This is a genomic window from Pseudovibrio japonicus (assembly GCF_014651595.1).
Taxonomy (GTDB): Bacteria; Pseudomonadota; Alphaproteobacteria; order Rhizobiales; family Stappiaceae; genus Pseudovibrio; species Pseudovibrio japonicus.
Map to the genome: position 1 here is coordinate 576716 of NZ_BMXE01000003.1, position 56687 is coordinate 633402.

The window sequence follows — 56687 nt, forward strand, 5'->3', positions numbered from 1 at the left end:
ACTTACCTGGATACAAAGTTACTGAGGAGATTGCTGCTGTAAGGCACCAGAAGCCTGGAACAGATAGTATTTCGCCTGCAACCTTCGATAAGCTCATTACGCCAGCCGATTTTGCCAAGTTTGCTGATATGGTGCGTGAGCTATCAGGCGGTGTTCCAATTGGGTTTAAGCTATCAGCAAATCACATTGAAGACGATATAGATTTTGCGCTGGAAGCCGGTGCGGATTACATTATTCTTGATGGCCGCGGCGGTGGTACTGGGGCAGCGCCTTTGCTCTTCAGAGATCATATTAGCGTGCCCACTATCCCAGCACTTGCCCGTGCGCGCCGACATCTTGATAATCGCTGCGGCAAAGACGTAACGCTGGTTATCACTGGCGGGCTGCGCGTGGCTGAGGACTTCGTAAAGGCAATGGCTCTTGGGGCTGATGCTATTGCCATATCGAACTCAGCAATACAAGCAGTCGGCTGTGTCGCTGCACGTATGTGTCATACAGATAACTGCCCGACTGGAATAACAACACAGAAGCCTGAGTTGCGCCAACGGTTGAATGTACAAAAGAGTGCTGACCAACTGGAACGCTTCTTTGGCTCCAGTGTGGATCTGATGAAAATATTGGCAAGGGCCTGTGGCCATGACAGCCTCTCACAAATGAGGCTTGAAGATCTAACCACGTGGAAGAGAGAGATCTCAGATTTGAGCGGTATTCGTTATGCCGGCGTAAATCCGTTGCCGGTAGGACAACGGTGAAGGCAGGCTTTGATTTTGTATTAGTTACGCTGTTTTGGCAGCGTAACTCCACTGCCTGAGATCGTTGATCCAATTTGCCGGATATTCAAAATGGGGGCGGCGTGCACGATCTTGCGGAGTCGAGACACGTCACCTACACCAAACTTTCTTCTCCAGAAACTCAGATCGAAAACAGGTACTGACCTTGTCTTGCCGAGACTGTTGGTGGTTTGCGGTGGTGTTCGAAGAGGTCGTAGCCTTGCTTGAGGTTGAGCCAGAAGTCCTGCCAGTTTGAGTCAGCGTGCTTGCTAAGATTTTCCTGTGTCATTTCGAAGGGGAAGATGTGAACCGGGACGTTGTCTTGTCCGTTCTGTAGGGCCGCTTCGACGAGCAGGTAGATTTCCTCGACATTGTGGTTCGTCATGGCGTAGCAGCCTACGGAGAGGCAATTGCCGTGGACCATCAGGTAAGAGCCGGTGCGTCCGAGTGATTGATCGAAGGCGTTCGGAAAGCCGAGGTTGAAGGATAAATGGTAGTTGCTGTTGGGGTTCAGCTGTTTTGCGGAGACATTGTAAAAGCCCTCAGGAGACTGGCCGTCCCCTTCTTTGAGCTTCGGTCCGAGATCGCCAGAGTACTTGCAGATCTCCCAGTACTTGTAGGGCTGATAGGTGTCGCCGGACTTGACCCATGCCTCTAGCCGGCTTTCTTCTTTAAAGATGCGCAGGTAGACCGGGCTTCCTAATTCCATTCCTTTGAAGGTCAGGTCTGCGCGCAGGGCTGGCAAGCGCTCTTCCTTCACCTTTGCCAGATCAGCAGTGCCGGGCAGGTCATAGGGCAGGAGAAGATAGGTGGCGGAGACTGCCAGCGTTACGAGAAAAGCCGGAGCGAGGGCCCAAAGGAGCGGGCGTGAAATGGTTTTTGCCATGGAGCGTCCGATTGAAAATCACAAAAGCAGTCAGTCACTTGTTTGTGTCAGTCACGCTGCTTTGGCCTCGTTTGTTTTGCGTTGGTGTTGCTCGCAAATATGAGAGGCATTGTGGCTAAGTGATGTTTTCCAGTTTAAACGCTGTGAAATGACAACTTTAAGGTTCGTTCGCGTTGCGAGCATGGTGCGGTTGTTTTGCTTTTATGTCGCATTGTCTGGAAATCGCCTTTCAACATCAGGTGATACAAGATAGTGTCCGTGCCCGTTCTGAATTGATTGCTTTCTTGTGTTATAGAGCATTGCTTTTAGGCATTGTGTGAAGGGAAGGCTCCTTGGATATACGGCAGTTACAATACCTTGTTACTTTGGCTCAGGAGCGACATTTCACGCGTGCGGCTGCGGCTTGTAATGTGACACAGCCAACGCTGTCAGGTCGGATTCGTCAGCTGGAGATTGAGCTGGGCGTTCCTATCATCGAACGGGGCAAGAAGTTTCATGGGCTGACGCCGGAAGGGGAGCGAATTCTCGTCTGGGCGAAGAAGGTGCTTGCGGACTGCAATAGCTTGCGTAACGAGGTTGTGGGCAAAAGCACTGAGATGTTTGGTAAGGTCAATATCGGCGTAATTCCTTCTGCCGATGTTGCGATTGCGTCCCTCATTCTGGACCTGAAGAAAAAACACCCACATGCGCATGCAACAATCCATCTGATGAGCCATGGTGAGATCCATAAGGCTCTGGAGGATTATCAGATTGATGCGGGCATCACCTACACCCAGTTCAGCGATGCAAAGAGGCACAGCAGCTTCACGCTTTATGAAGAGAACTACCGGTTGTTCGTGCCTGTCGGGCATCATCTTCAAGGCGCTGATGCTGTGGAGTGGGAGGCCGCTGTAAATGCGGGGCAAATGGTGGCGGTGTCTCCGAATATGCAGAACCGGATGATGGTGGACAGCACGCTACGGTTCCTGGGCGTTGAGCTGGATCCGGATATTGAGGCGGAGACCATTCCGGCGCTGGGTGGTTTTATCCGCGCTGGTTATTGCGCAATCCTGCCGGAGCTTTCGGCATTGTCCTTGGGGGCAGGGATCGTGTCGGTTCCGCTGGTCAAGCCAGCTGTTTCGCACAGTGTTGGTATGGTGATGACAAAGCGTGAGCTGGAGCCTGCGATTATTACTTCTCTTGTGGAATGTGCTGCCCAGTATAAGAGACCTTTGCTGCCAACGCAAAAAGATTAGAGCAACTTTGACGGTCAGGTTTACACATGAAAAAAGCCCGCGATAATCGCGGGCTTAGTTGTGTGGGTTTGCTTGCTTATTCGGCAGGCGCTGGCACAGGTGCTTGTTTGCCAGCCGCTACCGGTTTTGTTGTTGGTGCTTCTCCTTCACCCAGTGCATCCTCGGCCATGTGGTACTTCGGATTGACTGGTTTCATGAGAAGGTTGGAGACAAGTGCTGCGACGAGCAAACCAGCCATCACATACATTGTTGTGTTGTAGAGGCTCGGCGTTGGATCAACTGTTCCTTCCGGTGCCACTTCCATCAGTCTAGAAACAGAGATGGATTTTGCTGCGATGAGTTCTGCCAGTTTGTCTTTGCCTTCGCCAAAGGTCTGCAGGAACAAAGCCGGATCAACCTTTTCTGCCAGCTCATGGATCTTGGCGTTTACAGAGCGTTCGCGCAGGAAGGTGATGAGGAAGGGACCTGCCACACCAGCTGCTGACCACGCGGTAAGCAGACGGCCATGGATGCCTCCGACAAACTTGGTGCCGAAGATATCTGCCAGATACGCAGGGATTGTTGCAAAGCCACCGCCGTACATAGTGAAGATGGTCATGGTTGCTGCGTAGAACATTACCAGCCACATCACGGAGGGACTTGCGCCTGCTTCTGCTGCGATGAGCGGAATGGACAGGTACAGGAAGGACCCTAGTACGAAGAAGACTGTGTAGGTGTTCTTGCGGCCAATATAGTCAGATAGGGTAGACCAGCCGAGGCGGCCCATGGCGTTGAAGACAGAGATCATCAGGACGTAGGTTGCGGTGAATGCACCGTCAACGATGGTTGGCATGCCATTGCCGAAGATCTCGTAGATCATGGTTTTGGAGACAGAGATGACGCCGATGCCTGCGGTCACATTGAAACAGAGCACGATCCAGAGCTGGTAGAACTGTGGTGTGCGCAGTGCAGTATCAATGTGCACATGGTGGCGGGTGATCAGGCCCTGTTTGGCAGGATCTTCCTGTGGTGGTTCCCAGCCTTCCGGTTTCCAGCCCGGTGCCGGGATGCGGTAGGCGAAGGATGCCAGGATCATCACCACGAAATAGACAATGCCCAACGTGAGGAAGGTGGAGGCTGCGCCGGTGTTGCCTGTGCCTGCAACGTATACGCCTGCCTTTGCGCCTTCGAAGGTGGCCTCTGCCTGAGAGGCGCTCACAACGATGGCTTCCAGCTTCTCGCCTGCGACCTGCACGTAGCGGATGCCGTGCTCAACGGTTGTCTGGACGTCAGCGAGTGGGCCGAGATAGTCGGGAGCTTTGGCATAAAGGCCCAAAAGCCAGCTTTTGAGTGGCACTGCGATGATTGCGCCACCGCCAAAGCCCATGATGGCCATACCGGTTGCCAGACCGCGGCGGTCTGGATACCAGCGGATCAGGGTGGACACTGGTGAGACATATCCAAGACCCAGACCGCAGCCGCCGATGACACCGTAGCCAAGGTACAGCAGCCAGAGCTGGTGGGTCATGATGCCGATGGAGCCGATGATGTAACCGCCGCCCCAGCAGAAGGCTGCGGTTGTGCCGACACAGCGCGGGCCGACTTTTTCAAGCCATTTGCCTGCAAACGCAGCAGACAACCCAAGGAACAGAATGGCGACTGAGAAGATCCAGACAACTGAACTGAGAGACCAGTCTTCAGCCGCCGGTGCGATGCCGCCAATTTCTCTGATGAGAGCCGGGTTGTAGATACTCCATGCATAGGCAGAACCGATGCACAGGTGAATTGCAATGGAAGCCGGTGGTACGAGCCAACGATTGAAGCCCGGCTTGGCAACAATCGCGTCTTTCAGCATAAAGCTTGGTATTTTAAACATCAGCAAACCCCTAGAGCGATCAAAACAGTTGGCATTGCTTCGCCCGGCAAACTGTCCCGATCTTTTTATTGCGATCACATCCGTTTCTTCCGAAAACTAAGCCCCGTTTCGGGAATGTGTCTGGGAGGCAGGCGGGAGGAATAAGCCTGTATCCGTAAGGGGAGTTTGCGCTTGTTCCGCGTACGGTTGAAATCGTCAGACTCTATGACGTTATAGATATAATCTATAAGAGACAGGGCCGATTGGGAGAGGTAAGGGGCTGATGACGTTCTGTCAGGCGCGATAACGTACTGTGTGGTCTGATTTATTTCTAAAAAACAAGGTGCTAGCGTTATCCCATGCCTATTACTATGACGGGCCAGAACATTTTGCCATGCGTACTGGAGGTTACGGGTCTGGATTTTACTCAGGTGCGTATTGTCGCAGCAGAAACGAAAAAAGCGCACCGCTGGGCGATGCGCTTTCTTCAGATTTGGTCGGGTGTGGTTTCGGCTTACAGGAGTGCCGGAATACCCGGCAGCATGCCAACTGCTGCCATTGCCAGAGTACAGATGATGACTGCACCTGATGGAATGATGATGCGATCCGCAAAGCTCAGGCGTTTTGCGCGTTCCTTGTCGCCAATCAGGCCGTTGTTATCAAGGAACATGGTGACTGCCCATGCGAGCACAGGGTTGGTTACGAGTGCTGCGAAGATGCAGATACCGGCTGAATTGGTATCGTTGTTGGACTTTACCATCTGCAGGCCTGCTTCCAGAAGCGGGAGGAACACGCCTACGAGCAGGGCAATAGACATCACCGGCTGCCATACGGCCACGTCCATTGGGTAGCCCATGGTTGCGATGATGATGGTAAGTGCGCCGAGCAGGATGGCGCCTGCAGGGATTGGACGCTTGGCGATTGCAGCCGGGATCATGTAGGTGCCCCAGGAGGAGGTGATGTTACCGCCGCCGAAGAACGTACCGGTGAACTGGCGCAGGGAGCAGCAGGTCATGGTGTCGTCAACATCCATCAGAACTTTATCGGTGTTCTTTGGATAGTTGAGTTCCTGGAAGATCCTGTGTCCGAGGAAGTCCGGGGACCACATTGCGACGGCCAGGATTGCCCAAGGCAGGGATGCTACAAAGTGGCTGAAATTCGGGATGCCGAGCTGCCAGCCGGTCTCGGTGGAGCCCCACCAGTACCATGGGTTCATGTTTGGCAGACCGGGTGCTGTGGTGAACTGGAGGTCAACGCCAGCGCCAAGCGCAAGCGCCAGAACCACTGCAACGATGGAGCACGCTGGAATTGCGAGCCAACGTTTGCCGACCTTTGCGAGAAATGCGTAAAGCAGAATGTTGACGGCAAAGATCGCCAGAGCAACGTAGGAGAGGCTATAGGCAAGGTCATGCTTGCCCTGCAGGCCGCCTGCCCACGAGAAGAGGGAGGTGATTTGACCCTTTGCCCCCATGAAGCCGAGGAACACCAGCAGGCCACCAGCCACGCCCTGACTGGTCAGGTTCACCAGACGTGATCCGCCTTTGAAGTAGCTGAGCAGTAGGCCGAAGATGCAGACCAATGCTGCCAAAGCCAGTGGGTGAGCGCCTGCCAGGGCGATGGAGCCAATGAGAGGGATCATTGGGCCATGGTTGCCTGCAAGGTTGGCGCGTGGGTTCAGGAAGCCGGACCCGATGATGCAAAAGATCAGTGCGGGGATGAGCATTTCAACACGGACGACTTCGATGATCCATTCTGCGCCGAGATTAACGTGAGGCCACTTTGCGGTCAGGCCACTTGCCCAAGCGGTCATAACTGCTGAGTACATCACGGAGATGCCGATGGTGCCTGCGATTGCCGGGACGAAGTCTTCCATTTCGAAGCGGAAGTCGCGGCCTGGCAGATTCAGACCCCAGCGGCGGGGTTTCATGATCTGGAGTTCGTGGTCGAGATAATCGGAACGTGTTTCGAACTCGCTGGCAGGCTTGTGTGCCTCACTATAGGATTCTTCGTATCTGTCTGTTTGCTGCAGCATAACAGCCATTCTCCATCAAAACTGACGGGGGAAAGGAGAGTTTGGCTCCATGGTGCTTACTGCCCGAGCGAAGCTGATGAAGACATTCCGGTCCATGATCTTGAATTGTGGTTTGCGGAAAAGCCCTCAGGATTTTCAGGGTTTGAGCTACAGCTTTTTTGGGAGGTGTAAAAGTGCAACTGTGCCAGCAGAATTAAACTCGCTGGCCCTTTCCTTCCGGGCGTGCTGGTCTTTTTGAGACCTTGCAAACCACAAATCTAGATCATGAGTACCCTTCCCCTGTTCTTCAGTTCCGAAAGGCTCCCGGTGTGGATGACGCTGGGAGACTTTCGGTGTTCAGCGAGAACTTGCAGAAGGTTTTAGATTAAATAAAATCGTATGAGTCTATTGCGTTATAGATTTTGTCTATAACGAGAAAAACTGCGACATTATGGTCTATCTATTTGATTTTGCTAGATTGATGAGATTTTGGTGTTGTGAAATTTCAGTTTGCAATAACGTATTTAAAACAAAGATATAACAAAATTCGCTCATATTGGGCGTGTGCAACGCTTGATTTAGATCATGACCTATAGGTCACATCCTGTCGCGGTAGAATGACTTATCGGTAGTATTGTCGCAGCACTGTGGGAATGTGCTAGCCAAGTGGTTTTGCGGGCTAAAATTGGCTGTGCAGTCGCCAAGTAGGCCATGCTATTGCGTTGAGCGCTGCACTCTGCTTTTGCACTTTGCTGGACTGAACTGGGTTCAATTAAAGAAAAAACTTGGCTGTGTGATACTTTTGGCGTAGATATGCGCACCATTCGGCCAGACCTTTTTACGGGTTCGGCTCATAGTTTCAGATTTTCACTTCCCAGTAACCTCGAAAATCATCAGACCGATTTGTTAGGCCGGCTTGCTGAGATGCTTAACCGAGTTTCTGTAGGATTTGAGATTAAAACTTGTTGGTGCATTCGCCTTGGGGTGAAGCCCATCTTGAGATGAGAGATATTATGGCGCTGGTGGGTCCCGTATTACGGGTGCTTGGATACTTTATGGTTGGTCTGGCCATTTTGATGCTGGCGCCTGCATTTGTGGACATTTACTTTAGCAATCCTGACTGGATTGCGTTTGCGCTTTCCTCCTTGTTTGTTGGTCTGTTCGGCCTGCTGCTTGCTGTTTCAACGGCCAACTATGAAGTCACGCACTTAACCATCCGTCAGGCCTTTTTGCTGACTACGGCGTCATGGCTTGTGATGCCGATTTGTGGTGCTCTGCCGTTTCTCAGCCTTGGTATCGGTTTTGAGAATGCGTTTTTTGAGAGTGTGTCGGGCTTTACCACAACAGGCTCTACTGTTCTGATTGGTCTGGATGGTATGCCGCCGGGACTGTTGTTCTGGCGCTCATTGACCCAGTGGGTTGGCGGAGTGGGCATTATTGTTATGGCCATGCTGCTCATGCCGCTGCTGCGTATTGGCGGTATGCAGCTGTTCCGGACCGAGAGTTCGGACCGGGGTGAGAAGATTGTTGCGCGGGCAACTGATCTGACACGCCTGATCAGCGGCGTTTACATCATGCTGACGCTGACTTGTGCGGTGCTTTATGTCTTTTCCGGCATGACGCCTTTTGATGCGGTGAACCATGCGATGACTACTCTGTCATCAGGCGGTTTTTCCACCCACGATGCGTCCTTTGCCCATTTTGAGAACACGGCCGCCGAAGGGATTGCGATTGTCTTCATGATTGCCTCAGGGTTGCCGTTCGTGGTTCTGATCAAGTCTTTGACGAAGAATCCAATGGCGCTGTTTCAGGATCCGCAAGCACGCGCGTTTCTTTATTTGCTCGTCATCCTGTCGTCTCTGACGGCGCTCTATCTTGGTATCGAGAATAACTTCACGTTCACACGCGCTGTTGTTGAGGCGATGTTTGTGGTGGTGTCCATCATCACGACGACCGGTTACGGCTTGGGCGATTATACAGCGTGGGGTCCACCGATGATGGGCTTTTTCTTGATGCTGACCTTTATCGGTGGCTGTACTGGGTCAACCAGCGGCGGCATCAAGATCTTTCGGTTTATCGTCTTCTTTGGCACGGTCCGGGCGTATATGAACAAGATGATCCGGCCGGACCAGGTGGTTCCAGTACGATACGGTGAGACGAACATTACGCCTGATCTTGCGTTCTCGGTTCTTGCTTTCCTCGTGGTTTATATGGCGACAGTGGGTCTGATCACTGTTCTTTTGGGGGGGCTTGGGCTGGATCTGATCACCGCGATGAGTGCGGCGACCACAGCGGTTTCGAATGTGGGGCCGGGTCTTGGGGATGTGATTGGGCCTGTCGGAAACTTCTCCGACATCCCAAGCAGCGCGAAGATTGTGCTTGCTGGGGCAATGCTGCTCGGACGGTTGGAACTGTTCACCGTGCTGGTGTTGTTTAACCCAGGATTTTGGCGGTAACGCTTCTTTACCCACAAACATGGGAGATCGCGCTGCGTCAACATATTCAAATGTTTGCCCGCAATCTTACTGTGTGAGTAAGTTTTTACCCGATTAATTCAATTGCCAGATATCACTAAGTGCCCTAAAACCAGTCTCCAACAGATATTTAAGAGTACGCCGTTCCAATCTCGTCCGTGACGGGACACTATGTGGCTAGCGGGCGGGCTAATTTGGGTTTCATGTCGGCGGTATAGATGTTGGTTTCAATACGACCGGTTTTAAGTGTGCTTGGGTACCTTTATGTCGGCCTTGCTGCTGCTATGCTCATCCCGGCCCTTGTGGATGTTGTGTCGCGTAACGCTGACTGGCAAGCCTTTATCATTTCAGCGCTCATTACCGGTCTTGTTGGCATGCTGTTCATCGTCGCCATGGGTGGTGCGCTACGTGACGGGTTGGATACACGCCAGACTTTCATCCTGACAACACTGTGCTGGGTAACACTGCCTGCCTTCGGTGCGCTGCCGTTTTTGTGGCTTGGTATTGCGTATGTGGATGCGGCGTTCGAGGCTGTGTCCGGGTTTACCACCACTGGTTCGACTGTACTGACAGGGCTTGACTCGCTGCCGCCGGGCTTGCTGGTCTGGCGCTCCTTGATGCAGTGGATGGGCGGTGTTGGTATTGTCGTTATGGCGATTGTGCTTTTACCGTTCCTGCGCATTGGCGGAATGCAGTTGTTTCAGACAGAGAGCTCTGACCAAAGCGAAAAGATTGTCAGCCGTTCTGTAGAGTTGATCCGGTTGATTGGCCTGACTTATTTGCTGCTGACCAGTATTTGCATTGTGCTCTTCTGGTTCTCCGGGATGACTATGTTTGACGCGGTCAACCACGGAATGACCACGATCGCAACAGGTGGCTATTCCACTCATGATAACTCCTTTGGTTATTTTACAAACCCGGTGACCGGGTGGATTGCCGTGGTTTTCATGATTGTCGGGGCGCTGCCGTTTGTGTTGATCATTCAGTCCTTGCGCGGTCAACCGATGAGGCTGTGGCTGGATCCGCAGGTGCGGGCGTTTTTGTGGCTGGTTGGACTGATTTCTCTTGCTCTGACAATCTATCTTGGAACCTCCGGGAATGCTGATAGTTTTGGCAGTGCGCTTTTGCAGTCTGCGTTCAACGTGACTTCTGTGATCACCGGTACCGGCTATGCCATGGGGGATTACACAGCCTGGGGTGCGCCGGTGATTGGTCTGGCGTTCCTTTTGAAGTTTGTGGGCGGGTGTACCGGGTCGACAACGGGCGGCATCAAGATCTTCCGCTTTCTCGTCTTCTTTGGCACTGTGATCGCGCATATGCGCCGTATGGTACGCCCGAACCGGGTGATCACGGTGAGCTACGGTAATACGCGCCTTACGCCGGAACTGACATTTTCTGTTCTCGCGTTCCTTGTGGTCTATATTGGTACCGTTGGTATTCTCACGCTGATCCTGTCACTGTTCCATCTGGATCTGGTGACCGCTGTTTCTGCTGCTGCCACGTCCGTTGGCAATGTTGGACCGGGCCTTGGCTCCGTGATCGGGCCGTCCGGCACCTTTGCGGCGCTGCCTGATCCTGTGAAATGGATTTTGTGTGCAGCCATGTTGCTGGGACGTCTGGAGCTGTTTACAGTGCTGATCCTGCTGGACCCTGATTTCTGGTCCAAATAATCTAGCTAGTTTTGGAAGGTCGTCATGCGATTTGATGTGCCGCTGGTTACGGGCCAGTTGATTAAGCGTTACAAACGGTTTTTGGCAGATGTGACGCTGGATGACGGCGGGACCGAGGTGACCGCACATTGCGCGAATTCTGGTTCCATGATGGGTCTCAAAGAGCCAGGCATCAAAGTGTGGCTGACGCCGAATGATGATCCAAAGCGCAAGCTGAAATACTCATGGGAAATGCTCGAGATTGATGGTGCAATGGTGGGCATCAACACCAGTCGCCCGAATGGCCTTGTTGAAGAGGCGATTGAGGCTGGTCGCATTCCAGAACTGACCGGCTACGACAAGCTGCGCCGGGAAGTGAAGTACGGTAAGAATTCGCGCATTGATATCCTGCTGGAAGGCGAAGACGACAAGCGCACCTATGTTGAGGTGAAGAACGTTACGCTGGCTCGTGAAGATGGCGTTGCAGAATTTCCTGATGCGGTGACTGCTCGTGGTGCGAAGCATCTGGATGAGCTCTCTGATATGGTTCGTGAAGGTCACCGCGCTGCCATGGTGTTTCTAATCCAGCGTGATGACTGCGATGCGCTTGTTCTGGCCCGTGATATTGATCCTAAGTACGGCGAGGCATTTGATGCGGCTGTGAAAGCAGGCGTTGAAGTCTATGCAATTGGTTGCCGCCTGACGGCGGATGAGATCATCGCTGATCGCGCCATCAAGGTGCGGTGTTAAAGCGGATGAGAACCTAACTTTTGGTGGGTGTTCTCCTGCACTGAACGCACCACATGGCCTTCCATGCAGTGTTGAACCAGAGTTCCCGGAAATCGGGATGAGCAAGGCGGCAGGCGATGCCTGCGCTAATTGTTAGAAATGAGTCTTCGGCATCAGCTATCGCCTTGCCCGGATGTTTTTGTAGGAGGCTATGGCCAAGGTCCAAAAGACACTGTGTATGGCACATCTCGCAGAGAAGTGTCAGCAGTGCTGGTGCCCTTTGGTTCGGCCGCGCATCCTCCCGCCCCAACACTCATGGCGCTTGGGCAACCTCCACGGACCTGCTGCGAAATGCGTTACCTCTCACAGTAGCCCCATCCAGCCTGCGACCAACTGACGGACGGTCCGTCAGCAGCCCATTACGCAGGCATAGGATTAGTATGACTTTATATTTGGGGGAGGGGATAAATATTCTCAGGTATAGCTGAGTTGGCTCGAGCGCTGTCTAATCTGCTGTGGCCTTGATGGGCTGAGGCGCGAATGAAAAAGCCTCGGCGGTGAGGCCGAGGCTTTGAAACTCTTATGCAGAATTCCTATGGCTGATTAGCCTGCGGTATCCTTGGAGATTGGTGGCTGGAACTGCATGCCCAGATCCCATGGGAAGTAGACCCATGTGTCCTGTGAGACTTCAGTTACGATGGTATCAGCCAGATCGCGGCCCATTGGCTTGGCGTAGACGGTTGCAAAGTGTGCTTTTGGCAGCATTTCGCGAACTACTTTTGCAGTTTTTCCGGTATCGACCAGATCGTCGATAATGAGAATACCTTCGCCGTCGTTGCCACCGATCACTTTTGGATCGATTGGCTTGATGACCTTCAAGTCACCCTGATCGTCGTAGTCGTGGTAGGAGGCGATGCAAACTGTTTCGATGGTGCGAACACCCAACTCGCGTGCAATAATGCCAGCTGGAACAAGACCACCACGTGTGATGGCTACAATCGCTTTAAATTCGCCCTTGTCGGCGAGGCGCCAAGAGAGGGCACGGCAATCGCGGTGGAATTGGTCCCAAGAGACCGGGAATGCTTTGGATTGCTGCTGATTATCCATGTGTCTTCTTTCAAAGATATTTTGTCTTTGCAGCTTCTACGGCTGCTCGGACGGCTTCACTGGCCTGTTCCAGTACATCATTTGACCTAGATCGCACAACAACCTGTGTGGAAAATACTCCATCTTTTGACTGCGGATACGAGCCAATTGACGTTTGGGGGAAGTTTTTCTGGATTTCCCCTAGGTCGGGGGCAATGCGACTCTCAGGAAGAGGGGCCTCAATTGTTACTGAAAGCATTTTTTGACCGGTTTTTAGTGTCGGTACGATCGCATCAAACATTGCCTGCATGATGGTTGGAACGCCTGCCATGACGTGGACGTTTTCCATTCTGAAACCCGGTGCAATGGAGACCTTGTTTTCTATCAGGTCGGCACCCTCGGGAATGCGCGCCATACGCTGACGGGCAGGGGTGAACTCTCCCGGCCCATAAAAATCTTCCAGCAGCTTATAAGCGCGTGGGTCCAGATCAATAGGAACGTCAAAGGCTTTGGCGATTGCTTCTGCCGTGATGTCATCATGGGTGGGGCCGATGCCGCCGGAGGTGAAGACATAGGTGTATTCGGCACGCAGAGCGTTGACAGCCTCGACGATCTTTTCCTGAACATCGGGGACCACGCGGACCTCACAAAGGTCTATACCGATGTCTGTCAGGTAGGACGCCAGGAAGCCGATATTCTTGTCTTTGGTCCGGCCCGACAGGATTTCGTCGCCAATGACGACATACCCAGCTGTGATGATTTCATTGGTCATGGCGTTTTTGTATTCCTGACTAGATCGGGCCTGACTATGTCGGGCTCTGATAGTTTGTTTTAGTTGGTGGTGTCTTCCGGTGTCCATTCATAGACCCAGTTCAAACGATCAAGAAGCTGGGTTGGTGTGTTGGATCTCATAACAAGGTCGCGCGCAATGCGTAGCGGGAAGCCCATGTGGTAGACCCAGTCGTTTTTCTTCACGAGCTTGGCCATCTTATCAATGCGTGGCCGGCGTGCCGCCTCGTAGGCTTGTAGGGCCTGTGGTGTTGCGCCGTGTTTGTCGACCATTTTGGATAGGACTGCCGCATCCTCAATTGCCATGGCCGCTCCTTGCGCGGAAAACGGCAGGATGGCGTGGGCTGCATCACCAATGAGAGTGACGGGGCCTTTTGTCCACGCAGGGCGGGTATCCACCTCACACAGGGACCAGCGGGTCCATGTGTCCGGCAGGTAGACAAGGCGCAGAGCGTCCGGTGTCCAGTTGCGGAAGTGTTTGCGCACATGATCGCGCCCGACCGGGTGGGACCAGGTGTCTTCCTCCCATTTTTCTTTGGCGATGGCGACGATATTGAGCAGCTTACCGTTCTTAATCGGGTACTGGACCAGGTGAGCGTCGCGTGCCAACCAGAGGCCAGAGGTGCTGAGCAGGTGCTCCAGATCAAACGGTGGTTCTGCTGTTGCTCTGTAGGCCACAAAGCCAGTGTGTTTGGCTGGCGCTCCGCCCACAGTGTTCTGGCGGATCTTGGAGCGCACCCCGTCAGCTCCAACGAGCAGGTCGAACTGCTCCGGCGTATCGGCCAGAGGCTGTGAGAATGCCGGGCCCATGAGCTTGATTCTTTCACCGCTGATCTCAGCACTTTCGATAGGGGTGCCCAGATGCAACGTGATCTCCGGTGTGTTCAGGACAGCATCCAGCAGCAGTTGCTGCAGGTCTGCGCGGTGGATCACGTAATAAGGCGCGCCGTAACGGTCTTCTGCAATGCGCCCAAGCGGGACTGTGGCAAGTTGCGAGCCGTCATGACCGGAGCGAATGTTGACGCTGGCCGGGGAGACTGATCTGGACATGAGGGCAGGGCCTAAACCGAGCGCCTGCAAGCACCTCATTGCGTTGGGTGATAACTGAAGTCCCGCACCGACCTCGGAAAGCTCTGGAGCCGCGTCGAACAGGAAAACACTGTGGCCCTTACGGGCAAGGTATAACGCAGCTGTAAGTCCGGCGATCCCGGCTCCTGCGATAGCGATATTTTTGGGTATCATTGCGCAGCTTGCCTGCCGTGCTTTGCCCGAGTTATTGGGGGTTCAGGCAAAGCAGCGAGATTGATGAGTGTTGGAATTATCGTTCAAGTGACACGGCGCTTAGGCTGCGTCAGGTGTCCATACACAATCAGCCGGGTTGGATTCCTTGGCACCCAGTTTTGGATCGTAGTGATAAAGGGTAGAGCAGTACGGGCAGATCACATTGTCATCTGCACCCATATCAAGGAAAATGTGCGGATGATCGAGTGGTGGTTTTGCACCGATGCACATGAACTCTTTGGCGCCAATTTTGATGGCATCAACGCCAATGGTGTTGTGGAAATGAGGTACGACATTATCGGCCATTGTTTCGCCAAGCTCCATGGAACAGAAATTTGCCGCCGACAATAAATTGGTTCTGTGCAAAAAAACAGGTTTTCCTGAAAAATGATTGCGTTAGAGCGTGTGCGGTCCACAACTGTACCGAAGTTCATTGCGATGGATTGCGTTTTTTGGGTGGATTCAGCGTTGGTTTGTTCTGTGTGAATAGGTGAGGGACTAATCCAAATTGATAGGCCTTTGGTCTTTTCTTTCTTGATAGTTACATTTACGCTCCCATGATCCCATAGTTTTCCTTTACGTAAACGTTAGGTAATATGCCAATATTCAACAATAACGATCATCCTATCGCTTATCTTGATGAAGGAGAGGGCGATCCAATCCTGCTGATCCACGGATTCGCATCCAATAAACTTATCAACTGGGTGTATCCTGGTTGGGTTGATCTGCTGGTGAAGGATGGCCGTCGTGTGATCGCGATTGATAATCGCGGTCATGGCGAAAGTCATAAATATTACAATGCCGAGGACTATGGCGCGCCAGTCATGGCTGAGGACGCCCTGAAACTGCTCGATCATCTTTATATCGATCGGGCGGACCTGTTTGGCTACTCCATGGGCACGCGTATCTCCGTGTTTTGCGCTGTGCAGGCGCCGGACCGAGTGCGTTCGCTGACGCTTGGTGGTTTGGGTTATGGCCTGATCTCCGGTGTCGGGAATCCTCAGCCGATCATTGATGCCCTGTTGGCTGACAAACTTTCAGATGTGACGGATCGGGGCGCTCGTATGTTCAGAGCGTTTGCTGAACAGACCAAGTCTGATCGTCGGGCGCTGGCTGCGTGTATGCAATCTGCCCGTACGCCGATTTCTGAGGAGATGGTGTCGACGATTACGGCGCCAACGCTGGTTGCGGTTGGCACTGATGATGATGTGGCAGGCGATCCGCAGGCCCTCGTGGATGTGATGCAAAACGCCAGTTATCTGGAAATCCCCAACAAGGATCATATGACCTCTGTTGGCGATAAGGTTTTCAAAAAAGGTACATTAGAGTTTTTGGAGCAATTTTCATGAAGAAAGGCACCCACGAATTTATCGGAGCCGATGGAAACCGCATTATTGCAGACAGGTTTGGCACAGAAGGCCAGGTGGTCATGATGATGCATGGCGGTGGGCAGACGAGGCATTCGTGGGGCAAGACTGCTGAGCGGATTGCCGATGCAGGGATGCAGGCTTTCTGTCTTGATATGCGGGGGCATGGCGATAGCGCGTGGGTTGAGGGAGATAAGTACTTCTTTTCTGACTTCGGCGCCGATGTTGCTGCGGTTGCCACGCAGATCCTTGAGGAAACCGGTGTCAAACCAGTTGCTATCGGAGCTTCTCTGGGCGGTCTTGCGTCTCTTCTGGCAGAGGGCGCTTTGCGTCCTGGTGTGCTGGCCGGTGTTGTCTTAGTTGATGTGACGCCTCGTCTGGACGAAAGCGGGGTGAATAAGATCCTCTCATTCATGACAGAAAAAGTGGAAGACGGGTTTGGCAGCATTGAAGAAGCAGCTGATATGATTGCGTCTTACCTGCCTCATCGGAAACGCCCGAAGACGCTGGACGGACTTTCCAAGAATCTGCGGCTGCGGGAAGATGGTCGCTATCGCTGGCATTGGGACCCGCGTTTCATCACGCAGCATGCAGAGCGGGCTCATATGAAAGACAAGATACAAGGTGAGCTGTTACAGGCTGCGGCCAATCTAAAAGTGCCGAGCATGCTGGTGCGCGGAGCGGCTTCAGAGCTTGTGAAGCAGAGCCATGTGGATGAATTTCTTGAATTGGTGCCACACGCCAAGTTCACAGATGTGAAAGAAGCTGGTCATATGGTTGCAGGTGATGTGAATGATGCATTTACTGCCGCGATCATGCCGTTTCTGAAAGAGTACCAAGCTGCCGCGTAATTTTAGAACGAGATTTGGTGGTCTGATATGAAAGTAGTTTCACTTTCTATTTATGTGGGTGGGTTTGGTACATACTTTCTCTAATGGCAATACTGCGTGATGTACTATAGGCGGATCAGTCATTGTGAGTAGGTGGGGTTGGGTTTGATACAACCAGCACCTATGTAGGTTTGAATAGATCCTCTCTATAAAGGAACATTCTTTTATGGTGCAATTTTCTTCAAGTAGCCCTAAAGAGCTCGCGTCGCATGATCCAGTTTGGGATCGTGTTAAGGCCGAGGCTCAGGCTATGGCCAGCTCAGAGCCTGCGCTCGCGTCTTTTGTGTACGAGACGGTGCTAAACCATTCTTCTTTGGAAGAAGCGATCGTTCATCGTGTGGCTGACCGGTTGGGCCATGTGGTTGTTTCCTCTTCTCTTATTCGTCAGACCTATCTGGATGCGCTGGAACAGGCCCCTGAGATTACTCAGGCGTTCCGCGTTGATCTCTCTGCTGTTTTTGATCGTGACCCTGTGTGCGCGCGGTTCCTGGAGCCTCTGCTGTATTTCAAGGGCTTCCACGCGCTGCAGACGCACCGGTTGGCAAACTGGCTGTGGGAGCGGGGACGTGAGGACTTTGCGCTTTACCTTCAAAGCCGCAGTTCTGAAGTGTTCCAGATGGACATTCATCCGCAGGTTCCGATGGGGCGTGGTGTCTTCTTCGATCATGGTACTGGTATCGTGATTGGTGGAACTGCCGTTATTGAAGATGATGTCTCCATCTTGCAAGGTGTTACGCTTGGCGGGACCGGCAAGGCTTCCGGTGATCGTCATCCGAAGATCCGTCAGGGTGTTCTTATCGGTGCCGGTGCCAAGATCCTCGGCAATCTGGAAATAGGGCGGTGCTCGCGCATTGCTGCCGGATCTGTCGTCTTGAAAGACGTTGAGCCATGCACCACAGTGGCGGGTGTTCCTGCTAAGGTTGTTGGAGAAGCTGGTTGCGACCAGCCCGCTCGGGCCATGGATCAGATGTTGGGTCAAGGTCAAGGACTTTCCTCGCAAAACAAACAAGGATAAGCTGATTTCCGAGGGTTGGCACGCGGAGAAACTTGTATAGTTTGTGCCCCAAGTTTGAAGCAAAACCGGTAAGGAGACGGCTGTGAAGCCTGATGAAATTCGTAAGGTGCAAACCTACATGCGCAACACTTTCAAGTCGCCAGAACTTGAAGTGCGCGCGCGTCCTCGTAAAGATGACTCTGCAGAAGTTTATATCAATGATGAGTTTCTCGGCGTTATTTTCCGCGACGATGAAGATGGCGAACTGAGCTGGAACTTCCAGATGGCTATCCTTGATATCGACGTGGAAGGCCTCTGAGGCTCTACGCAAAATCAGCGAGATTTGAAGGGCTCCGTTTCGGGGCCCTTTTTGCATCAAAATGAGACTTGGAGGGTGTGAGTGTCCTCATTTGAAACGGGGCTGAGGGCCGTGTACCCTCGCTAATTTGCCATTCCGTTTCAAAAGGTAATTTCTATCAATAGGTTAAGTGAGGATAGCGGGCGGCACAGGAATTGCTTTCAACTGCACTGTAACGGGTTTGAGCTGGGGGGAGCCAGCTGAAAGGGGAGTGCATGCTGGGCGAGTTGTTTGTTGCTGCATTTGTAGCGTCTTCTGGTTTTGTGGCTGCAGGTGTTTTGGGTAGTTTCTATCATTTGGTGACGGGGGAGCCTCCGCGATTTTTTGCGGAGATGACGGGACCTGCTTCCTTGCTTATCGTGGTTGGCCTGTGGCTCGTTGCGGGCCCGTTCATTTTCATGCGCAATGCGATCCAGGGGTATTACCGGGAAACGTTTAGCCCCAAGATGCTGGCGGCTGCGGGAGGGCTGGCGGCTATGTGGAGCATTCTTTCCGGTACTTTTGTCCTAAGTTTTCTCTTGGCACTCTAAACAAGCCCTATGCTAGATTGACCGGGATTTGGTTTGTCAGTCTAGGAGAGTCCTGTGCCTTTTTATAAGCTTGGAGACAGAAGCCCCAAGGTTCCGGAAAGCGGAAACTATTGGGTTGCGCCATGTGCCAGTTTGATAGGCCATATACAGCTGGATGAAGAGGCCAGTGTTTGGTTTGGTGCCGTTTTGCGCGGTGATAATGAGCTCATTCATATTGGCGCACGGTCCAACATACAGGACGGGTCTGTGTTACACACGGACCTTGGGTATCCGCTTGTTGTGGGGCCGAACTGTACGGTTGGTCATAAGGCGATCTTGCACGGATGTACGGTTGGGGAAGGCTCGCTGATTGGTATGGGGGCGACGATCCTGAACGGCGCGAGGATTGGCAAGGGCTGCATTATTGGTGCTAACGCGCTTGTTCCAGAAGGTAAGGTCATTCCCGACGGCTCGCTGGTGGTTGGCATGCCGGGCAAGGTTGTGCGCGAGCTGGATGAAAACGCACAAGCGATGCTTATCCGCTCAGCAGATGGCTATGTGATGAATGCGAAGCGCTTCAAAGACCAGTTGGTTGAGATCTAGTGGCCGTGGGCCTACTTCAAGAACAAAGAAGCTGCGGGGTTACTCCGTGGCTTTTTTCTTATCCCGATTTTGGATGGCTTAATCCGGAATGCTTGCCACTGTGGTGATGCGCTTGTCGGAAATCGCCGACCATGCTGATGCGTGGTGGGCGGACTGTCGTTTTACATAACGATATGGGGTTGAATACCACGGCAAGATTGAAGAGATCTGATTGTCGAGAATAAGATCTCCCTGATCGGTGCGTACGCTCAGGACTGCATGACCACCATTGTTCAGATCTTTGACGACCGTGATGAGCAGCGCGCTCGGGGGCCATCCCAGAGAGATAAGCTGACGCTGCTTTTCAAGAACATACTCCTCACAATCACCGGCGCCTTGAGGATACGTCCAATATTCTGGCACGCCGAAGAGTTGCGCATCTGTGAAGGGGCGAACCTGCGTATTGACAGAGGCGTTGACATCCAACAGTTCCTGCCAGCGCTCTTTGTTCAAGCGGACAACAAGCGGCGTGGTGGCGCTATAGCGGCACTGCTCTGGGTAATTCTGGCAAAATTCGACATGACCAACAGGGGCGCTGGTTTGACCGGTCACTGGCATAAAACGTCCTGGAACCTGCTCCGCATTCGCGTGAGACAGGCTGAGCAATCCACTCAATACGAGACCCAAAAGACTTTTTGTGACCAGCTGATACTCAAACACAAGTCGTGCCCTCCAATCTTGGCTGGCTCCACTTTCAGACCTGTGCTTTTATTTGGTTATAAGCTTTAGAGGTAGTATTTAATCAAATTAAATTAGAATTTGAATTGTAGTTAAATCAATATCAAATAAAATACAGATTAAATTTAATTAAAATTCTAATTAAAATGAGTGGCCGCAGAAAACCGGAGTTTTCAAATGATACGCGGTGCGAAGTTTATGGTTTAAATACAATTAATTAAACAGAAATCGCGCATGTTTGTGCTTGATGCATGTAATTCTTGTCGAAGAAATTTTTTCGCGACCTTGTCGAACTTCTGATGTTTTGCCACTGAGAAAACGAGAATCAGTGCGTTTATGATTTAGCGCTCTTCCGTGGTGGAGATCTGGTGCTCCAGCAGTTCCTGGTTCTGGATGGCGGCGAACTCAAGTGCAATACCGCCGTCAAAGTGACGGACGACCCGTGCGCGCATCTTGCCGAGTGTAACTGGCGTGCCCATGGCCGGACGCACATCTGTCTTAAGGGCTGCGCCTGAAAGTGAGACATCGACGATGCGGCAGGCGTACTCCCGTCCGTCCTCCAGTATCATTCTGGTTAGTGGGTTCTTTGGCACGAAGCGGTCAAATCTGCGGTCTTCCGGCAAATTGAGTTCGTCTTTGTTTGCCAGCCAGGTCAGGATGGAAGCCAGCTTGTCGCGCTTACGGGAGCTTGCATTAATCGTCATCGCAAAACCGCCATCGATTTCGCGCGTGATCTGACCTTCGACACGGCCAATGTGATCGAGATAGGCAACAACACGTTCGCCGACTTCACCGATAACGGGAGAAACCAAGGCCGCACTGCCGGGTGACATATTGATCACCTGACAGGGATATTCGCGTCGGTTCTCTAGCATGAACCGACCCAGCACGTTGATTTCAACGCGAGAAAAACGGCGTCTATCAGGTTCTTTTGCTGCCAGTGCAGCGATTCTGTTGGTCGCTGTGCGCCCTGCCATTTTTCTAGGGATCCCGAATACGCGATTATTGACTAATAAGAAATTCGGCTCTCACCCTAGGAATACAAGGTTAACAGAACGGTAACTCAGAGAGGGCTGGGCAGGTTATATTTTGCCGCCATCAACAACTCTAAGGTGTCCGACTTGTCTGCTGTTTGGAATGCTGACGGTCTTGGCTGCGGCCCTAGGAGTTTGGTGTGTTCCGCGGCTGACCCTTGGTTCCATTGGGCCAACTGTTCGATGGGTTGGTGTGCCAAAGTGTGGGACGTAGTCTTTATCATCACTGAAAAGAGGGGCGTCTTCGTCCGGCCAAATCAGGCGCAGACTGTTGATTTTTTGTTTGGAAATGGCCTGTACGCCAAGCCAGAACGGGCGTTTAAGTGGGGCCATGCAGCCAAGGATGCGTGTGCAGCCTTCGCCCTGGACACGGATGGGGAGCAGCAGAAGCTCCAGATCCACGGATTGGCCCAGCTCCGTTGTGCCGTTGAAGCTGATTACCGCTGCTGCGCCGTCCTGTGTGATTGCGGAGAGCATGGCGGTTACTGCTTGCTGGTCCTTTTCGTCCCAGCCATCAAGGAAACTGCGGCCCTTCAGCTCGCGGCAAAACAGGGAACACAGTCTTGTGCCTGCAAGGCGGAAGCGGAAACTGTTTTGATGTGTCAGTTCCAGAATAAAGGTATCACCCAGAACACTCTTGATTGCCGAGGGTTGAATGTCGCCGCGCTCTGGTGCCGGACGCGCGGCGCGAATTTCGTCCCAATATTCAAAGAGTATGCGTGATGCGCCGTGCTTCATGTTCCTACCTTCCCCACTCCGCTTATTGGGCTTCCCAGGGGGTAGTGTCCATTTTATGGACAACTTTAACTATCCGCTGGTCTATGGTAGGGAATAAGCAGGGATCATGCCAAATACGGAAATGTATAAGATTTTAGTAAAATATTAACCTTAACAAAAGGTTTAGGTTGTCGTTCGTGCGGACATATATCATCTTGTTTGCAGATGCCTCGCCGCAGAGTTTGAGGCCCTGAAAATTGAGCTGTTTTTTGGCAGAAAACCTGAGACTTCAGCGCTTTTATGCTGCTGCAAATTTGGGAAACACCAAGCCAAACAGGGAGATGCTCCAAAAAACCGCTGGCACTGGGGGGAGTGCTGGCGGTTTATTGTTTTCAATTGATCCTTACATAGTGTTGTAAACCTTGCGAACTGTGCCAAGTTGACCTAGTTCAAAATGGGACAACAACTTTCGGATCTGTAGTGAAATGAACCAATCCAATGAAGACCATCAGGTGCCTCGCGATCCCTACGTTCAAAGACCAGTGCGGGAGCCGATGTTCAATCTGCCGCCTGTGGTTGTCGGACTTTCTCTGATCTTTATTGGGATACATCTAGTTCGCGTTTATGTTTTGTCGTCAGATGCTGAACTGCAAACCCTTTTATTGTTTGCCTTCTGGCCGGTCCGCTATGTGAGTGATTTTTCAGCGCAGTATTCCTGGCCGGGAGAGAGCTTTTCAGCGGTCTGGAGTTTCCTGACCTATGGCTTTTTGCATGGTAGCGCTCAGCACATTGGTTTCAACATTCTCTGGATGGCTGTGTTCGGAAGTGCTGTGGCGCGCCGTTTTGGTGCGATGCGTTTTCTGCTGCTTTCTGCGATTTGCGCTATTGCCGGAGCCGGAGCCCACCTTGCCACCAATTGGGGACAGAGCATTCCGGTGATTGGTGCTTCTGCGGCTGTTTCAGGACAGATGGCGGCGTCACTGCGCTTTATCTTTGAGGCCGGGGGGCCGATGAGTGCGTTCCGGCGGCATGATAGTGTGGCGTACTCCGTGCCTGCACGTCCGTTGATGGAGGCGCTAAGTGACAGCCGCGTCCTTACCTTCATGCTGGTTTGGTTTGGACTGAACGCCCTCTTTGGTATCTGGTCGGCGCCAATTGCAGGTGAGGGAGCAAATATTGCATGGCAAGCACACGTGGGCGGGTTCATCGCTGGTCTGATTTTGTTCCCGCTGCTGGATCCGATTAAAGCTCGTAGAACTTAGAAGTTTAGTAGTCAGCTAACTACATATGTTAACAGCACGTGAGTTGGTGACTAGGCAAGCATCGTTTTTTTGTGTCATGATACCGTTGGGTTAGATTTGTTCTCTTCCTCTTTTTTCATGAGAAGAAGGTTGGCATAGCAAACGAGGAGGTCGCCATGACAGTTGCTGCCATATTAAACAGCAAAGGGCGGGATGTTTATACGGAGCCTAGCACACGTAGTTTGAGCGAGATATGCGCAAGCCTTGGAGGACGGCGTATCGGTGCGATTGTGCTTTGTGATGAACCGGGTGTAATTGTTGGGATTGCGTCGGAGCGTGACGTGGTACGGGCGATTGCGATGGAAGGACCGGACTCGCTTGCGCAACCTGTTAGCGAATACATGACGAAAGAAGTCGCCGTTTGCAATGAGACGGATTCCGTGAACGGTGTTATGGCGCGCATGACCGAAGGACGGTTCCGTCACATGCCTGTGGTGGAAGACGGCAAGCTTGTCGGTCTTGTTTCAATCGGTGATATCGTGAAGTTCCGAATTGCCCAGGTTGAACGCGAGGCGGATGATATGCGGAACTATATTCAGGCTGTTTGAGCTGATAGTTTGCTGCTGTGCTGTCAAAGCACAGCAGCCCTGATTGCATCAGGGCACCCCTCCCAAACATCACAATAAATGAGTGGGATCACAGCGTGATTTCCAGGTTATTGTTATGGCCGTATTTCCGCCAGCTGTTTAATGTCGGGGAGTGCGCGGCAGGTGGTTTCATACCCTACGCGAATTGCTTCTTCACCGCGGTGGAAATCGAACAACCCCAAATGGGACAGGCGAAGTGTCAGGATTGAATCCGGAGGATCTCCGGCGAGCCGTGAGCGGCCAATCCGGTCCTGAATGATGTTGTAGCTGTCCATCATGACGCCAGAGATGCCGGGCAACCCTCTTGGCTTTGTGCCAAAGATCTGACGACGCAACATGCGCTTAATGGGGCCGCCTGGCTCGTTTTGGAGCTGGTTGCCAATCTCCGGGATCATGTCTTTGGGGATCGGCGGAAGCTCATGCACCACAGTGGATCCGCGCCCAAAGGTGTCGGAGTTCAGGTTGATTGCGATGACGGCTCTTGCACCCATGGCCCGGCAGACCGAGACAGGGATCGGGTTGACCAACGCGCCGTCGACCAGCCAGCGGCCTCCATATGCGACCGGTTCGAAAACACCGGGAAGCGAGGTGGAGCAGCGCAGGGCTTGTGTGAGCAGGCCCTTCTTGAGCCAGATTTCGTGACCGGTCCCAAGCTCGGTTGCGACCGCTGCAAACGGGCGATCGAGGTCTTCGATCATGATCCCGCCGAAGTGGTCTTCGAACAAGGCCAGTAGCTTTTTGCCGGAGATGAGGCCGGAGCCACCAAAAGAGAGGTCGACCATGCTGAAGACGCGGCGGCGGGAGAGGGAGAGAACCCATTCTTCCAGTTGATCGAGCTTGCCGCATAGATAACAACCGCCGACGACTGCGCCAATTGACGTGCCTGCGATGAAGTCCAGCTGAATGCCGGCTTCCGACAGCGCTTTCAGAACGCCAATGTGGGCCCAGCCGCGGGCTGCCCCGCCACCAAGTGCCAAACCAATACCGGGTGTTATCTCCGGTTCTGGAATGGCGACAGGTGTTTCAGGCTCTGTTTCAACGGGTTGTTTGCTGTTTGGCCACAGACTGAGATTTTGCAGCACTGGCTTCTCCCCGGTTGTCTTCAGGTCAGATCAGTCCATATTACCCTAAGGTAACTATGGGGCTTAAACCTATAAAAAGACTGAATCAGGGCGAAGTTAAACCTAGGGTTTATTCCCGTAGACTTCTTGGGGGTCATAAACCGGAGCAGCTTCAGCCTTTTCAAGCCAGACTTCGCCGCTGTTGTTTGAGTTCACTTTGCGGAAGAAACACGAGCGGTATCCGACGTGGCAGGTTGCACCGTTGCCGTGGACTTTGACGCGGAGCCAGATGGCGTCCTGATCGCAATCCGTACGGATTTCGAGGACTTCCTGCACCTGACCTGACGTGCCACCCTTCTTCCAGTATTCCTGACGGGAGCGGCTCCAGTACCAAGCTTCGCCTGTTTCGATTGTGCGGCGCAGGCTCTCGGCGTTCATGTACCCCACCATGAGTAGCTCGCCGGTTTCGAAATCAGTGACAGCTGCTGCAATCAGGCCGTGTTCATCAAATTTCGGGCAGAGTTCATCGCCCAGCTCAACCGTATTTTTGTCAGCACGCGGCGCGAAGCCGTCGGCTTTTATATTCGTTGACATGAAATGCTCGAATTTTCCAGTGAATGGCCCGTAACTACGAACGGACCATTGTCATAAAGCGAACCTGCTCGGACACGTTATCTTCAAAAACGCCGGAGAACCGGTTGGTGAGTGTTGATACACCCTGCTTTTGAATACCGCGCATGGACATGCACTGGTGCTCGGCTTCGATCATGACGGCAACGCCACGAGGAGCCAGATAATTTTCCAATGCCGTTGCGATCTGAACGGTCAGGTGTTCCTGTGTCTGAAGACGGCGTGCGTAGATTTCTACAACCCGCGCGATCTTGGAAAGCCCCACCACAGCGTGATCCGGATAGTAGGCAATGTGTGCTTTGCCTGTAAACGGCAGCACGTGATGCTCACAGAATGAGGTGAAAGAGATATCTTTCAGCAGAACGATATCGTTGTATCCACCGACTTCTTCAAAAGTACGTTCCAGATGCTCGCGAGGATCTTCCTTGTAACCAGAGAAAAGATCTTCGTAGGCTTTGATGACGCGCTTTGGGGTATCCAGCAAGCCTTCACGCTCAGGATCGTCGCCAATCCATTGGAGAAGTACGCGCGCAGCAGCCTCAGCTTCAGCCCGGCTAGGGCGGTTGGGGAGCTTGTTGTCTTCTGTAGCCGTGGGATCGGTTTGCGTAACCGGTCTCAAAACAGCGTCCATATTATGTCTCCAACAATACGCAGGCGATGAGTGTCATTCAGAACATACTTCTCTTAAAAAAACACTGAACCCGCCATAGGTTCCTGCGCAACAACTAATTTCGTTGGCCTGTTTTACGTTCAGGCTCTTCCCATTGTGATACGCAAATCTAGGCTTTACCTTAGGAGATAGGAGTATGGCGCAGGGTATATACTGCGACAACCCGTTTAGATAGCCAATGAATTGGCGCCTATGGTTTCTTCTAGGTAATGTGTGCTAGATTGCGATATTCCGCTTTTGACCTCTAGCAAGGTCTCGGCAGCAGCCCCTATATAAGATAGTTGTCTTGGTTAGGAAAGGGTCTTCCCTTATTAGAGTGAGCCAAGATCGCTTTAGGTTAAGAAGCAGATTTCTAAATAGTAGCCAGAGTTTTGCATGTTGGACGACATTTACAATAGTAAGATCCTTGAGTTTGCAGGGAATATTCCTCTCTTGGGACATCTTGATGCCCCGCAGGCTCAGGCGAAAGCGCACTCGCGACTGTGTGGTTCGACGGTGAGTGTAGAGGTCTGTCTAGCCGATGGTCTAATCTCTTCTTTTGCGCAGGACGTCAAAGCATGTGCGCTAGGGCAGGCATCTGCGTCTATTTTGGGGCAGCATGTGATTGGTGCCACACCCGCTGAAGTGCGGGACGCCTACGCACAGCTTTATGCGATGCTGAAGGAGAATGGCCCGCCGCCAACTGGGCGCTTTGCAGACCTGTCTTTCTTAGAACCAGTGCGTGACTACAAGGCGCGTCATGCATCAACCATGCTTGCGTTTGAGGCTTTGGTGAAGGCGCTTGATGATGTTGAAGCTGAAGTTGCTTAAGGCATTTTGCAATGTGTAAGCGTGAACCGCTCCCATCTCATAGGTCTACCAGTTTGATGGCGCGCTTCGGGATCGGGCTTATCTGGATCTACCAGCACAGTTTGTCTTTGATATTGGGGCGAGCCTGTCGCTATCAGCCGTCCTGCTCTCATTATACCGCTCAGGCTATGGCGCAGTTTGGTTTTTGGCGTGGTGGTTGGGTCGGTCTATCACGGATCGTGCGTTGCAATCCGTACGGGGCGAGTGGATATGACCCTGTTCCGGTGCGTCTGCCCGAGAATTCAAGATGGTATCTGCCCTGGCGCTACGGGCACTGGACTGGTGATCATATTGATCCCAAGACCCGTTTTGACTTGAAAGACTAGTGGCTGTGCCTGCAATTGTTAGGGGCAGGCGAAGTTAGTTTGTTGTTCCTCGGTTGGCACCGGGAGAATTGCAAACTCACCCATGATGGAGAGGTTCTCGTAGGGCTGTGAGTTCACCACCACGCCGTATGCCTTACCGCTGGTGGTGTCCAGTGTCCAGATCCAGCCCAGATTGGATTCCTGCGGATCATCCTTCCATGAGATCTGAATGACGTCTGGTGTGACCTGCTGCACGGTGTATCTAGCCGAGCCTTTGCTTCTGCCAAGTTCCGAGGTTGTGTTCCAGGCGAGGGCTTCCGTGTCGCAAATGAAGGCTGTAAATTTTTCCTCCACGGTGCCTGCGCCTTCCTTCATTGCCGACCATGCGAAACTCAGTGATTTGCCGAGCCATGGTTCTGACGCCTGATCAGGAGAAGTGGTGTCGTTGTCTGCTTGCGCGAGTGTGCTGACGTCGCTGTCAAGGTTTTTGCTTACCGGAACAGGCGGGCCATCGCCAGCGCTCTGGGCGTGCAGCTGCGCTCCTGTCAGACCGGCTGACTGGATCAGGAACATTGCGCTAGCACTCAGGATTGCTATGGTTTTCATTGTGGTATCCTGTTTCAACCCAACCGTTTTGTGAGTGGAGAAGAGGTTTAGGGAAGAAAACGCGACCAGAAGCTATTTTCGTCTTCCGAAGGTTGCTCTTCCTCTTTGATTTCCGGCTCTTCATTCATGGCAGAGGGGGAAGGGATCTGCGGTGCCGGGCTCATTTCGAAATTCGACGTGTCATCCATCATGGAGGGGTCGCTCTGTTCCTCACGGGGATCTGGTTCGTCGCTATCGGTTGATCCGAGTGACGGCTCTACGGCAATTTGAGCAAAGGCAGGCGGTGATACGGACGCGAAGACTAGTCCGGCGACCAGAAGATAAGATAAAATCGTTTGCCTGCTCATTTGGATGCCTTGTGATGGTTATCGTGTGTCCATTCCACAATAGAAACTCATAATTTCATTTAAAGATAATGGCTTAATGTAGAAGTGCTGCCAGAAACCAGTGGTGGTTCCCGGTCCTTGGCTTAATAAAATGCTACTTTCCGGTGTCGGAATGCGTGAAACTTTTTGGGAAGCAGTCACGTGAAAATGCGTAGGAAAAACCTATGCTACGGTGTGTTGTTCACAGATTGGCGATGAAAAAGGGTTTTTCCTATGTTTTTCAATCGAATTTTCAAACGGGGCGTTGACAAGAGGGCCCCAAATGAAGATAACCCGTCCTCACACGGCGCGGCCAACTTGGCCAATGCGACGGAGGAGTGCCCGAGTGGCTAAAGGGGGCGGACTGTAAATCCGCTGGCTATGCCTACGTTGGTTCGAATCCAACCTCCTCCACCACCTTTCCTTTTATGAAATCAATTCGTTACGGTGGACGCGCATGTCTTCACAGGACTTCGAACATCTTCCTAGTTTTGCCTTTGGCGACAGCCCTGATCTGGCTGACAAGTTGCTTGAGCTTGTTCTGAATGGAACAAAAACGGCAACCTGCAGTGACCTGCTCTCCTTTGAAAAAGAAGGTGAACCGCTGCCTCAGCCGGGTGATCAGTTTGTTGTGGTGGATGGTAAGGGGCAGGCAGCCTGTGTCATCGAGTTGGTTACGGTTGATGTGCGCCAGTTCAATGAGATTGATGAGGTTTGGGCCGTGCTGGAAGGCGAGGGAGACCTTAGTCTTGAGTTCTGGCGGGACGCGCACCGCGACTATTTCGAGCGTAATGGTGTTTTCTCTCCTGACATGAAGCTGGTTTGTGAGTACTTCCAGCTGGTGAAGATCTTCAAGCGCGATCAGGCGGAACCTAAGCCGAACTAAATCTCCTCCAGTTTCCGCACTCTACTTTGCGATCCAGGCGGGCGTTTGTCCGTTGGCGTGCTGTTGCTTTGAATAATCTGCCAGATATCCAGCTCGACATCTTTCCATCGCCGAAGCTCTGCGCGTGTGGGCAGTTCTGCGCGCAAAGTTTCTTTTGATTTCAGTGCAGACAGGATTAAGCCTGCCAGCTCCTGCGCGTTGTGTGGGTCAAAGTAATGGCAATGCGCGCCGCCGACTTCCGGAATGGATGTTGCATTGGAAGCCAATACGGGTGTTCCCATCCAGAGAGCTTCGCCAACGGGGAGGCCGTATCCTTCAAACAAGCTGGGATAAATAAGTGCAATCGCTTCCATATAAAGAGCGGTAAGCTCGGCTTGAGTTGGAGAATGGACGATCGTCACGTATTTGCCGATGGACGTGTATCTTTCATCTTTGTTGAGGCTGGAGAACGCGCCGTTTGGAATTGCGCCTGCGCACACGAGCTGTGGGAGTTCAGCGTCCGGATACTGGTTCAGGATGCGAAGGTAGGCCTCAAAGGCCAATTTGGCGTTTTTGCGATACCGAATATCTCCCAGTAGCAGAAAAAAGCCGTTCGTGGGGCGATGCCGCAACGGGGAGACTGGCTGCTTCTCCTGAAACTCATGTGCAAGATGAACGATGCTTGTGCTTTGCGGGGAGGGGAGCTTCTGCTCGGCAAGGAACGCCAGAAGGTCGTTCCTTGTGTATTCCGAGTTTGCAAGAACGTGCGGCCTTGTGGTGACGGTTCGTCTCAGATGCTCCAGCCAGAGCTTTGCGCCAAGATCCTCTTCAAAATCATTGAGGCGGAGAGGTGAGATGTCATGGATCATCACATAGACGGGCACATAGGGCGCGCGGCTCTTTACATATTCCGTCAGGTGCCTTGCCTCTTCCAGATTGCCGAGTGAGAGGAAGGGGGCGTCGATGTTTTTGAGTGGTTTGCCTAATGCTGCGCCATCATAAGCGCCTGCGCTCTGGTTCGCTTTGAATTTCAGGGCGTGCCTTACTTTGTGAAACAGGCCTTTGAGCTTACGCTTCCTGTATTTTTCCGAGTGGAATTTCTTTACGGGAGCGCCGAGCAAGTTCGGTAGGAGGGTCGGATCCAGTTCCTCAGAGGCAAATAGGGCTTCTGCCTTGACGTTCACGTATTCATTCTTCCTCACGTGATGGCAGATGAATGTGACGTGGATGTCGTCCTGATAAAAGCGCTTGGCGGTTTCATAGAGCGTTCTGGTGACGCCGTTGGCCTGCAATGAGGTGGAACGGTTCTGCCTCAAGGTGGTTAAATCAAAATAGAGCTTTGGCTTTGGCGTCTTCATGCTTAGCTCCTGACAGCTGGGATAGTGTGTGTCATGCATTCCTTGTGGTGGTGACTACGAATCCTGCTCTGGCGGGCAGTATGCGGAGCCTCTGAGCTAATATCTAGCCAAACCGGCGCTTACCCCTTGTTAGCCCGTCACAATTCAAGGTGTGTAACCTGTCGATGAGGCGTATGCAGCTGCTGAAAACCGAGGTGGGCACCCTGAATTTCGTCTGGACGCCTGAGAGAGAATTGGTTATTCAGGCTCTTCATGATTAACACCAAACCGCTTACCTGCCTTGTTTGCAGGAGTGAGCTGGAGACTTGATATGCTGCAATTTACCTTCCCTGACGAATCCGTTCGCGAATATGACGCTGGTGCCACCGGCGCCGATGTTGCAGGGAGCATTTCCAAATCTCTCTTGAAGAAAGCTGTTGCCGTTGCTGTTGACGGTGCGCTGCGGGATCTTTCTGATCCTATTGAAACGAATGCTGCGATTGAAATCGTAACCCGTGATGATCCACGTGCGCTGGAATTGATCCGCCACGACGCGGCGCACGTGATGGCGGAAGCTGTGCAGGAGCTGTGGCCTGATACCCAGGTGACGATCGGCCCTGTTATCGAGAACGGCTTTTACTACGACTTCAAGCGCGATACGCCTTTTACCACTGAAGATCTGCCGAAAATCGAAAAGAAGATGCAGCAGATCATTCAGCGGAATGCCAAGTTCACCAAAGAGGTCTGGAGCCGCAACGAAGCAAAGGAATACTTTGCTGCCAAAGGGGAAGACTACAAGGTTGAACTGGTTGACGCGATCCCTGAGGATGAGAGCGTAAAGATCTACAAGCAGGGTGACTGGCTTGATCTTTGCCGTGGGCCGCACATGGCGTCTACTGGTCAGGTCGGTCAGGCTTTCAAACTGATGAAAGTTGCTGGTGCCTACTGGCGCGGTGATGCAAATAACGAAATGCTGACCCGTATCTACGGCACTGCCTGGTCGAATGAGAAAGATCTGAAGGCTTACCTCCATATGCTTGAGGAAGCTGAAAAGCGCGACCACCGTAAGCTGGGCCGCGAGATGGATCTGTATCATTTTCAAGAGGAAGGTCCGGGTGTTGTCTTCTGGCACCACAAGGGCTGGCAGCTGTTCCAGAACCTGACGAATTACATGCGTCGCCGTCTTGAAGATGACTATCAGGAAGTGAACGCACCGCAGATTCTGGACAAAGCTCTCTGGGAGACTTCCGGTCACTGGGAATGGTACCGTGAGAACATGTTCGCGACCGAGACCGAAGACCACCGCGTTTTTGCGATCAAGCCGATGAACTGTCCGGGGCACGTGCAGATCTTCAAGCATGGCTTGAAGTCCTATCGTGATTTGCCACTGCGTATGGCTGAGTTTGGTGCAGTTTCCCGCTATGAGCCATCGGGTGCGTTGCACGGTTTGATGCGCGTTCGTGCGTTCACTCAAGATGATGCACACATCTTCTGTACTGAAGAGCAGATGGCTGCGGAATGTCACAAGATCAATGATCTGATCCTGTCCGTTTACAAGGACTTCGGTTTTGAAGAGATCGTTGTGAAGCTCTCAACCCGTCCTGAAAAGCGTGTTGGTTCTGATGAGGTCTGGGATCACGCTGAAGCTGTTATGGCGGAAGTGCTGAAAGAGATTGAAGCGAACTCTGGAGGCAAGATCAAGACTGGCATCCTGGAAGGCGAAGGGGCGTTCTACGGTCCTAAGTTTGAGTACACCCTGCGCGACGCGATTGGTCGTGAGTGGCAGTGTGGTACCACGCAGGTAGACTTCACCTTGCCAGAGCGTTTTGGTGCGTTCTATGTCGATAGCGACGGCGAAAAGAAGCAGCCGGTCATGATCCACCGTGCGATCTGTGGTTCTCTGGAGCGCTTCCTGGGCATCCTTATTGAGAACTTTGCAGGTCACTTCCCACTATGGCTGACGCCTCAGCACTTCGTTGTTGCTGCGATCACCTCTGATGCTGATGATTATGCAAAAGAGGTGCATGCGGCACTGAAGAAAGCTGGGCTGCGTGGTGAGCTGGATCTTCGCAATGAGAAGATCAACTACAAGGTTCGTGAGCACTCCCATGCCAAGATCCCGGTGATCATTGCAGTTGGTAAGCGCGAAGCGGAAGAGAAGACAGTTAGCATCCGTCGCCTTGGTTCACGTGCTCAGACATCTATGACTTTGGATGAGGCCGTTGCAAGCCTTACAGAGGAAGCAACAGCACCAGACCTGAAGGAACAGGCGTCCTAATCTTTACAGATTACGTGAAATTTTGAAGGCTGGCAGCGCGTTTGTGCTGCCAGCCTTTTTCTTTGCGATCTCACTGTCGCCAAAACTTTATGCAAATTTGAGATATCTTAGACAGGTCAGCCCCTAAGCAAAATAACCTGGGCGAAGTGAGGTTAGCAGTGAACTACGCGGAATTGAGTTATGCCAATGACGATCATCCTCTCCTCAAGAGATGGTTCATTCGCAGTGTTGAAGGACTTTCTGGCAGGAAGAAGCTGCTGGGATATTATGAAGCCTGGCGTGAAAGCGTTGCTGAGTCTGATCACGCGCAATGGCGTAACTTGCTCGATCTCGTTGATCTGCGTGTCTCCTGCTCCGGGTATAGCTGGCCGCCAGCTGTACGGGATGATGAGCCGCTGGTTTTGATTGCGAACCACCCTTACGGGATTGCTGACGGCATTGCGATCCTCTCGCTTGCAGAGCAATTGAAGCGTCCTTACCGCATACTTATCAATAAGGAACTGCTGAAGGTTCCTGAGGTCAGGCCTATTGCGCTGCCCGTGGATTTTGATGAAACGGAAGAGGCGCTGCACACCAACCTGAAAACACGGCAAGAGGCGCTCAAACTTCTGGGGGAAGGGGTAACGATTGTGATCTTCCCGAGTGGTGGTGTTGCGACAGCTTCCAAAGTGTTTGGCCGCGCGGAAGAGTTGCCGTGGAAGACCTTCAGTGCCAAACTTATCCGGAGTGCGCGGGCGACGGTTTTACCGGTTTACTTTGAGGGACAGAACTCCCTGTTGTTTCATCTGGTCAGTCGCTTCTCGCTGAGCTTGCGTGTGTCATTGCTGATGCGTGAGTTCAGGACAATACTTGGCCAGACAATCCTTGCAAGGATAGGTAAGCCCATCCGCTTTGAGGATATTGAAGGGGCGAAGTGCAAACGGGAGATGATGGATCAGCTTCAGTCTGCTGTGATGGACCTGCAGGAGCGTGGGAAGACCTGAGGCCCTTTCGCTGCCTATGGGTTGTTCCATGATGAATAGCTCAGCAAATAAAAAAGGCGCCTTTCATGGCGCCTTTGTCGTGTGCGGTGAGCGGTTGGCTTACAGCGGGTTTTGTGCAAGCACTTCGACTTCCACGTTGTTTACGCTTGGGCTCACGGTGAACTCGTCGCGGTACATCTCACCTTTGTTACGTGCCATGACTGTGTAGGTGCCGGCAGCAAGTGTCAGGTCAAGGAATGCGCCATTGCCGCTGGCCACTGTATCTCCGCCCGGAGACAGGATAGTCCATGAGGTGTTTGCCAGAGAGGTCTTGTTCTTCGCGCTTACCAGCTTCAGTGTGATGTTGCCTGCCTGATGGTAGAGGGTTGCCTCTGTCAGTTTGCCTGCCTGGACGTGGATGTCTGCGCGTACGACGGCATTGACGTCTCCGTAGCGGCTCTCCACGTGGTAGGTGCCTGCGCTGACAGGAACAAGTTCGCCCGCTTTGACGCCGGAAGCGATGACGCTACGGTTGCCCGTTGCATCATATGTCATGTCGTAGACGTTGAACCGTACATCCTCGCGGGGCATCTTCTGCTCGTTGCCGAGGGCCGCGTCCAGACGAATGCCACCTGCGTTCAGGATGATGGTGCCGGTCTTTACGCCGCTCTTAAGCTCATAGCGGGTGGTTGCTGTGACTTTGCCGAATGAGGTATGCACCAGATAGGTGCCCGGATCGAGGCGGAACTCCGCGTCCTGATCCTGAGAGGAGGCGACCAGATTTAAAGAACCGTCCTCATTTTCCTTGGAAGAATAGACGCGCCATTTCAGGCCGCGTGTAAGGTTGGGCGTGCCTTCAGCCAGTTTTGCCACAAGGTAAAGGACAGGCTTGGCGCCCACTGGCGCCCGCTCTGCGCTCACAGACGGTGGGGCGTATGGCAGAAAGCTGGTGCCCATCGTTGGGGCGAGAGATTGCCCTTGATATCCACTGAGTGGATCATAACTGATAGGAGAGGCGGCGTTTGGCTTTGCAGACAGATCCAACACTTCTTTGGAGAACGGCAATGCTGGCTTGGCAACAGGGATAGGACCTGCGGCCTGAGCTGCGTTTCCAAGCAAAGACAGCCCAGCTAAAAGAGCTGTTGCGGCTGCTGCGCGTTGTAGTGCTTTGTTGAACGTTGATATCCGCTCTAACTTCACGTTTGCTCTCGCTGCTAGTTCAGAAAGTGTTACCCGTGTGCGACAGTAAATACAAAACCGACACCCGATCGATAAAATTAGATTACAGTGACAAACTGTGTTTTGGAAGTGTTTTATAAATTTTTAAAGAGTGGGCTGGGGATTGGTAATGAATGTGTCAACAATAGGGCAGTGCCATCCTTTAATTGACACAGTTGATATTCTGTATAGGACTATTGCTTAGCTTTAAACGTTGAAATCCTGAAAAGAATTGAGACCGTGGAAACTAAAGACCTCCCTGAACTGAAAAGTTTTCTAAAAACCCGTCGCTCCCACTTAGCGGCAACACTCATGCATCCCGGTCCTGATCAAGCCCAGATTTCCGAGCTGCTTGAAATGGCGTGCCGTGTTCCCGATCACGGAAAAATTTCTCCTTGGCGGTTTGTTATCTACGATAGTTCACAGGCTGAGGCGATCGGCGTGGAGCTTGCTGACATCGCAGAGAAACGGCAGGGGCCGCTTGGCGAGAATACCAAAGCGATGGAACTGGAACGCTTCTCGCGTGCGCCTCTGGTTATTGGGGTTCTGTCCTCCCCAAACCGGGAACACAAAGTCCCTGTCTGGGAGCAGGAGCTGGCGGTCGGTGCGGTTTGTATCTCGCTGCTTAACGCTTGTTTTTCCATGGGATTTGTAGGGCAGTGGCTGACCGAGTGGTATGCGTTTGATGCTGAGGCAGCAGCCTATCTTGGTGCGCGTGACGGTGAGCGGTTTGCAGGTTTCATTCATATCGGTAGCCCGAGCGTGGTACCTAAGGACCGGCCGCGGCCTGATGTAGCCCAACTGACCGAATATTTTAAGAACACTCCTGCCGGCGCCGATGCATAGGATCTGAGGCAAGTATATGTTTTATGAAGCAAATAAGCCGCATGGGTTGCCCCACAATCCATTCAAAGCGATCGTAGCGCCGCGTCCGATTGGCTGGGTTTCGACCGTCTCCAGTAGTGGCCAGCGTAATCTGGCACCCTACAGCTTCTTTAATGCGGTTTGCGACGCGCCTCCCATGGTGGCGTTCGGGTCTACTGGGTACAAGGATTCTGTTCGCAATATCGAAGAGACCGGCGAGTTCGTGTGTAATCAGGCTACAATAGATCTGGCGGAGGCTATGAACCGATCCTCTGCAATGGTTGGTTCTGATGTGGACGAATTTCAGCTTTCCGGGCTGACTCCCATTGCTTCCAATTTGGTCAAAGCTCCGCGTGTTCTGGAAGCAAAAACGGCGCTGGAATGCAAGCTTCTCAATGTTCAGCGTCTGACCGATCTTGACAGAAATGAGACTGAAACCTGGCTTATCTTAGGCCAGGTGGTTGGTGTGCACATAGACGAAAGTGTACTCGAAAATGGATTGCTGAATGTGGCGAAAATGAAGCCGCTTGCCCGGCTGGGGTACATGGATTACTCGGTGGTCAACGAAGTTTTCCAGATGAAACGACCGGCCCCACCGGAAAAGTCATGATTGTGGGCGCTTCGGCGCCCGTTTCTTATTCGGCATTCCTTAGTGTTTATGCGGGAAACACCTGCTGGATCTGGCGCGCTTCTTCAAGTGTGTTTGCGGCCATGCCGTTAAATCCAAAGCCTGCCGATTTTCCGGGCCCGGCAGGCGTGACAGGTGCTGCATCCATCGCGAATAGGTGAGCGGACTTTGCTATAAACAGGATTTGTGTTTGTGCATGCTGAAACGGTGGCAGCAGGGCGCCCTTGTCGTCTCTGGAGCGCTTTGCCCCAAGTGCGAGTGTGAGCGCCTCTTCGTTCCATGTCAGAGCCGTTAGCCGTGTACTGACACCGGAGAGATTGACGAGCTTGTGAAATGCTGAAGGGTATCTGCCGAGTTCAGGAATGATCTTCATGCTTCCATCTTGCAGCGCGTGCTCTGCTTCAGACACGGATAGGATTGCGTGCAGACGCTCAATGTCCGCGCGGGACTTGATGAACGTGGGTATGACACCGCTTACGCCAATTTTTGCGTAGGGGCTGAGCACTGACAGGATCGTGTGTTCGGAGGGCTCATGCAGCACCAGATAGATGTGGTGGTGCTTAGCCAGTTGTGACAGACTAAGTTGAGCGCCGTATGGCTCCAGCTTGTTGACGGGTTTTTCAGGCTGGATCGCGAGGGAAAGGGGCTGCAGTGTTTGCAGCTCTTTGAGCTGGTCAAATGTTGAGCTCGTCATGGTCAACAAGCAGTTCATTGGTTCTCTCCCGATCCATTCTGAGATAGCAGTGTAATGCATAACCGGTTTAGAGCGGGATATGCGAGGCTTTACAATGAATCAAAAACTATGAGTTAAAATAACTCAGTGATTTCAGTGCTGGTAAATAAACTATTAACCAATTATTAATTTATATTAAGTCATATTAATTAGCTATATTATAGGGGCAAATTTTGGTGAAGGTTGCGGGCGATCCTTCTATTGCTGGGCGTATTGAGTTGGCTTTTCACAAGGCCAGTTCCAAAACTGGTACGTCCTTTGATTTCCTCTTGCAAGCTGCTGCCCGTGAATCTTCTTTTGATCCCAATGCTAAGGCTAAAACCTCCTCTGCCTCAGGTTTGTTTCAGTTCATTGAAAGCACCTGGCTTGAGACCCTCAAGAAGAATGGCGAGGAATTGGGGCTTGAAGATTACGCCCAACATATTCGCGTAGATGCGGGTGGCAAGTACCGGGTAGATAACAATCACCTGAAGAAGCAGATTTTGGATCTGCGCCATGATCCTGAAGTTTCCGCGCTTGTGGCTGGTGCTCTGGCTAAGGACAACGCTTCCGGCCTCTACTCAAATCTGGGGCGTGATCCGTCTGCAGGTGAGCTGTATCTTGCGCATTTTCTTGGAGTGAATGGCAGTCTGCGGCTTTTGAATGCGGTGCAGGACAGGCCTGAACATCCAGCGGCAGATTTGTTTCCACTGCAGGCCCGGGCCAATAAGGCTGTGTTCTTCAGTGGTGACGGGCAGGCGCGGACTGTTGGCGACGTTCATGGTCGGTTGGTTGGTCAATTCAACGAGACAATCGCTGGAGCTGAGCGTCCGGCTGTTGGATACCGTAAGGGGCCGATTTCCAAGCCGATTGACAGTCACCGCGTTGAAAGCCGTATCCTGACGGCATGGCGTTCTACAACCGCTGATAAAGTGGAGCAGCCGTTCCAGTCTCTGTTCCGGACGGATGAACCAGCGGCTGTGGCTGCTTCCAGAGCTGTGAGTGATGCGAAGCGGTCTGGCGTTGAGCTGCAGGAATCCATTAGTCAGCAGTTTGTTGCTCCCAAACCTGTTGCGCGTCCTTCCGGGGCTCCGTTAGATCTGACGAAGTTTTTAGCGCCAGGCCAGGCCAGCGGAAAATCGCTCAGCAAGAAGGTTTAGAGCCTCAGGTTTGCAGCTGGTTCTCGCTTCCCCATGCAATTAAAAATTGAACTATTTTCCGAAACTGCTGATGCGGTGAACGAAGCCTTAAGAATTATAATTAATTATTTCTACCAGTAGTTGGTGGATACAGGTTTCTGGGTACCATGATCATCAAGAGTTTCCTACATTGGGTGCAGTATGCGCCAAGTGGAAGTCGCGCACAGGCAGCTGGTGCTTTGGCACGTGCCTTCCTTTATTCTGATCTTGATGGTTCTGAGCGTGAGGAGGCGGAGGCGGCGCTGACGTTCCTGCTGGATGATCATGACGTTGCGGTCCGAGTTGCTCTTGCCGAGGTCTTTGGCGCTGTATGGGTTGTGCCTGCCCACATTCTTTCTGCTTTGCTGGTTGATGAGGACGAAGTCGCGCTGCCCTTGCTTTCAGGTTTTACGACTATTCCCGAGGGCGAGCTGGTTGACCTTGTTGCGACGGGGTCCGCTGACCGCTGCGTGGCTGTTGCCAGCCGCGCGGAAATCTCCGTGAGCCTATCTGCAGCCATTTGCGAGGTTGCTTGCGAAGAGGCTTGCGTTGCTTTGTTGGCCAATAATACTGCGCAAATCACATCCAGCAGTATGGAGCGTATTGTCGGGCGGTTTGGTGGGAGCCGCGATGTTAAAGATGCGCTGATGTCTCGTGATGATGTTCCTCTGCAAACCCGCCATATGATGCTGCGCCGATACACGGAAAGCCTTCGCGATCATCCGCAGGTACTTGGGGCTCGGAATATGCGGGCACCTGAGCAGTTGGTGGCTGATGCGCAGGACCGGTCCACCATCTCATTGGCATGGAGCGCATCTGATAGGGAGCTTCCCGGCCTTGTGGAACATCTGGTGGTGTCCGCTCAGATGACGAGTGTCTTGTTGCTGCGTGCTGCCGTAACCGGTTGCTTTAACTTGCTGACCAGCTCTCTGGCACGACTGTCGGAGTATGATCAAGAGCAGGTGTTTGATGCGCTTGCAAGCCCGTTCGGAGCGGTGCTGCCTCGCATTTTGTCAGCAGCGGGTTTGCCGGTTCGCACGCATGCGCTGTTTCAGGAGTGTATCGCCAGCTGGCAGCGGGTTGAGACGATGGAGATCGACCACTGGTCTAAGTCCCGGCTGGTTGTCGCTGATCTGATTGCGCTTGAAGATGATCTGGGTATCGAGGATCTGGGCGATCTACAGGATCTGCTACATCGGCTTTCCAACGAAGCCGCGCGTGAAAGTGCGCGAACCCGTGTTGCTTTGATGATGAGCGACGTGGCTTAATCTTACCAGCAGGATTTTCCAATTAACTGTCGCTGCGCTGTGTGAGTGGTTCGCTGGCTTCTTCCAGGCGTTCGACCAATGTAACGCCCAGCTGATTTGTGTCGTCTCTGGCGTCTTCAGAAATCATCGCGTTGATCGCATCCACGTGCTGAGAGATGAGTTCCTTTGGGTAGGTCTCTTGTTCTTTGGCAGCGACGAGCAGCAGTGTCAGATTGTTTGCGACGCGGCCCACCAGCGGGAAGCCGAGTGTTTCGGCCTGACCTTTGATGTCATGTGCGCAGCGGAACAGGGCGTCGTAGCCTTCTTCTGCAAAGTCAGAGGTTTGCGCGGCCTGATTGGCTTTTTTCAGGGAGTCGACTTCAGTGCCCATCCAGCTTTCAAATTTGTCGGAGAGCTTTTGGACGGCTTCTTCGGCAGCTTTGACTGGATCGAACTTGGCGGCTTCAACGGCAGTTAGTTTCCGCACCTTCTTGGAAAGGTCATTCGGAACGCGGATGTGTTCCTGAGAAGGTTTGTCTGAACTGGATGAAAAAGCCATTGTTCTGCGCAATTCCTGAGCCTGCATTCTTGTGGCGGCGATTATATTTCGAATTCGCAATAATATCTAACGATTTTATCGGTAATCGCAGCCGAACCTGTGTCTTATGGCAGATTGGGTCAAGATTGCCTTATGAATAGGCTGTTGCTCAATACTTAAACATCTCGGAGAGGATACGTTCGTCCCAGCTGTGTTCATGATCAAACATGATGCAGCTATGGGCTGTGGCGTCCTGATAGATGGTAGTGCTGATAACATCGCGGAACTCGCGGTGATCAGCTGCTGCGTTCACAGGGCGTTTGTCTGCCTCAAGTACCTCAATCTTCACAGTGTTTTGCGTAGACAGCAGGGCGCCGCGCCAGCGTCTTGGGCGGAAAGCGCTGATGGGCGTAAGTGCCATCAGGGGCGAGTCGATTGGCAGAATGGGTCCGTGAGCGGACAGGTTGTAAGCTGTGCTGCCCTGGGGCGTAGAAATAATAATACCATCACACGCCAGCTCCTCCATACGGACGCGTCCATCAACTGAGATGCGTAGTTTTGCAGCCTGATGGGATTTGCGCAGGAAAGAGACTTCGTTAATTGCGCGGGCAGTGAACTCGTTTCCGTTCTTGTCGACGGCTTCAATGTTGAGTGGATGCAGAGGCGTTATCTCAGCTTCTTCAAGCCGTTCGATCAGGTTTTCGGTCTTGTACTCATTCATGAGGAAGCCGACGGAACCGCGATTCATGCCGTAGATGGGCATGTCAGTGTTCATAAACTTATGTAGACAAGAGAGCATAACTCCATCACCACCGAGCACGACAATGACGTCCGCATCATCTTGTGAGACAGATCCGTACATCTTTTCAAGAGTTTGGCGTGCAGCAAGTGCTTCTGGCGTGTCGCTGGAAACAAAAGCGATGCGGTTGATAGTTCTTCTCTTCAAAGACGGCTCCTCCCTAAAAAAGGAGGTAGCATGACTTTCTGAAAATTCAAACTACCTTTATGTCGCTTCTCGTCTGTTTGCCAAGGCAATAGACCCAATGGGCGCAGTTCATGCTGTGAAAATTGCCGAGTTACACTAAGTATTGTGTTGTGTGTTTGCACAATACTACTTGTTTGTGTTCGAATAAACATCGAGGTACTGAATTGCAACAGTTGTTCAATTGGTTGTTTGTGGGGGTTTTGGCCCGAATAACTTTCTAGTATGTTGGTTGTGTTGTAGGTGGTTGGAATTATTACGTGATATCAATTAGCTACAATGTTGCGACCGGAGTATACTTCTTACCTTTTCTTGTCGATATTTGATCGAGGACCTTTTGAACCTTAAGCAAGGGGATGGTGGGAGCGTTTGCGCGGCGGCAAAGGCTCCCACCTTTTTCCTATTCGGCTAGTTGGTGCTTTGGTGTGGTACTGCCTTGATACCGCCTGACATGGCGGTTGGAACGCCGGTGGTTCCCGGAAAACTGATGGGCAGATTGCGGTTGCATCTGGCGGCGAGGAAGGCAAAGCACTCTGCCTCTACGGCGTCACCGCGCCAGCCAAGTTCTTCTGCGGGAACGATTTTTACGTTTGCCCGTGCTTCAATCTCTTTCAAAAGCTGTGGGTTTTTTCTCCCGCCCCCGCAAGCGACCAAGCGAGCAGGGTGTTTTGGTAGCATGTCCAGAGCTTTACCAACTGCGCTAGCGGAAAAGGCGGTTAGGGTTGCTGCGCCGTTTTCCAGAGAAAGGCCGGTTGCCATGTCTTTGGTGAAGCTGTTGCGGTCGAGGGATTTGGGGAAGGGTTCTGTCAGGTAGGGGTGTTTGAGGAGATTTTGCAGGCGGGGTTCGTCTACTTGTCCACGTGCGGCGATGAGGCCGTCGCGGTCCATGTCGCCGTGATTATGTGTACTGACCCAGTCGTTTATGGGGGCGTTGGCTGGTCCGGTGTCGAACGCGATCAGGGTGTTATGCCCGTCCCACCAGGAGATGTTGGCAACGCCGCCGAGGTTGAGAATTGCGGTGTCCGTCGGATCTTCGGAGAGACCGGCGCTGCGCAAAAGGGCCTGATGGTAGATCGCAGCGAGGGGGGCGCCTTGGCCGCCTGCTTCAATATCCTGCGTTCTGAAATCGTAAATCACTGGAATGCCAAGCATATCGGCGATGATCTGACCATCTCCGAGCTGGCGTGTTGCGCCTTTTTTACCGTCTTTTGGAGCGCGATGCAGGACGGTTTGGCCGTGAAAGCCGATTAAGGAGATGGTTTGCGTTGAAATGGAGTTTTTTGCGATGAATTGTGAAATGGCGTGGGCTTGCCCTTCGCTCAGTGCTTTTTCTGCGCGTGCAAAAATCTCAGGCTCCTCTCCTGCGAAGTTCCAGTCCTGCGCTGCTGCCATCGCCTCGGCGATCAGCTGGTTGGTTTCGGGGGGATAACTTGCAAGTGTGTAGGGTCCGAACTCCTCGATGGTTTCGCCATCGGTTTTCAGCATGGCAATATCAACGTTGCCGTCCATTACTGTTCCGGTCATGAGACCGATGCACCATTGTGCTGCCATTTATTCCCCCACTGACAAAACCCGGTAGACTTAAAAGTGAAATGATCTCGCTGGCGCTGCTGTTTTGCAAGAATGGGTGTCCTTTGAAGAACAACGCTTGCGAAGTGCCCACTTCATAACTGGTTCCGTTGATGGTGACAAACATCTGTCGGAAACCCTGTGGCTCCTGTGCCTCGTGGATGCGGTTTGCTCTTGCGTTGCTGCAACTAAGCCGAAGGGCTAGGTTGCCCATTAGGTAAAGTGGAAATAGCTTCTTTAAGCGAAGTTAAATTGATGGAGGCCGGTGCCCGGGATGAGTGGAGCGCGACGAAGCTTTGCTGGAATTGATTGTGCGGTTGCCCAAGCGATTGAGCAGATGGGTGATCCATGGATCCTGCTTATCCTGAGATGCCAGTTTCAGGGCATCAAGCGCTTTGATGATTTTCAGGGTCATTTGCAGATTTCGACCAGCGTATTGACGGACCGTCTGCGGCGACTGGTAAAGGCGGGGATGCTGCGTAAGGAGCAGGACCAGCAGGACAAGCGTGGCACTGTCTATCTGCTCACCGAAAAGGGAATGGACTTTTATCCGGTCATGATTGCGCTGCACCAATGGAGTGAGCGCTGGGAGGCTCGCGAAGATGGACCGCGGCTGGAGCTGCTGGACAAGCAGAGCAGGGAGCCCGTGCGAGCAGTACGTGTGCTTTCACAGGATTATAGAGAGTTAAGTGCAAAGGATGTTCTGGCTCTGGTTGACGACCGGAGCGGCGAGATGATGCAGGACATTCAGGAGAGATTGAAGCGTCGCAGAGGTGATGCTGCCTGATTTTCAGATCAGTCAGGTGGCCTTTTGAGTTGTTAGGGAGTGTATCTGAAATGGCTTTGCCAGATATTTTGAAAAATAAGCTACGTCTGCCTGTCGTTGGCAGTCCTTTGTTTATCATCAGTAACCCGGAGCTTGTGATTGCACAGTGTAAGGCTGGGGTTGTTGGTTCCTTTCCGGCGCTGAATGCACGGCCAAAGGAGAAGCTGGAAGAATGGCTGATCCAGATTACCGAGGAGCTTGCTGCTTATGATGCGGCAAATCCTGATAAGCCGTCTGCTCCGTTTGCGGTCAACCAGATTGTGCATCGCTCCAATGATCGTTTGCAGCATGATGTTGAGCTTTGCGTCAAGTACAAGGTGCCGATTGTGATCACCTCTCTTGGGGCGCGTCCTGAGGTGTTTGATGCAGTTCACTCCTATGGCGGTATCGTGCTGCATGACATCATCAACAACACCCATGCCCGCAAAGCGATTGAAAAGGGCGCCGATGGCCTGATTGCTGTCGCTGCCGGTGCTGGTGGCCATGCGGGCACCACTTCACCGTTCGCGCTGATTCAGGAGATCCGTGAGTGGTTTGACGGGCCGCTGCTGCTTTCCGGCTCCATTGCCTCTGGTCAGGCGGTTCTGGCCTCTCAGGTTATGGGGGCAGATCTGGCCTATATCGGGTCTGCGTTTATTGCGACCGAGGAAGCCAATGCGCAACAAGCCTATAAGCAGATGATCGTGGACAGCGGCGCTGAAGACATTGTCTACTCCAACCTGTTTACCGGTGTGCATGGCAACTACCTGAAGCCATCCATTGAAAATGCAGGTATGGACCCGAACAATCTGGCTGAAGGCAATCTGAAGACCATGGACTTTAACAGTGGTGCCGATAAGCCAAAGAGCTGGAAAGAGATCTGGGGCTGTGGTCAGGGCATTGGTGCTGTGAAGTCCATTGGTACTGCCGGTGATCTTGTTGCGCGTCTTTCTGATGAATATGCCGCCGCTCAAAGAGCTGTTGCTGGCAATGTACCATCATTGGAAGCTGCTGAATAAGCTGCCTTTTGGGGCGCGGTGTGCGCTTCCTAGGGTTTCTGACGGTCTGAATGAGACCTACCAGACCGCCGGGTGTTTGCCTGGCGGTCTTTTCTTTCACAGAGAGTCGGCTTTTTCGTCCTTATGAGTGTCCTGCCATGAATAGGTTTTGGTGGGGCCAACAAAAAGGGAAGAAAAATGCGTATGTTTTGGTGTCTGGGCCTTATGTTGGCCGGTACTTTTATGACAGCTTCAGAAGGCTATGCTCAGGGAAGCTCTAATCAAGTTTCTCCTCCGGTGACGCAGTATTGTAATCGCGGCTCAGCGGTTTATGCGGACGGGTCCACGACAGATGGCCCTTTGCCGATGATCAAGTGTGGTCAGACCTCGATGACTTACCAGCGCAGCAACACCAGCTTTTCGTTGTCTGTGGTGCGTAACGGAAGACTTTCGGTCAGTAATGCAAATGCTGTCTGTCGTAGTGCAAAAGCTGAAGGAGCGGATGCGATTGTGAGCAGCATCAGGTCTCTTTGCAACTCTACACTGTGGCCATCTTCTTGCTCTTCTTGTGATTGATAGTAAGATATATCAGTTGTAGTATTGATTGCTGGGCGCTTAAAGTAATCAATACTACTTATCATCTTGAGTTAATCTCACTGTATTGCTCGTAGTACTCAGTATTACACTTTTATTGGCGTCGTGACTTCCGATAGTTAGATATGAGAAACTCTGTTGCATGAAAGTGGTAGAAGTCTTGCGTTATATTGCTAGACTCGGGCAACTTGTGAAAGTTGATTTCAAAAAGACCATTAAACAAAATCAACGAGAATGGCTTAGGTCACATGCAACGAGAGCATTGGGGAAGTCGCGTCGGCTTCATTCTGGCTGCTGCAGGTTCAGCAGTCGGGTTAGGTAATATCTGGAAATTTCCATATTTGGTTGGTGCAGAAGGCGGCGGGGTTTTCCTCGTGGTCTATGTTGCGTTTTTGATTGCAATTGGTTTTTGCGTCATGATCGCGGAGATCGCACTGGGTCGTCATGCTCAGGCCAACCCGTTCGGCGCATTCAAGCGTGTGGGCGGCAAGCGCTGGTCGATCTTCGGGCTTCTGGCAGTCCTAACAGCGTTCACTATTCTCTCCTTCTACTCAATTGTTGGCGGCTGGACGATCGCGTATGTGGTGAAGACCATCACCGGTGGCTTCTCTGGCTTCTCCGGGGCAGAGTTCGAGGGTCGTTTTGGTGAGTTGGTTACAAGCCCGATTGAGCCAATTGTGTATCATGCTGTGTTTATGGCAATCGGTGTGCTGATCGTGATCAACGGTATTACGAGCGGTATTGAACGAGCCGCCAAGATCATGATGCCTTTGTTGTTCATCCTTCTGGCGCTGCTGGTTGTGCGTTCCCTGACGCTCGATGGGGCAATGGCTGGCGTTCGCTACTTCCTGGTTCCTGACTGGTCGCATCTGGATGCAGATATGGTTGCCGCTGCACTGGGGCAGGCGTTCTTCTCGCTGTCTCTGGGTATGGGCGCGCTGATCACCTATGGTTCTTATCTGGATGAAAAAGAGAGCATTCCAAATGCTGCAGGTTGGGTTGTTTCCCTTGACCTGTTGGTTGCTATTCTGGCTGGCTTCCTGATCCTTCCTGCAGTGTTTGCATTCAACATGGACCCGGCTGCGGGACCTGGGCTGACCTTTATTACGTTGCCAGCGATCTTTGCTGAGCTGCCATTTGGTATCGTTGTTCAGTTGTGCTTCTTCTTGCTGTTGTTCGTGGCGGCGATCACCTCGGCAATCTCTTTGCTGCAGGTTGTGGTTTCGTTTGTTGGCGAGGAGTTCAACGTTTGCCGTCAATGGACGACAGTCTGGGTTGGTATTGCGATCTTCCTGTTCGGCGTACCAAGTTCTTTGGCGCTGGGTGTTTGGGGAGACGTTACTTTCTTTGACATGAACATCTTCGACCTGCTTGGCTACATCTCCGATACCTTCTTCCTGCCAATTGGTGCTATTGCGACCTGTCTGGTTGCTGGTTGGGTGAGCTATGACCAGTTTGTTGCGGAAGTGACCAATGAAGGTGAGCGTCCATTTGCCTATCTGACAGCATGGAAGTGGATGTGCCGTGTGATTGCACCACTTGCTATCCTCTGGGTGATGTACGACGCAGTCTTTGGAGCCTAAGGTTTCACTCAAAAATAATGAAAAGGCCATCGGTTCCGGTGGCCTTTTTTTACGCTGTTTTGCAGTTGATCTGGTTTGACTTTTTCTTGTCCGGATGAGGGGAGAGTATAGAAGCTGCGGGTGAAGTCTTGTCACCCGAGACGGACTTGATAAGGAATAGAGTTATGTTGCGACAGCTGAAGCGCTACTGGGTGGTCTCCATGAATACCAGATTGCCGCGAGCGATGGCTTGTCTAAGCGAAGAAAAGCAAGTCAGATATCGGCATGTAAGGGAGAGATGGCCTGAGGCGTAAGGCTGGTCCTGAAACAAAATGGAACTGTGAAGCACCGTTTTGACGGTGCTTTTTTGTGACTGAAATGTGTTGGATGGGGGCTTGGGCGGTGCCTGCGACAAAAAAACTTGTGGGCTGCATATAAGGACAGGAAATTGCGCTGCTATATCCTGAATAATTCAAAAAATGGTGTGATCAGCCAAATTGTATTGATAGTTTGAAATAATTACCCCTAATGGTGCGAAATGTGAGTTCATGTGACTAGTTTTTAGATTCATGCGCCAATTGTGCTCGTGAAAATTACCTATTTTTTGAGGTAGGTATAAACACCTGTGACAATCTGTCAGGTCAACAAGGCTAAAAATTTCATCAAAACAGCCTCAACAACGATTTCATTTCAAGCGTTCGCGTTTGATTGAAACAAACCATCACATGTTGATCGGCAAATAATAAGAATGAAACGTGAGCAATGGGGAAGCCGCTTCGGCTTCATTATGGCTGCTGCAGGATCTGCAGTTGGCCTAGGTAATATCTGGAAATTTCCTTATCTGGCGGGGACACAGGGCGGCGGCGCTTTTCTGGTGGTCTATCTTGTCATCATGGCGACGATTGGTGCAGGCCTGATCATGGCGGAAATCGGGATTGGCCGTGCTGCCAAGAGAAACCCTGTAGGGGCTTTCCGCCTGCTGGGTAACAACATCTGGTCCAGTACCGGGGTGCTGGGCGTGATCACCGGGTTCATGATCCTGTCGTTCTACTCTGTCGTTGGCGGCTGGACGATTGCCTATCTGGTGAAGAGTATTGCAGGTACGGTGGAATCTGCGCGACCTGAACTGCTGGAGGCGCAGTTTGGCGGGTTGGTCTCTGCTGTCTGGGAGCCGATCCTTTATCATGGCGCGTTCATGGTGCTGACCATGGGCATCGTTATTGCTGGTGTGGCCGAGGGCATTGAGCGTTCCGTGAAGGTGCTGATGCCCCTGCTGTTCATTCTTCTGATGGTTCTGGTGGTTCGTAGTGTTACTCTGGATGGTGCCTGGGAAGGCATCGAGTTCTTCCTTGTGCCTGACTGGTCTCAGCTGGATGGTGAAATGGTGCGCGCTGCGCTGGGTCAGGCGTTCTTCAGTCTGTCGCTGGGTATGGGCGCGATGATCACCTACGGCTCTTATCTGGATAAGGGCGCGAATATTCCGAACGCATCCCTCTGGGTGGTCTTCCTGGCCGCAATGGTTGGTGTGCTGGGTGGTCTTCTGGTTCTGCCTGCCGTGTTTGCCTTTGGCATGGATCCAGGCGCGGGACCGGGCCTGACCTTCATCACGCTGCCAGCTGTGTTTGGTGAGATGATGGGTGGTTACATCTTCCAGATCATCTTCTTCGCCATGCTGCTTATTGCGGCGCTGACCTCTTCCATCTCCCTCCTGGCAATTCCAGTTGCTTTCTTTGCAGAAGAGTATGGCATTGAGCGCAAATGGTCCGCCGTTGTGGTGAGTATCGTGATCTTCATGATCGGTGTGCCTTGTTCTCTGGCACTGGGTGTCTGGGGTGAATACAAGTTGTTTGGCATGAACTTCTTCGATCTGATGGTCTATGCAGTTGACAACTACACCTTGCCGATTGGCGGCATTCTGACCGCGCTGTTTGCTGGTTGGGTCGTGCTTGAGAGGCTTGGCTCTGAGCTGAACAATGACGGTTCCATTAGCTTCAAGTGGATGGGTGCTTTCACCTGGATCATGCGGATCGTAGCTCCGCTGGCAGTTGTCTGGGTGATGCTGAGCGGTCTGCTGGGTTAACACCTCAGGTAGCTTAGACATTGAAACCAAAAACACCCCGATCAGAAATGGTCGGGGTGTTTTTTGTTGAAGGGTTGGTGAAGAGGTTCTAGTGCATGCCGTTTCTATGGTGCGCGCGGGTATGTTCTTTGTGGTTGTGCATCTTGTTGTGATGGTGGCCGTTGTCTGAGTGGCCCTTGCCTGCGCGGTGTTTTTGCGGGTGCTTGTGGCCTTCAGGATCGCCGCCATGCTGGGTCGCCGGATGACTTTTGCGGCCGCGCTCATATTCCAAATGGTCCTTGTTGTGCTTGTGCACGCGTCCGTCGCCGTAGCGGCGGGCCATTTTCTCTTGTGTATGGGCTGATGTGAGTTGTTGTTTTTCTGTCATCGGTTCCCCCGCTGTATGATTGCGGTTTCGGTTCTAACGGCTTGCGCTTCCCGCTTTTGCTTGATCGGACGTTAGTTCAGATAGCGGGATCTGAAGGTGTTCAGCGCGTCCATAAGGGTTTCCTGCTCATCCAGATGCCGGTTTGTTTCCGCCTCATGGAGGTCCAGCTGAGGGCTCTCTTCGGTCATGCGGAGATGGTCTGCAGAGTTCTCCCGTAGTTCGTCTAGAATATGCTCAAGGACCTGAAGGCGCTCTTTGAGCGTATGCTGGCTGCTGTGCTCCAGATAGTCTTTCAACTTGACCAGTTCTGCCTGCAAAATGGCGTTGTCTTTTATTTCCGAGCGATGCGTACTCATAATCCCTTCAAGAGCATTGACGTCTTCACTAGCAGTGGGGTTCTTTTGGCTCATTGCGGATCTCCTCGTTCTTGGGGGAGCGTACCTACCTGTTTCTGGCATTGTTTAATTATGATCTAGTCATAAAACGGGTTGATTGACCTTGCCTAATGGAAAAGAGGTAAGCTGGCCCCTAAACTCGAAATGATAGTTCTATGAGAATTTTCAAGGCTGGTGATTGCTTGCGCTAATGTGGTTGCAAGGCTTGTTTTTGTTGGTGTTTCCTTAACCATCTCTCCAACCGACCTTGCGTCCATTTTCACGCTGACGCAGCGTTCTCGTCATTCCTCATATGGCGCTTTTAAGCAGTTATCGTGAGGATTTTGGCGTGAAAAACACAATAAAAGCAGATGAGCTTGATCCGGAAACTCTGGAGTTTGGTCTTCTTGTTGGCCTGCTTCTTCCTGCAGGCAAAGACCCGGCAGAATACAAACTCAATAAAGACTGGCTGAAAGACCCGGTTGCCCAATTGCGCAAGCATTTGAAGAAGATCAACAAGGATCTGAACAATTGCCTGAAGGATGCTTTGCACGCTGTGAAATCAGCTGATGCTGCCGTCGCTTCAGATGCTGGGAATGAGCTTGGCAAGTGGAACCCGTTGCTCTTCCCAGCCCTTGGGTTTGGCGGCCATGTGGCGGATCTGGGCGAAGTACCTGCAATTGACTGGCTCTCGCTAATTTCAAACGGCGGCGACGTTCCAGAGACGATTGATCATTGGATCCAGAAAATCGCCGGTAACAGCAAACTGCTAAAAGCCTGGGGCGCGGCGCTTGTTGGTCTGATCAGTGGTCAGGTCCATTACCCAACAGGCAAGGGAACGCCCGATGATCCCTACCTCTATGCCATCGCAGAAGTGGGCTCGATGGGAACCTTGTATATGTCGCTGGCAGGGAAAAAGGAGAAGGACGGAACGTTCGTTCTTGTCCCAGGCCTGTCGTTCGACAGTGACGCGGTTGGTCTGGACCCGAAAAAGCAAGGGGCTGATGGGACAGGACGTCCTTAAGCCCTGATCTACCTGAGACCAGAAAAGCAAAAAGCCTCCCGAGGGAGGCTTTGAAATTCTCTTGTGAAATCAAGAGGAAGAGTGGTGCCGGCAGCAGGGATCGAACCCGCGACCCCCTGATTACAAGTTTGATTTTTATGGATATTTTAAGATTCACTGAAGTTCCCTAAGGTTCAAATTATGAGGTAAATCAGCTCACTAATAGATATCCTCATTCCTTAGTATTCTTCTCTTTTCCTTTTGGCGTGCTTACTATGTGATTACTGGAGAGACTTCTAGTAAGCACGGAGCACTGAATGGCACGTATCTCGAAGCAAGTCGTCGATCAAGCTCAGCCGCAAAGCAAAGACGCATATGTGTGGGATGAAGAACTCAAGGGTTTTGGTCTTAAAATCACTCCAACCGGGCATAAGGTTTATCTTATCCAGTATCGTATTGGTGGACGCGCTGGAAGGACACGCCGCTACACAATTGGACGTCATGGCAAGATTACACCCGATGCGGCAAGGAAGGAAGCTAAAAGGCTTCTGGGCGAGGCGTTGTCTGGGAATGACCCATCGACAAGAAAGGATGAAAAGCGCGGTGCCAAGAGCCTCTACGAGCTCATAGAGACATTTCTGGAAGAACACGCAGAGGCCAAGCTTAAGCCTGTTACTGCGCTTGAATACCGACGTTCATTTGATTTGCATGTGAAAACCAGACTTTACAATGTTCCGGTTGAGGAGATTACCCGTGCTGATGTTACGCGCATGCACCATGCCATGAGGGCGAAGCCCTATCAGGCAAATCGGACATTGGCTTTTCTCTCAAAATTCTTCAATTGGTGCGAGAAATATGGATATCGCCCGGACGGTTCGAACCCATGCAGGCACGTTGAGAAGTTCAAGGAGTATCGACGTGAGCGCTTTTTATCTGCCGAGGAGCTGGGAGCCCTCAGTGAGGCGATACGTGTAGCTGAAACAGAGGGGTTTGTTAGCAAGAAAGGCAATCTCTGGAAGCCCAGTGTGTTTGCAGTTGCAGCGGTTCGACTACTCATCATGACGGGGGCGCGCCTCTCGGAGATCCTAACGCTCAAGTGGGAGTATATCGACTTCAAAAAAGCGCAGGCTCACCTTCCAGATTCAAAGACAGGTGCAAAGACGCTTTACTTAAATGCTCCAGCCTTGGCATTGCTAAATGATCTCCCTGAACTGGAAGGTAATCCATATGTGATTTGTGGAGATAAGCCAGGTACGCACATCGTGAACTTGCAAAAGGCGTGGCGCAAGATACGGGCTGAGGCTGGTTTAGAGGATGTGCGTATTCACGACCTACGACATAGCTTTGCTTCTGTGGCTGCTGGTTCTGGAATGTCTTTGCCGATGATAGGAAAACTTTTGGGACATTCTCAACCAGCAACAACAGCGCGCTATGCGCACCTTGCTTCAGATCCTATGCAGCAAGCCAGTGAAGCCATCGCAAAGGCTATTAATGGTGCAATGAACGATAGGGAAATAAGTAATGCACAGAAAAAAAGTTAGTCTAAATTGGTCATTTTTTTGATTAACTTGTCAAAATTTTTATCATAAGGCAAAATCAGTCCATTTTATTGAACTTCGCCTTCTGCGATGGTTTTTCCTGATCGATTTTCTACTTGATGGCTGTTGGTTTCCTAGTCAACACTAATGAGCACTTGAATAGATAGTAACTCTCTGAGGTGTTCTTAATGACTAAAGTGTCTTTATTGACCGCACAGGATGCAGCAAAATATCTCACCCTATCTCCATCGACATTGGCGAAGATGCGACTTACCGGTGCTTCGCCAAAATTTATCAAGTTAGGGCGACGTGTAGCATACCGTATTGAAGACCTTGATCTTTGGGTTGAAAAGAAAATGCGGTCGTCGACATCAGAGTGACTGTAATAACTCATTTTGCCACAAGGCAAAACTTCATTCACAACCTGCTGTAAAATTGGTGTCACGGTTCAGTAGTTGCCGGCTAGCGTATTCTGCTTTCGGCTACTCATGGTGTCATTGTCGATGAACAGATTTTAATCTCAGCACTAAAAGAGAGTGGTCGGTTTTATGACGGCAGCGCTCTCGGCATGCATAGCATGTTTGGTTGTACTGTGGGGCACCGCGAACAACAACCCTGGCTCGAAAGCTCCGAGGGGTGCGGTCGCTGATTACCTGATCAGTGTTAAAGTAGGGAGTAACCGTCTGGTGCAGGTTTCGTCCAGCGGCTCCGAAGTGGCGGTCTGGCTCCGACAGACAAGATCACGGAGGAGAAGAGACGCACCTCTTTTGTGGGGCTTGCGCTCTTTCTCCTCGTAACGGATCTTCACCAACAGACAAATCAAATACACTAGACAAATACTTTAAGGATCTCTTTGGTTGAGTCTCTCGTATGTGACAGACTCTGAGAGAGTTGGTGCCTAACGTGCGAGGTGTAATTGCGATGCGGGAACTTGTGACCAAAGAGTATTTAGAACAGTCTCTGTGGATATATGGGAAACGGCTTACCTTGCGACTTACAGTCTGTTTTACTCTCTGTCTTGGCTGTTATTTCCTGTTTGCGAAATGGCTGTTTTAGAAGACGTGCTTTCATAGAAACACATGCTGATGCCTTCTGAAGGCTGATAAAGCCCACTCCCACCTGATGTTTTGAAATTAGTTGCTGAAGCTACTCTTGCCGACCTTAGAGATGCGATGGATGAGCAATTGCTAGTTGGGCACAAAAAAGCAGCAGAAATCTTGGGAACAGATCCTGAAATCCTGGCTACAGCAGGAGATCTTGGGCAGATCAAGTTCAAGATCAAAGGCAAGCGCCGGTTTTACTCGCTGCTGTTTCTCTTTGAATATCTCGTAACACCAGCATTGGAGGGCGCTGAGGGATCTTGGACACCAAGAACACTAAAGAGCAGTTTGCGGAGCAAAGAACGCCTGACGCCATCCAATGGGGTGGTTGCTAACTCTTTTGCTGGGCAACTCCGCCCTCCTAAAGGGAAGAGAAGAAAATAAGAACGAGATCTCGTATTTGCTGTGTTCGCTTACCTTTGACTTCGTCTTATTAAATCAACCCTCAAGTGGACTGGAACTCTAATAGCACAAGACTGCTGAACGGCAGGTGAGGCCGTTTCCCATTTTGAGGTTCATTTCCCATTTCTCTGTTTTCGAAAGAATGCCGCAACCTCGAGAATATCATTTCTTTCAAAACATTGAGGCTATTGCAGCTGATCTCGTTCCGTCCAAACTTCGGAATCGGAAATCCAATTTTTCTTTTCCAAAAAACGTTTAAATACTGCGCTGCGGCTGCCCCGCGGTGGCCACCCGTTCAGAAGGAACCTATAGGGGGGGAGCAAGATCCCGCGAACTGATAAATCCTTGTCTTGGTGTACATGAAGTGGTGTGTAACTTGAAAACTCCAATACAACGCACCCATTCGGGTGACCGTGCTGCTTACCATTTTTATCTGCTGAAAAGACGCTTATGGCGGGTCTGACTGAGCTTGCAAAACCTGTGCGGTAGTTTCCTTTGGCGCCATGGTGCATTACTTGGAAAACACCAGCATTTGATATTCGCTGTTTTGCTCTAAAGAACTTCATGAAATGGTCCACGCGCCCTTTCTCTTTCAGGTGGCCATCGCCAGTATAGAAAACTCCTGTGCGGTTCTCAAAAGGGAGGAGCTTTTGGTGTTCTTCTGGTTGTGAAGCCTTTACCTCCCTGCGAGCGCGCGATGAATATGAATACAAGAACGGGTTACCAATGAGCGGAGCTGCATACAGCATTAAGGAAATTCGATTTCGTTGAGGTGCAGAGCGACCAAACTCCTTGTCATAGCGTTTCTTAATTATGTCCAAAGCCCGTTCACGGTGTTGATTGAGAGTTTTGGGGTTGATTAGATATCGAACCAACAGAGAAATACGCTTTACGAATTTCGAGCTTATCTTCTTACGCTTCTTCAAATTGTATGGCGGGAAATAAGGGATAAACTCCCAGAAAGTTTCATAGGTAAATACGGAGTTGGGCTCGGAGAAGAGTGCCCCAAGACTGAGTTGTCTGTTTATGTCTTTTTGGTTTTCCTCTCCCCAATCCGTCTCAAAACGTGTTTCCTCTGGAAGTCTTCTCAGGTTTAAGGGAGTGCCATCGTCAGGGCTGTCACTACTCGTTTGAGGAACAAAAACGACTTGTATTCCTTCCTCGCCAGCAACGGCTTTAATAAACCCAACAGGGTTGAGGAGGAAACTAGCGGTCCTTATGCTCACTGATGTAGAGTTGGTGAGCATGAGCTGTATCCTTTCGATGAAAGGAATATACGGGAGAAATATTGTTTTTACTTGGAAAGCTCGCAGCAGCTCAACAATGCCGTTTATGTGATCTTCGTCGAAATGCGATATGACAAGCAAATCTATAGGTGGTTTTTCTGTGGCTGTAGTCGTTTTAAAGAATGAACGAAAATTCTTGATCTCCCGCTTCACAGTTTCGATGCTTGTGCTTGAACCGCAATCATACACCCAAGTGAAAACTGGGGTTTCCGTTCTCTCGTCAAAAATTTGACCTGATGAGAATAAGCCTTGCCCCACCGGATGAAAGCGATACTCAAATTGAATTTGTTGCACTAGTTTTGCTCTTGAAAATGTTATTTATTGAATGGAGTTCTTGAGGCTTCAGCAAAGGTCTCTTGATTACTACTTCACGCTCTTCCATCCACTCCCTTCAACAGATCAAAAACGACATTCGCGAATGACTCTTCCTTTTTGGGGTTACTCAAGAGCTCCAACTTATTGCTTTCGTGAATATCGCCGCTCTCAATAATCGCTTCCGTTAGTGCACTTAGAAAATCTCCAAGCATTGCTTGTTCCCGAGAATTCGCTTCGACTTGCTTCATTACTCTTGCATTTTCACGAACTTTGTCTTTCACGGTGTTTGCATAATTTAAGCGATCCTGATCAGATAAGCCCTCCCTATCAAACACCTCATTCAGGCGGATAATGATCTGCGAGAGAAACTCCTCTTGCTTGTCCTTGGATTTGCCCGTACCGAGGTCGCTGGCAGGCTTCAGTCCCTCAGCTCCGTTTTTCTCAAGGGTCAGGTCTTGTTGTCTCAGCTTGGATAGGCGGTAGTGACTCAGCTCCACATTGCTAAGGTCAATCTGATCATCCTCACCAGCGTTCTCTTTCAGGAGCGGTTTCAGGTGACGTGCGAAGAGACTCAGTTTCTCAAGCTCTTCACTGTCATACTCGATGATCTGAGAGATGAATTCATAGAAGCGAACAAACGAGCCGAGGTCTTTCTTGAAGATCGCAAGGCCGTCCTTCTCCGTCTTGCACTCTTTGAAGGTCTTTTCCGCGTTGGCAATCAAAACCGCGTCACCGGTCTTCTTAGCTCGTTCAAACACATCATGAGCACTTGCATAAGCACTCACGGCTGACTGATAGCGACTGGTCCAGCGTTCCACGGCTGGCTTGCAGATGTTGGAGAGGGCGGCGTTGCTCTTGTTCTTTTGGTAGAAGGCCTGGGCAAACTGCTCAACCTCGTTCCACTGGAAGATGCCGCTGCTCCGCAGCTTCTCGAAAATTTCAAAGACCAAATCGGGGTCGGAAACACCCGTCAGAGTCGCTGTCTGGTAATACTCTTGGAAGGCGATGCGCACGTCTTCCGGTTCGTTGAAGAAATCGAGAACAAAGGTGCCGGACACCGCTTTGCCTGGATAGGTGCGGTTGAGGCGTGAGAGAGTCTGTACGCACTCCACGCCTGCCAGTTTTTTATCCACGTACATGGCGCAGAGTTTGGGTTGATCAAAGCCAGTCTGAAACTTGTTGGCCACGATCATGACCTGATAGTCATCACTCGCGAACGCCTTGCGCATGTCCCGGCCCTTCAGGTCGGGGTTCATGTTGGCCTCTGTAAACTTTTCACCAATCAGGCCAGCGCTGTTTGGGTCATTATCGGAGAACTGCACCTCGCCGGAGAAAGCAACCATCGCCTGAATTTTGTCGTAGCGCTTTTCCTTGATGTACTTATCGAAGGCTATCTTGTAGCGCACAGCTTCTTTCCGAGAGCTGGTCACAACCATTGCTTTGGCTTGTCCACCCAGCAGGCCCATTACGTTGGCTTTGAAGTGCTCTACAATCACCTGCACCTTCTGCGAGATGTTGTAATCGTGCAGGCGCACCCACTGGCCTAGCTTCACCTTGGCTTTCTTGCTTTCTACCTCA

Annotated in this window: 56 protein-coding genes and 1 tRNA gene (2 of these 57 running past the window's edge); 31 read left to right on the forward strand and 26 right to left on the reverse strand. The window is 51.7% G+C overall.

Features of this window, described 5'->3' with window-relative positions:
* Positions 1-752: the 3' portion of a glutamate synthase-related protein gene (locus tag IE076_RS11135; RefSeq protein WP_189436830.1), read on the forward strand. 799 nt of this gene lie to the left of the window's left edge; only the last 752 of its 1551 coding nucleotides appear in the window; its start codon lies off the left edge, out of view; it ends in the stop codon at positions 750-752.
* A gap of 160 nt (positions 753-912) precedes the next feature.
* Here the strand turns inward: IE076_RS11135 and IE076_RS11140 are convergent, their stop codons facing one another.
* The gene (locus IE076_RS11140) at positions 913-1656 is read right to left on the reverse strand and encodes a L,D-transpeptidase family protein (RefSeq protein WP_189436831.1); all 744 of its coding nucleotides are present in this window, start codon (positions 1654-1656) and stop codon (positions 913-915) included.
* A gap of 332 nt (positions 1657-1988) precedes the next feature.
* Here IE076_RS11140 and IE076_RS11145 point away from each other — a divergent pair, with 332 nt between their 5' ends.
* On the forward strand, positions 1989-2891 hold the full coding sequence (locus tag IE076_RS11145) for a LysR family transcriptional regulator (RefSeq protein WP_189436832.1): 903 nt from the start codon (positions 1989-1991) through the stop codon (positions 2889-2891).
* 76 nt (positions 2892-2967) lie between these two features.
* Here IE076_RS11145 and IE076_RS11150 read toward each other — a convergent pair whose 3' ends face one another.
* Positions 2968-4746, reverse strand: a complete 1779-nt coding sequence (locus tag IE076_RS11150; protein WP_189436833.1) for an OFA family MFS transporter — start codon at positions 4744-4746, stop codon at positions 2968-2970.
* Positions 4747-5239: 493 nt separating this feature from the next.
* The gene (locus IE076_RS11155) at positions 5240-6757 is read right to left on the reverse strand and encodes a DUF3360 family protein (protein WP_209009036.1); all 1518 of its coding nucleotides are present in this window, start codon (positions 6755-6757) and stop codon (positions 5240-5242) included.
* 1019 nt (positions 6758-7776) lie between these two features.
* Here IE076_RS11155 and IE076_RS11160 point away from each other — a divergent pair.
* The 3 genes from IE076_RS11160 to sfsA all read left to right on the forward strand — a co-directional run bounded on the left by IE076_RS11160 (position 7777) and on the right by sfsA (position 11609).
* Positions 7777-9192, forward strand: coding sequence for a TrkH family potassium uptake protein (locus tag IE076_RS11160; RefSeq protein ID WP_189436935.1), 1416 nt, complete (start codon positions 7777-7779; stop codon positions 9190-9192).
* Positions 9193-9428: 236 nt separating this feature from the next.
* A complete protein-coding gene (locus IE076_RS11165; protein WP_189436835.1) occupies positions 9429-10880 on the forward strand; it encodes a TrkH family potassium uptake protein in 1452 nt (483 codons plus the stop codon).
* A 24-nt stretch (positions 10881-10904) separates the two neighbouring features.
* A complete protein-coding gene (gene sfsA / locus IE076_RS11170) occupies positions 10905-11609 on the forward strand; it encodes a DNA/RNA nuclease SfsA (protein WP_189436836.1) in 705 nt (234 codons plus the stop codon).
* Positions 11610-12191: 582 nt separating this feature from the next.
* Here the strand turns inward: sfsA and gpt are convergent.
* From gpt to IE076_RS11190, 4 genes are all read right to left on the reverse strand, one after another.
* Complete coding sequence (gene gpt / locus IE076_RS11175; RefSeq protein ID WP_189436837.1) at positions 12192-12695, reverse strand: xanthine phosphoribosyltransferase; 504 nt, start codon at positions 12693-12695, stop codon at positions 12192-12194.
* A 10-nt stretch (positions 12696-12705) separates the two neighbouring features.
* Entirely contained in the window at positions 12706-13446 is a 741-nt protein-coding gene (locus IE076_RS11180; RefSeq protein ID WP_189436838.1) for a competence/damage-inducible protein A, read from the reverse strand.
* A gap of 59 nt (positions 13447-13505) precedes the next feature.
* Positions 13506-14705 carry an FAD-dependent oxidoreductase gene (locus tag IE076_RS11185; RefSeq protein WP_189436839.1) on the reverse strand — a complete coding sequence of 400 codons (1200 nt, stop codon included), beginning with the start codon at positions 14703-14705 and terminating at the stop codon, positions 13506-13508.
* A gap of 99 nt (positions 14706-14804) precedes the next feature.
* Positions 14805-15050, reverse strand: coding sequence for a zinc-finger domain-containing protein (locus IE076_RS11190; protein ID WP_189436840.1), 246 nt, complete (start codon positions 15048-15050; stop codon positions 14805-14807).
* Positions 15051-15340: 290 nt separating this feature from the next.
* Here IE076_RS11190 and IE076_RS11195 point away from each other — a divergent pair, with 290 nt between their 5' ends.
* The 6 genes from IE076_RS11195 to IE076_RS11220 all read left to right on the forward strand — a co-directional run bounded on the left by IE076_RS11195 (position 15341) and on the right by IE076_RS11220 (position 19465).
* Positions 15341-16093 carry an alpha/beta fold hydrolase gene (locus IE076_RS11195; RefSeq protein ID WP_189436841.1) on the forward strand — a complete coding sequence of 251 codons (753 nt, stop codon included), beginning with the start codon at positions 15341-15343 and terminating at the stop codon, positions 16091-16093.
* Entirely contained in the window at positions 16090-16962 is an 873-nt protein-coding gene (locus IE076_RS11200; protein ID WP_189436842.1) for an alpha/beta fold hydrolase, read from the forward strand. Before IE076_RS11195 ends, IE076_RS11200 begins: the two co-directional genes overlap by 4 nt.
* Positions 16963-17167: 205 nt before the next feature.
* Positions 17168-18016, forward strand: a complete 849-nt coding sequence (cysE, locus tag IE076_RS11205) for a serine O-acetyltransferase (RefSeq protein ID WP_189436843.1) — start codon at positions 17168-17170, stop codon at positions 18014-18016.
* Positions 18017-18098: 82 nt separating this feature from the next.
* Positions 18099-18314, forward strand: a complete 216-nt coding sequence (locus IE076_RS11210) for a DUF3126 family protein (RefSeq protein ID WP_189436844.1) — start codon at positions 18099-18101, stop codon at positions 18312-18314.
* A 254-nt stretch (positions 18315-18568) separates the two neighbouring features.
* A complete protein-coding gene (locus IE076_RS11215) occupies positions 18569-18883 on the forward strand; it encodes a DUF6949 family protein (protein ID WP_189436845.1) in 315 nt (104 codons plus the stop codon).
* 54 nt (positions 18884-18937) lie between these two features.
* Positions 18938-19465, forward strand: coding sequence for a gamma carbonic anhydrase family protein (locus IE076_RS11220; protein WP_189436846.1), 528 nt, complete (start codon positions 18938-18940; stop codon positions 19463-19465).
* A gap of 78 nt (positions 19466-19543) precedes the next feature.
* On the opposite strand, the gene IE076_RS11225 is transcribed toward IE076_RS11220, so the two are convergent.
* The 3 genes from IE076_RS11225 to IE076_RS11235 all read right to left on the reverse strand — a co-directional run bounded on the left by IE076_RS11225 (position 19544) and on the right by IE076_RS11235 (position 21954).
* The gene (locus tag IE076_RS11225) at positions 19544-20164 is read right to left on the reverse strand and encodes a transglutaminase-like cysteine peptidase (RefSeq protein ID WP_189436847.1); all 621 of its coding nucleotides are present in this window, start codon (positions 20162-20164) and stop codon (positions 19544-19546) included.
* Between the two features lie 359 nt (positions 20165-20523).
* Positions 20524-21159: a PilZ domain-containing protein gene (locus IE076_RS11230; RefSeq protein ID WP_189436848.1), complete on the reverse strand. Its 636-nt coding sequence runs from the start codon at positions 21157-21159 to the stop codon at positions 20524-20526.
* A gap of 105 nt (positions 21160-21264) precedes the next feature.
* Entirely contained in the window at positions 21265-21954 is a 690-nt protein-coding gene (locus IE076_RS11235; RefSeq protein WP_189436849.1) for a PAS domain-containing protein, read from the reverse strand.
* Positions 21955-22418: 464 nt separating this feature from the next.
* Here IE076_RS11235 and IE076_RS11240 point away from each other — a divergent pair, with 464 nt between their 5' ends.
* Complete coding sequence (locus IE076_RS11240) at positions 22419-23195, forward strand: rhomboid family intramembrane serine protease (protein ID WP_189436850.1); 777 nt, start codon at positions 22419-22421, stop codon at positions 23193-23195.
* A gap of 155 nt (positions 23196-23350) precedes the next feature.
* Positions 23351-23782 carry a CBS domain-containing protein gene (locus IE076_RS11245; protein ID WP_189436851.1) on the forward strand — a complete coding sequence of 144 codons (432 nt, stop codon included), beginning with the start codon at positions 23351-23353 and terminating at the stop codon, positions 23780-23782.
* A gap of 113 nt (positions 23783-23895) precedes the next feature.
* Here the strand turns inward: IE076_RS11245 and IE076_RS11250 are convergent, their stop codons facing one another.
* The 3 genes from IE076_RS11250 to folE form a co-directional block, all read right to left on the reverse strand.
* Complete coding sequence (locus IE076_RS11250) at positions 23896-24903, reverse strand: patatin-like phospholipase family protein (RefSeq protein ID WP_189436852.1); 1008 nt, start codon at positions 24901-24903, stop codon at positions 23896-23898.
* 102 nt (positions 24904-25005) lie between these two features.
* Complete coding sequence (hisI, locus tag IE076_RS11255) at positions 25006-25476, reverse strand: phosphoribosyl-AMP cyclohydrolase (protein WP_189436853.1); 471 nt, start codon at positions 25474-25476, stop codon at positions 25006-25008.
* A gap of 34 nt (positions 25477-25510) precedes the next feature.
* Positions 25511-26143 carry a GTP cyclohydrolase I FolE gene (gene folE, locus IE076_RS11260; RefSeq protein WP_189436854.1) on the reverse strand — a complete coding sequence of 211 codons (633 nt, stop codon included), beginning with the start codon at positions 26141-26143 and terminating at the stop codon, positions 25511-25513.
* 414 nt (positions 26144-26557) lie between these two features.
* Here folE and IE076_RS11265 point away from each other — a divergent pair, with 414 nt between their 5' ends.
* Positions 26558-26992, forward strand: a complete 435-nt coding sequence (locus IE076_RS11265) for an iron-sulfur cluster assembly scaffold protein (protein ID WP_189436855.1) — start codon at positions 26558-26560, stop codon at positions 26990-26992.
* A 56-nt stretch (positions 26993-27048) separates the two neighbouring features.
* The gene (gene yidD, locus IE076_RS11270) at positions 27049-27357 is read left to right on the forward strand and encodes a membrane protein insertion efficiency factor YidD (protein ID WP_209009038.1); all 309 of its coding nucleotides are present in this window, start codon (positions 27049-27051) and stop codon (positions 27355-27357) included.
* Between the two features lie 18 nt (positions 27358-27375).
* Here the strand turns inward: yidD and IE076_RS11275 are convergent, their stop codons facing one another.
* Together IE076_RS11275 and IE076_RS11280 are read right to left on the reverse strand one after the other, a co-directional pair.
* Entirely contained in the window at positions 27376-27942 is a 567-nt protein-coding gene (locus tag IE076_RS11275; RefSeq protein WP_189436857.1) for a hypothetical protein, read from the reverse strand.
* A 47-nt stretch (positions 27943-27989) separates the two neighbouring features.
* On the reverse strand, positions 27990-28289 hold the full coding sequence (locus tag IE076_RS11280) for a hypothetical protein (RefSeq protein ID WP_189436858.1): 300 nt from the start codon (positions 28287-28289) through the stop codon (positions 27990-27992).
* 350 nt (positions 28290-28639) lie between these two features.
* On the opposite strand from IE076_RS11280, the gene IE076_RS11285 reads away from it, so the two are divergent.
* Positions 28640-28724: transfer RNA gene (locus tag IE076_RS11285), tRNA-Tyr, on the forward strand.
* A gap of 40 nt (positions 28725-28764) precedes the next feature.
* Entirely contained in the window at positions 28765-29193 is a 429-nt protein-coding gene (locus IE076_RS11290; protein WP_189436859.1) for an ASCH domain-containing protein, read from the forward strand.
* Here the strand turns inward: IE076_RS11290 and IE076_RS11295 are convergent.
* Positions 29190-30530: a glycosyltransferase family 4 protein gene (locus tag IE076_RS11295; protein ID WP_189436860.1), complete on the reverse strand. Its 1341-nt coding sequence runs from the start codon at positions 30528-30530 to the stop codon at positions 29190-29192. The two genes, IE076_RS11290 and IE076_RS11295, sit on opposite strands and share 4 nt — an antisense overlap.
* 310 nt (positions 30531-30840) lie before the next feature.
* Between IE076_RS11295 and thrS the strand changes: the two genes are divergently transcribed.
* Positions 30841-32787, forward strand: coding sequence for a threonine--tRNA ligase (gene thrS / locus IE076_RS11300; protein WP_189436861.1), 1947 nt, complete (start codon positions 30841-30843; stop codon positions 32785-32787).
* Positions 32788-32945: 158 nt separating this feature from the next.
* The gene (locus IE076_RS11305) at positions 32946-33770 is read left to right on the forward strand and encodes a lysophospholipid acyltransferase family protein (RefSeq protein ID WP_189436862.1); all 825 of its coding nucleotides are present in this window, start codon (positions 32946-32948) and stop codon (positions 33768-33770) included.
* Between the two features lie 99 nt (positions 33771-33869).
* Here IE076_RS11305 and IE076_RS11310 read toward each other — a convergent pair whose 3' ends face one another.
* Entirely contained in the window at positions 33870-34949 is a 1080-nt protein-coding gene (locus IE076_RS11310; RefSeq protein WP_189436863.1) for an RgsD C-terminal domain-containing protein, read from the reverse strand.
* A gap of 258 nt (positions 34950-35207) precedes the next feature.
* Between IE076_RS11310 and IE076_RS11315 the strand changes: the two genes are divergently transcribed.
* Entirely contained in the window at positions 35208-35813 is a 606-nt protein-coding gene (locus IE076_RS11315; protein WP_189436864.1) for a nitroreductase family protein, read from the forward strand.
* A 16-nt stretch (positions 35814-35829) separates the two neighbouring features.
* Complete coding sequence (locus tag IE076_RS11320) at positions 35830-36441, forward strand: flavin reductase family protein (RefSeq protein WP_189436865.1); 612 nt, start codon at positions 35830-35832, stop codon at positions 36439-36441.
* A gap of 46 nt (positions 36442-36487) precedes the next feature.
* Here the strand turns inward: IE076_RS11320 and IE076_RS11325 are convergent, their stop codons facing one another.
* Entirely contained in the window at positions 36488-37171 is a 684-nt protein-coding gene (locus IE076_RS11325; protein ID WP_189436866.1) for an aldolase/citrate lyase/malate synthase family protein, read from the reverse strand.
* 197 nt (positions 37172-37368) lie between these two features.
* Between IE076_RS11325 and IE076_RS11330 the strand changes: the two genes are divergently transcribed.
* Positions 37369-38331 (forward strand): lytic transglycosylase domain-containing protein, encoded by a 963-nt coding sequence (locus IE076_RS11330; RefSeq protein WP_189436936.1) that lies wholly within the window; start codon positions 37369-37371, stop codon positions 38329-38331.
* A gap of 146 nt (positions 38332-38477) precedes the next feature.
* Positions 38478-39617, forward strand: a complete 1140-nt coding sequence (locus tag IE076_RS11335) for a DUF2336 domain-containing protein (protein WP_189436867.1) — start codon at positions 38478-38480, stop codon at positions 39615-39617.
* Positions 39618-39639: 22 nt separating this feature from the next.
* On the opposite strand, the gene IE076_RS11340 is transcribed toward IE076_RS11335, so the two are convergent.
* The 3 genes from IE076_RS11340 to IE076_RS11350 all read right to left on the reverse strand — a co-directional run bounded on the left by IE076_RS11340 (position 39640) and on the right by IE076_RS11350 (position 42667).
* Positions 39640-40155 (reverse strand): Hpt domain-containing protein, encoded by a 516-nt coding sequence (locus tag IE076_RS11340; RefSeq protein ID WP_209009040.1) that lies wholly within the window; start codon positions 40153-40155, stop codon positions 39640-39642.
* 148 nt (positions 40156-40303) lie between these two features.
* Positions 40304-41080 (reverse strand): NAD kinase, encoded by a 777-nt coding sequence (locus tag IE076_RS11345; RefSeq protein ID WP_189436869.1) that lies wholly within the window; start codon positions 41078-41080, stop codon positions 40304-40306.
* A gap of 444 nt (positions 41081-41524) precedes the next feature.
* The gene (locus tag IE076_RS11350; protein ID WP_189436870.1) at positions 41525-42667 is read right to left on the reverse strand and encodes an anhydro-N-acetylmuramic acid kinase; all 1143 of its coding nucleotides are present in this window, start codon (positions 42665-42667) and stop codon (positions 41525-41527) included.
* A 292-nt stretch (positions 42668-42959) separates the two neighbouring features.
* On the opposite strand from IE076_RS11350, the gene IE076_RS11355 reads away from it, so the two are divergent.
* Positions 42960-43472: a winged helix-turn-helix transcriptional regulator gene (locus IE076_RS11355; protein ID WP_189436871.1), complete on the forward strand. Its 513-nt coding sequence runs from the start codon at positions 42960-42962 to the stop codon at positions 43470-43472.
* A 50-nt stretch (positions 43473-43522) separates the two neighbouring features.
* Entirely contained in the window at positions 43523-44509 is a 987-nt protein-coding gene (locus IE076_RS11360) for an NAD(P)H-dependent flavin oxidoreductase (protein WP_189436872.1), read from the forward strand.
* Positions 44510-44883: 374 nt separating this feature from the next.
* On the opposite strand, the gene IE076_RS11365 is transcribed toward IE076_RS11360, so the two are convergent.
* Complete coding sequence (locus tag IE076_RS11365) at positions 44884-45129, reverse strand: hypothetical protein (protein ID WP_189436873.1); 246 nt, start codon at positions 45127-45129, stop codon at positions 44884-44886.
* A gap of 201 nt (positions 45130-45330) precedes the next feature.
* On the opposite strand from IE076_RS11365, the gene IE076_RS11370 reads away from it, so the two are divergent.
* Entirely contained in the window at positions 45331-46665 is a 1335-nt protein-coding gene (locus tag IE076_RS11370; protein WP_189436874.1) for a sodium-dependent transporter, read from the forward strand.
* A 727-nt stretch (positions 46666-47392) separates the two neighbouring features.
* On the forward strand, positions 47393-48724 hold the full coding sequence (locus IE076_RS11375; protein ID WP_189436875.1) for a sodium-dependent transporter: 1332 nt from the start codon (positions 47393-47395) through the stop codon (positions 48722-48724).
* A gap of 88 nt (positions 48725-48812) precedes the next feature.
* Here IE076_RS11375 and IE076_RS11380 read toward each other — a convergent pair whose 3' ends face one another.
* Together IE076_RS11380 and IE076_RS11385 are read right to left on the reverse strand one after the other, a co-directional pair.
* Positions 48813-49091: a hypothetical protein gene (locus IE076_RS11380; protein ID WP_189436876.1), complete on the reverse strand. Its 279-nt coding sequence runs from the start codon at positions 49089-49091 to the stop codon at positions 48813-48815.
* 71 nt (positions 49092-49162) lie between these two features.
* Positions 49163-49501 (reverse strand): hypothetical protein, encoded by a 339-nt coding sequence (locus IE076_RS11385; protein WP_189436877.1) that lies wholly within the window; start codon positions 49499-49501, stop codon positions 49163-49165.
* 313 nt (positions 49502-49814) lie between these two features.
* Between IE076_RS11385 and IE076_RS11390 the strand changes: the two genes are divergently transcribed.
* The 4 genes from IE076_RS11390 to IE076_RS11405 all read left to right on the forward strand — a co-directional run bounded on the left by IE076_RS11390 (position 49815) and on the right by IE076_RS11405 (position 53490).
* Positions 49815-50489, forward strand: coding sequence for a hypothetical protein (locus tag IE076_RS11390; protein WP_189436878.1), 675 nt, complete (start codon positions 49815-49817; stop codon positions 50487-50489).
* Positions 50490-50785: 296 nt separating this feature from the next.
* Complete coding sequence (locus IE076_RS11395) at positions 50786-52009, forward strand: site-specific integrase (RefSeq protein WP_189436879.1); 1224 nt, start codon at positions 50786-50788, stop codon at positions 52007-52009.
* 185 nt (positions 52010-52194) lie between these two features.
* Positions 52195-52386 (forward strand): helix-turn-helix transcriptional regulator, encoded by a 192-nt coding sequence (locus tag IE076_RS22995; RefSeq protein WP_189436880.1) that lies wholly within the window; start codon positions 52195-52197, stop codon positions 52384-52386.
* A gap of 792 nt (positions 52387-53178) precedes the next feature.
* Positions 53179-53490: a hypothetical protein gene (locus IE076_RS11405; RefSeq protein WP_189436881.1), complete on the forward strand. Its 312-nt coding sequence runs from the start codon at positions 53179-53181 to the stop codon at positions 53488-53490.
* Positions 53491-53693: 203 nt separating this feature from the next.
* On the opposite strand, the gene IE076_RS11410 is transcribed toward IE076_RS11405, so the two are convergent.
* Both IE076_RS11410 and IE076_RS11415 read right to left on the reverse strand, forming a co-directional pair.
* The gene (locus IE076_RS11410; RefSeq protein WP_189436882.1) at positions 53694-55088 is read right to left on the reverse strand and encodes a ComEC/Rec2 family competence protein; all 1395 of its coding nucleotides are present in this window, start codon (positions 55086-55088) and stop codon (positions 53694-53696) included.
* A 74-nt stretch (positions 55089-55162) separates the two neighbouring features.
* Positions 55163-56687: the end of a type I restriction endonuclease subunit R gene (locus IE076_RS11415; RefSeq protein ID WP_189436883.1), read on the reverse strand. 1739 nt of this gene lie beyond the right edge of the window; the window shows 1525 of its 3264 coding nt (coding positions 1740-3264); its start codon lies beyond the right edge, outside the window; it ends in the stop codon at positions 55163-55165.

What these genes read in the sequence shown, in the direction of transcription:
- IE076_RS11190 (WP_189436840.1), bottom strand. Translation starts at nt 15,050, where the DNA reads ATGGCCGATAATGTCGTACCTCATTTCCACAACACCATTGGCGTTGAT.
- IE076_RS11200 (WP_189436842.1), top strand. Translation starts at nt 16,090, where the DNA reads ATGAAGAAAGGCACCCACGAATTTATCGGAGCCGATGGAAACCGCATT.
- yidD (WP_209009038.1), top strand. Translation starts at nt 27,049, where the DNA reads ATGGCGCGCTTCGGGATCGGGCTTATCTGGATCTACCAGCACAGTTTG.
- IE076_RS11245 (WP_189436851.1), top strand. Translation starts at nt 23,351, where the DNA reads ATGACAGTTGCTGCCATATTAAACAGCAAAGGGCGGGATGTTTATACG.
- sfsA (WP_189436836.1), top strand. Translation starts at nt 10,905, where the DNA reads ATGCGATTTGATGTGCCGCTGGTTACGGGCCAGTTGATTAAGCGTTAC.
- IE076_RS11335 (WP_189436867.1), top strand. Translation starts at nt 38,478, where the DNA reads ATGATCATCAAGAGTTTCCTACATTGGGTGCAGTATGCGCCAAGTGGA.
- IE076_RS11405 (WP_189436881.1), top strand. Translation starts at nt 53,179, where the DNA reads ATGGATGAGCAATTGCTAGTTGGGCACAAAAAAGCAGCAGAAATCTTG.
- hisI (WP_189436853.1), bottom strand. Translation starts at nt 25,476, where the DNA reads ATGTCAACGAATATAAAAGCCGACGGCTTCGCGCCGCGTGCTGACAAA.
- gpt (WP_189436837.1), bottom strand. Translation starts at nt 12,695, where the DNA reads ATGGATAATCAGCAGCAATCCAAAGCATTCCCGGTCTCTTGGGACCAA.
- IE076_RS11350 (WP_189436870.1), bottom strand. Translation starts at nt 42,667, where the DNA reads ATGGCAGCACAATGGTGCATCGGTCTCATGACCGGAACAGTAATGGAC.
- IE076_RS11280 (WP_189436858.1), bottom strand. Translation starts at nt 28,289, where the DNA reads ATGAGCAGGCAAACGATTTTATCTTATCTTCTGGTCGCCGGACTAGTC.
- IE076_RS11320 (WP_189436865.1), top strand. Translation starts at nt 35,830, where the DNA reads ATGTTTTATGAAGCAAATAAGCCGCATGGGTTGCCCCACAATCCATTC.
- IE076_RS11185 (WP_189436839.1), bottom strand. Translation starts at nt 14,705, where the DNA reads ATGATACCCAAAAATATCGCTATCGCAGGAGCCGGGATCGCCGGACTT.
- IE076_RS22995 (WP_189436880.1), top strand. Translation starts at nt 52,195, where the DNA reads ATGACTAAAGTGTCTTTATTGACCGCACAGGATGCAGCAAAATATCTC.
- cysE (WP_189436843.1), top strand. Translation starts at nt 17,168, where the DNA reads ATGGTGCAATTTTCTTCAAGTAGCCCTAAAGAGCTCGCGTCGCATGAT.
- IE076_RS11290 (WP_189436859.1), top strand. Translation starts at nt 28,765, where the DNA reads ATGTCTTCACAGGACTTCGAACATCTTCCTAGTTTTGCCTTTGGCGAC.
- IE076_RS11395 (WP_189436879.1), top strand. Translation starts at nt 50,786, where the DNA reads ATGGCACGTATCTCGAAGCAAGTCGTCGATCAAGCTCAGCCGCAAAGC.
- IE076_RS11380 (WP_189436876.1), bottom strand. Translation starts at nt 49,091, where the DNA reads ATGACAGAAAAACAACAACTCACATCAGCCCATACACAAGAGAAAATG.
- IE076_RS11165 (WP_189436835.1), top strand. Translation starts at nt 9,429, where the DNA reads ATGTTGGTTTCAATACGACCGGTTTTAAGTGTGCTTGGGTACCTTTAT.
- IE076_RS11235 (WP_189436849.1), bottom strand. Translation starts at nt 21,954, where the DNA reads ATGAAGCACGGCGCATCACGCATACTCTTTGAATATTGGGACGAAATT.
- IE076_RS11385 (WP_189436877.1), bottom strand. Translation starts at nt 49,501, where the DNA reads ATGAGCCAAAAGAACCCCACTGCTAGTGAAGACGTCAATGCTCTTGAA.
- IE076_RS11370 (WP_189436874.1), top strand. Translation starts at nt 45,331, where the DNA reads ATGCAACGAGAGCATTGGGGAAGTCGCGTCGGCTTCATTCTGGCTGCT.
- IE076_RS11195 (WP_189436841.1), top strand. Translation starts at nt 15,341, where the DNA reads ATGCCAATATTCAACAATAACGATCATCCTATCGCTTATCTTGATGAA.
- IE076_RS11295 (WP_189436860.1), bottom strand. Translation starts at nt 30,530, where the DNA reads ATGAAGACGCCAAAGCCAAAGCTCTATTTTGATTTAACCACCTTGAGG.
- IE076_RS11375 (WP_189436875.1), top strand. Translation starts at nt 47,393, where the DNA reads ATGAAACGTGAGCAATGGGGAAGCCGCTTCGGCTTCATTATGGCTGCT.
- IE076_RS11275 (WP_189436857.1), bottom strand. Translation starts at nt 27,942, where the DNA reads ATGAAAACCATAGCAATCCTGAGTGCTAGCGCAATGTTCCTGATCCAG.
- IE076_RS11360 (WP_189436872.1), top strand. Translation starts at nt 43,523, where the DNA reads ATGGCTTTGCCAGATATTTTGAAAAATAAGCTACGTCTGCCTGTCGTT.
- IE076_RS11230 (WP_189436848.1), bottom strand. Translation starts at nt 21,159, where the DNA reads ATGGCAGGGCGCACAGCGACCAACAGAATCGCTGCACTGGCAGCAAAA.
- IE076_RS11355 (WP_189436871.1), top strand. Translation starts at nt 42,960, where the DNA reads ATGAGTGGAGCGCGACGAAGCTTTGCTGGAATTGATTGTGCGGTTGCC.
- folE (WP_189436854.1), bottom strand. Translation starts at nt 26,143, where the DNA reads ATGGACGCTGTTTTGAGACCGGTTACGCAAACCGATCCCACGGCTACA.
- IE076_RS11265 (WP_189436855.1), top strand. Translation starts at nt 26,558, where the DNA reads ATGTTGGACGACATTTACAATAGTAAGATCCTTGAGTTTGCAGGGAAT.
- IE076_RS11240 (WP_189436850.1), top strand. Translation starts at nt 22,419, where the DNA reads ATGAACCAATCCAATGAAGACCATCAGGTGCCTCGCGATCCCTACGTT.
- IE076_RS11180 (WP_189436838.1), bottom strand. Translation starts at nt 13,446, where the DNA reads ATGACCAATGAAATCATCACAGCTGGGTATGTCGTCATTGGCGACGAA.
- IE076_RS11140 (WP_189436831.1), bottom strand. Translation starts at nt 1,656, where the DNA reads ATGGCAAAAACCATTTCACGCCCGCTCCTTTGGGCCCTCGCTCCGGCT.
- IE076_RS11155 (WP_209009036.1), bottom strand. Translation starts at nt 6,757, where the DNA reads ATGCTGCAGCAAACAGACAGATACGAAGAATCCTATAGTGAGGCACAC.
- IE076_RS11150 (WP_189436833.1), bottom strand. Translation starts at nt 4,746, where the DNA reads ATGTTTAAAATACCAAGCTTTATGCTGAAAGACGCGATTGTTGCCAAG.
- IE076_RS11325 (WP_189436866.1), bottom strand. Translation starts at nt 37,171, where the DNA reads ATGAACTGCTTGTTGACCATGACGAGCTCAACATTTGACCAGCTCAAA.
- thrS (WP_189436861.1), top strand. Translation starts at nt 30,841, where the DNA reads ATGCTGCAATTTACCTTCCCTGACGAATCCGTTCGCGAATATGACGCT.
- IE076_RS11215 (WP_189436845.1), top strand. Translation starts at nt 18,569, where the DNA reads ATGCTGGGCGAGTTGTTTGTTGCTGCATTTGTAGCGTCTTCTGGTTTT.
- IE076_RS11365 (WP_189436873.1), bottom strand. Translation starts at nt 45,129, where the DNA reads ATGATAAGTAGTATTGATTACTTTAAGCGCCCAGCAATCAATACTACA.
- IE076_RS11340 (WP_209009040.1), bottom strand. Translation starts at nt 40,155, where the DNA reads ATGGCTTTTTCATCCAGTTCAGACAAACCTTCTCAGGAACACATCCGC.